This window comes from Streptomyces sp. NPDC048331 (assembly GCF_043201215.1).
Classification (GTDB): domain Bacteria; phylum Actinomycetota; class Actinomycetes; order Streptomycetales; family Streptomycetaceae; genus Streptomyces.
Genome location: NZ_JBICYT010000001.1, coordinates 1 through 57,671, shown reverse-complemented (window position 1 = coordinate 57,671; position 57,671 = coordinate 1). Strand labels below are relative to the sequence as shown.

Annotated in this window: 48 protein-coding genes (1 of these 48 running past the window's edge); 34 read left to right on the top strand and 14 right to left on the bottom strand. The window is 71.8% G+C overall.

Features of this window, described 5'->3' with window-relative positions:
* The 12 genes from ACGFYY_RS00240 to ACGFYY_RS00185 all read left to right on the top strand — a co-directional run.
* Positions 1-134, top strand: partial view of a GlxA family transcriptional regulator gene (locus ACGFYY_RS00240; RefSeq protein WP_393706806.1) — the 3' portion only. The gene continues 883 nt to the left of window position 1, outside the view; the window shows 134 of its 1,017 coding nt (coding positions 884-1,017); the start codon falls outside the window, past its left edge; it ends in the stop codon at positions 132-134.
* An 88-nt stretch (positions 135-222) separates the two neighbouring features.
* Positions 223-570: a DUF1330 domain-containing protein gene (locus ACGFYY_RS00235; RefSeq protein WP_393706398.1), complete on the top strand. Its 348-nt coding sequence runs from the start codon at positions 223-225 to the stop codon at positions 568-570.
* A complete protein-coding gene (locus ACGFYY_RS00230) occupies positions 567-1,523 on the top strand; it encodes a hypothetical protein (protein ID WP_393706397.1) in 957 nt (318 codons plus the stop codon). The genes ACGFYY_RS00235 and ACGFYY_RS00230 overlap by 4 nt, the downstream gene beginning before the upstream one ends.
* Positions 1,524-1,574: 51 nt before the next feature.
* Positions 1,575-2,264, top strand: a complete 690-nt coding sequence (locus ACGFYY_RS00225) for an SDR family oxidoreductase (protein ID WP_393706396.1) — start codon at positions 1,575-1,577, stop codon at positions 2,262-2,264.
* Positions 2,261-3,244 (top strand): methionine synthase, encoded by a 984-nt coding sequence (locus ACGFYY_RS00220; protein ID WP_393706395.1) that lies wholly within the window; start codon positions 2,261-2,263, stop codon positions 3,242-3,244. Before ACGFYY_RS00225 ends, ACGFYY_RS00220 begins: the two co-directional genes overlap by 4 nt.
* A 31-nt stretch (positions 3,245-3,275) precedes the next feature.
* Positions 3,276-5,483 (top strand): NAD-dependent DNA ligase LigA, encoded by a 2,208-nt coding sequence (ligA, locus tag ACGFYY_RS00215; protein WP_393706394.1) that lies wholly within the window; start codon positions 3,276-3,278, stop codon positions 5,481-5,483.
* Between the two features lie 385 nt (positions 5,484-5,868).
* The gene (locus ACGFYY_RS00210) at positions 5,869-8,058 is read left to right on the top strand and encodes a putative bifunctional diguanylate cyclase/phosphodiesterase (RefSeq protein WP_393706393.1); all 2,190 of its coding nucleotides are present in this window, start codon (positions 5,869-5,871) and stop codon (positions 8,056-8,058) included.
* 300 nt (positions 8,059-8,358) lie between these two features.
* The gene (gene gatC, locus ACGFYY_RS00205; protein ID WP_030010586.1) at positions 8,359-8,655 is read left to right on the top strand and encodes an Asp-tRNA(Asn)/Glu-tRNA(Gln) amidotransferase subunit GatC; all 297 of its coding nucleotides are present in this window, start codon (positions 8,359-8,361) and stop codon (positions 8,653-8,655) included.
* 5 nt (positions 8,656-8,660) lie between these two features.
* Positions 8,661-10,154 carry an Asp-tRNA(Asn)/Glu-tRNA(Gln) amidotransferase subunit GatA gene (gatA, locus tag ACGFYY_RS00200; RefSeq protein ID WP_365281325.1) on the top strand — a complete coding sequence of 498 codons (1,494 nt, stop codon included), beginning with the start codon at positions 8,661-8,663 and terminating at the stop codon, positions 10,152-10,154.
* Positions 10,151-10,396, top strand: a complete 246-nt coding sequence (locus ACGFYY_RS00195; RefSeq protein ID WP_030010588.1) for a hypothetical protein — start codon at positions 10,151-10,153, stop codon at positions 10,394-10,396. Before gatA ends, ACGFYY_RS00195 begins: the two co-directional genes overlap by 4 nt.
* Positions 10,397-10,412: 16 nt before the next feature.
* On the top strand, positions 10,413-11,924 hold the full coding sequence (gatB, locus tag ACGFYY_RS00190) for an Asp-tRNA(Asn)/Glu-tRNA(Gln) amidotransferase subunit GatB (RefSeq protein WP_365281322.1): 1,512 nt from the start codon (positions 10,413-10,415) through the stop codon (positions 11,922-11,924).
* A 123-nt stretch (positions 11,925-12,047) separates the two neighbouring features.
* Entirely contained in the window at positions 12,048-12,563 is a 516-nt protein-coding gene (locus ACGFYY_RS00185; protein WP_393706392.1) for a hypothetical protein, read from the top strand.
* Between the two features lie 108 nt (positions 12,564-12,671).
* Here the strand turns inward: ACGFYY_RS00185 and ACGFYY_RS00180 are convergent, their stop codons facing one another.
* The 3 genes from ACGFYY_RS00180 to ACGFYY_RS00170 all read right to left on the bottom strand — a co-directional run bounded on the left by ACGFYY_RS00180 (position 12,672) and on the right by ACGFYY_RS00170 (position 17,527).
* Positions 12,672-14,564 carry a protein kinase gene (locus ACGFYY_RS00180; RefSeq protein WP_393706391.1) on the bottom strand — a complete coding sequence of 631 codons (1,893 nt, stop codon included), beginning with the start codon at positions 14,562-14,564 and terminating at the stop codon, positions 12,672-12,674.
* Positions 14,565-14,822: 258 nt separating this feature from the next.
* Positions 14,823-15,434 (bottom strand): GNAT family N-acetyltransferase, encoded by a 612-nt coding sequence (locus ACGFYY_RS00175; protein ID WP_393706390.1) that lies wholly within the window; start codon positions 15,432-15,434, stop codon positions 14,823-14,825.
* Positions 15,431-17,527, bottom strand: coding sequence for a penicillin acylase family protein (locus tag ACGFYY_RS00170; RefSeq protein ID WP_393706805.1), 2,097 nt, complete (start codon positions 17,525-17,527; stop codon positions 15,431-15,433). Before ACGFYY_RS00170 ends, ACGFYY_RS00175 begins: the two co-directional genes overlap by 4 nt.
* Positions 17,528-17,693: 166 nt before the next feature.
* On the opposite strand from ACGFYY_RS00170, the gene ACGFYY_RS00165 reads away from it, so the two are divergent.
* Positions 17,694-18,428: a siderophore-interacting protein gene (locus ACGFYY_RS00165; protein ID WP_365281304.1), complete on the top strand. Its 735-nt coding sequence runs from the start codon at positions 17,694-17,696 to the stop codon at positions 18,426-18,428.
* 242 nt (positions 18,429-18,670) lie between these two features.
* Here the strand turns inward: ACGFYY_RS00165 and ACGFYY_RS00160 are convergent, their stop codons facing one another.
* Together ACGFYY_RS00160 and ACGFYY_RS00155 are read right to left on the bottom strand one after the other, a co-directional pair.
* Positions 18,671-19,171, bottom strand: a complete 501-nt coding sequence (locus ACGFYY_RS00160; protein WP_365269316.1) for a DinB family protein — start codon at positions 19,169-19,171, stop codon at positions 18,671-18,673.
* A gap of 56 nt (positions 19,172-19,227) precedes the next feature.
* The gene (locus tag ACGFYY_RS00155; protein ID WP_393706389.1) at positions 19,228-20,034 is read right to left on the bottom strand and encodes a GNAT family N-acetyltransferase; all 807 of its coding nucleotides are present in this window, start codon (positions 20,032-20,034) and stop codon (positions 19,228-19,230) included.
* 54 nt (positions 20,035-20,088) lie between these two features.
* On the opposite strand from ACGFYY_RS00155, the gene ACGFYY_RS00150 reads away from it, so the two are divergent.
* From ACGFYY_RS00150 to ACGFYY_RS00125, 6 genes are all read left to right on the top strand, one after another.
* Positions 20,089-20,508 (top strand): signal peptidase I, encoded by a 420-nt coding sequence (locus ACGFYY_RS00150; RefSeq protein WP_393706388.1) that lies wholly within the window; start codon positions 20,089-20,091, stop codon positions 20,506-20,508.
* Positions 20,509-20,687: 179 nt separating this feature from the next.
* Positions 20,688-22,937, top strand: coding sequence for an MMPL family transporter (locus ACGFYY_RS00145; protein WP_393706387.1), 2,250 nt, complete (start codon positions 20,688-20,690; stop codon positions 22,935-22,937).
* 39 nt (positions 22,938-22,976) lie between these two features.
* Positions 22,977-23,531: a GNAT family N-acetyltransferase gene (locus tag ACGFYY_RS00140; RefSeq protein WP_393706386.1), complete on the top strand. Its 555-nt coding sequence runs from the start codon at positions 22,977-22,979 to the stop codon at positions 23,529-23,531.
* Positions 23,532-23,652: 121 nt separating this feature from the next.
* A complete protein-coding gene (locus ACGFYY_RS00135; protein WP_393706385.1) occupies positions 23,653-24,243 on the top strand; it encodes a hypothetical protein in 591 nt (196 codons plus the stop codon).
* A 166-nt stretch (positions 24,244-24,409) separates the two neighbouring features.
* Positions 24,410-24,601, top strand: coding sequence for a hypothetical protein (locus ACGFYY_RS00130; RefSeq protein ID WP_393706384.1), 192 nt, complete (start codon positions 24,410-24,412; stop codon positions 24,599-24,601).
* Positions 24,602-24,660: 59 nt separating this feature from the next.
* Positions 24,661-27,723, top strand: coding sequence for an AAA family ATPase (locus tag ACGFYY_RS00125; protein WP_393706803.1), 3,063 nt, complete (start codon positions 24,661-24,663; stop codon positions 27,721-27,723).
* On the opposite strand, the gene ACGFYY_RS00120 is transcribed toward ACGFYY_RS00125, so the two are convergent.
* From ACGFYY_RS00120 to ACGFYY_RS00110, 3 genes are all read right to left on the bottom strand, one after another.
* Positions 27,686-27,856, bottom strand: a complete 171-nt coding sequence (locus ACGFYY_RS00120; RefSeq protein ID WP_384841552.1) for a DUF6191 domain-containing protein — start codon at positions 27,854-27,856, stop codon at positions 27,686-27,688. The two genes, ACGFYY_RS00125 and ACGFYY_RS00120, sit on opposite strands and share 38 nt — an antisense overlap.
* A 51-nt stretch (positions 27,857-27,907) precedes the next feature.
* Entirely contained in the window at positions 27,908-29,140 is a 1,233-nt protein-coding gene (locus ACGFYY_RS00115; protein WP_365269335.1) for a PQQ-dependent sugar dehydrogenase, read from the bottom strand.
* 168 nt (positions 29,141-29,308) lie between these two features.
* Entirely contained in the window at positions 29,309-30,316 is a 1,008-nt protein-coding gene (locus ACGFYY_RS00110; RefSeq protein ID WP_393706383.1) for an aldo/keto reductase, read from the bottom strand.
* 73 nt (positions 30,317-30,389) lie between these two features.
* On the opposite strand from ACGFYY_RS00110, the gene ACGFYY_RS00105 reads away from it, so the two are divergent.
* The 6 genes from ACGFYY_RS00105 to serA all read left to right on the top strand — a co-directional run bounded on the left by ACGFYY_RS00105 (position 30,390) and on the right by serA (position 40,188).
* The gene (locus ACGFYY_RS00105) at positions 30,390-31,337 is read left to right on the top strand and encodes a 2-hydroxyacid dehydrogenase (protein ID WP_393706382.1); all 948 of its coding nucleotides are present in this window, start codon (positions 30,390-30,392) and stop codon (positions 31,335-31,337) included.
* A 282-nt stretch (positions 31,338-31,619) separates the two neighbouring features.
* The gene (locus ACGFYY_RS00100; protein WP_393706381.1) at positions 31,620-34,520 is read left to right on the top strand and encodes a putative bifunctional diguanylate cyclase/phosphodiesterase; all 2,901 of its coding nucleotides are present in this window, start codon (positions 31,620-31,622) and stop codon (positions 34,518-34,520) included.
* Positions 34,521-34,724: 204 nt separating this feature from the next.
* Positions 34,725-36,611: an acetolactate synthase large subunit gene (locus ACGFYY_RS00095; protein ID WP_365269339.1), complete on the top strand. Its 1,887-nt coding sequence runs from the start codon at positions 34,725-34,727 to the stop codon at positions 36,609-36,611.
* 31 nt (positions 36,612-36,642) lie between these two features.
* Complete coding sequence (gene ilvN, locus ACGFYY_RS00090) at positions 36,643-37,167, top strand: acetolactate synthase small subunit (protein ID WP_030010002.1); 525 nt, start codon at positions 36,643-36,645, stop codon at positions 37,165-37,167.
* Positions 37,168-37,310: 143 nt separating this feature from the next.
* Positions 37,311-38,312, top strand: coding sequence for a ketol-acid reductoisomerase (ilvC, locus tag ACGFYY_RS00085; protein WP_365269341.1), 1,002 nt, complete (start codon positions 37,311-37,313; stop codon positions 38,310-38,312).
* 286 nt (positions 38,313-38,598) lie between these two features.
* A complete protein-coding gene (serA, locus tag ACGFYY_RS00080) occupies positions 38,599-40,188 on the top strand; it encodes a phosphoglycerate dehydrogenase (protein ID WP_365269344.1) in 1,590 nt (529 codons plus the stop codon).
* An 88-nt stretch (positions 40,189-40,276) separates the two neighbouring features.
* On the opposite strand, the gene ACGFYY_RS00075 is transcribed toward serA, so the two are convergent.
* Positions 40,277-41,833, bottom strand: a complete 1,557-nt coding sequence (locus ACGFYY_RS00075) for an MFS transporter (RefSeq protein ID WP_393706380.1) — start codon at positions 41,831-41,833, stop codon at positions 40,277-40,279.
* An 89-nt stretch (positions 41,834-41,922) separates the two neighbouring features.
* On the opposite strand from ACGFYY_RS00075, the gene ACGFYY_RS00070 reads away from it, so the two are divergent.
* Positions 41,923-42,522 carry a TetR/AcrR family transcriptional regulator gene (locus ACGFYY_RS00070; RefSeq protein ID WP_365269349.1) on the top strand — a complete coding sequence of 200 codons (600 nt, stop codon included), beginning with the start codon at positions 41,923-41,925 and terminating at the stop codon, positions 42,520-42,522.
* Here the strand turns inward: ACGFYY_RS00070 and ACGFYY_RS00065 are convergent.
* A complete protein-coding gene (locus tag ACGFYY_RS00065) occupies positions 42,519-43,877 on the bottom strand; it encodes a PucR family transcriptional regulator (protein WP_393706379.1) in 1,359 nt (452 codons plus the stop codon). The two genes, ACGFYY_RS00070 and ACGFYY_RS00065, sit on opposite strands and share 4 nt — an antisense overlap.
* Positions 43,878-44,037: 160 nt before the next feature.
* Between ACGFYY_RS00065 and ACGFYY_RS00060 the strand changes: the two genes are divergently transcribed.
* Positions 44,038-44,964: a proline dehydrogenase family protein gene (locus ACGFYY_RS00060; protein ID WP_365269355.1), complete on the top strand. Its 927-nt coding sequence runs from the start codon at positions 44,038-44,040 to the stop codon at positions 44,962-44,964.
* A gap of 32 nt (positions 44,965-44,996) precedes the next feature.
* Positions 44,997-46,637 (top strand): L-glutamate gamma-semialdehyde dehydrogenase, encoded by a 1,641-nt coding sequence (gene pruA / locus ACGFYY_RS00055; RefSeq protein WP_393706378.1) that lies wholly within the window; start codon positions 44,997-44,999, stop codon positions 46,635-46,637.
* Between the two features lie 101 nt (positions 46,638-46,738).
* Here pruA and ACGFYY_RS00050 read toward each other — a convergent pair whose 3' ends face one another.
* Positions 46,739-47,476, bottom strand: a complete 738-nt coding sequence (locus ACGFYY_RS00050; RefSeq protein ID WP_365269360.1) for a nitroreductase family protein — start codon at positions 47,474-47,476, stop codon at positions 46,739-46,741.
* A 434-nt stretch (positions 47,477-47,910) separates the two neighbouring features.
* Between ACGFYY_RS00050 and ACGFYY_RS00045 the strand changes: the two genes are divergently transcribed.
* On the top strand, positions 47,911-48,450 hold the full coding sequence (locus ACGFYY_RS00045; RefSeq protein ID WP_393706377.1) for a GNAT family N-acetyltransferase: 540 nt from the start codon (positions 47,911-47,913) through the stop codon (positions 48,448-48,450).
* A 99-nt stretch (positions 48,451-48,549) separates the two neighbouring features.
* On the opposite strand, the gene ACGFYY_RS00040 is transcribed toward ACGFYY_RS00045, so the two are convergent.
* Complete coding sequence (locus tag ACGFYY_RS00040) at positions 48,550-50,580, bottom strand: phosphocholine-specific phospholipase C (protein ID WP_393706376.1); 2,031 nt, start codon at positions 50,578-50,580, stop codon at positions 48,550-48,552.
* 119 nt (positions 50,581-50,699) lie between these two features.
* A complete protein-coding gene (locus ACGFYY_RS00035; RefSeq protein WP_393706375.1) occupies positions 50,700-51,713 on the bottom strand; it encodes an NADP-dependent oxidoreductase in 1,014 nt (337 codons plus the stop codon).
* A 101-nt stretch (positions 51,714-51,814) separates the two neighbouring features.
* On the opposite strand from ACGFYY_RS00035, the gene ACGFYY_RS00030 reads away from it, so the two are divergent.
* The 4 genes from ACGFYY_RS00030 to ACGFYY_RS00015 all read left to right on the top strand — a co-directional run bounded on the left by ACGFYY_RS00030 (position 51,815) and on the right by ACGFYY_RS00015 (position 55,526).
* Positions 51,815-52,684, top strand: a complete 870-nt coding sequence (locus ACGFYY_RS00030) for a LysR family transcriptional regulator (RefSeq protein ID WP_393706374.1) — start codon at positions 51,815-51,817, stop codon at positions 52,682-52,684.
* A 260-nt stretch (positions 52,685-52,944) separates the two neighbouring features.
* Positions 52,945-53,073, top strand: coding sequence for a hypothetical protein (locus ACGFYY_RS00025; RefSeq protein WP_327264606.1), 129 nt, complete (start codon positions 52,945-52,947; stop codon positions 53,071-53,073).
* Between the two features lie 101 nt (positions 53,074-53,174).
* The gene (locus tag ACGFYY_RS00020; protein ID WP_365280544.1) at positions 53,175-54,215 is read left to right on the top strand and encodes a 3-isopropylmalate dehydrogenase; all 1,041 of its coding nucleotides are present in this window, start codon (positions 53,175-53,177) and stop codon (positions 54,213-54,215) included.
* A 225-nt stretch (positions 54,216-54,440) separates the two neighbouring features.
* Positions 54,441-55,526, top strand: a complete 1,086-nt coding sequence (locus ACGFYY_RS00015) for a branched-chain amino acid aminotransferase (protein WP_393706373.1) — start codon at positions 54,441-54,443, stop codon at positions 55,524-55,526.
* A gap of 80 nt (positions 55,527-55,606) precedes the next feature.
* Here the strand turns inward: ACGFYY_RS00015 and ACGFYY_RS00010 are convergent, their stop codons facing one another.
* Entirely contained in the window at positions 55,607-57,034 is a 1,428-nt protein-coding gene (locus tag ACGFYY_RS00010) for a cytosine permease (protein ID WP_393706372.1), read from the bottom strand.
* Between the two features lie 156 nt (positions 57,035-57,190).
* On the opposite strand from ACGFYY_RS00010, the gene ureA reads away from it, so the two are divergent.
* The coding region (gene ureA, locus ACGFYY_RS00005) for an urease subunit gamma (protein ID WP_365280537.1) at positions 57,191-57,671 on the top strand (481 nt) is incomplete at its 3' end.

Sequence of the window (57,671 nt, the reverse complement as noted above, 5' to 3'; positions counted from 1 at the left end):
GCGATCTCCCGGTCGACCTGGTAGCCCACCGTGCGGGCTTCGGATCGGCCAACTCCCTCCGCCAGCACATGCGTTCCACGCTCGGCGTCTCCCCGATCGCCTACCGGCGCACCTTCCAGCCCGCCTCGGCATGACCTGCGGGGTAATCGCCGCCGGGTTCGCGCCCTGACAGGATCGGATCAACGGCCCGCACCGGCGGGCCCGTGCACAGGGGGAGAGACCATGACCGCGTACGCCATCGCCCACATACGCCCCGACACCATGAACGAGGACATCCTCGAGTACATCGAGCGGATCCCGTCGACGATGGAACCCTTCGGCGGCCGCTTCCTCGTCCACGGCAAGGAGGTCGAGGTCATGGAGGGCCCCTTCCCCGGCACCGTCGTCATGATCGGCTTCCCGGACATCGAGAGCGCCCGCGCCTGGTACGCCTCCGACGCCTACCGGGCCATCATCCCGCTGCGCACCGACCACATCCCGGGCGAGGTCATCCTGGTCGAGGGCGTCCCGGCCGACTACGACGCCCGGCGGACGGCCGCGGCCCTGCGCGAAGCCGCGGGGCGGCGATGAACCCGGCCGTCTACATCCTCGGCGGACCGGACGGATACGGCGCCACCGACGACGACTGGGGGGCCGGCGGCCTGGAACTCGACCTGCTGGCCGGTCCGGACCTCCTGCTGACGCTGATGCGCCGGGGCTGCTCGTACGGACAGCCGTACTCCTGGCGGCCCGACGACGAGATCGAGGCGGGCGTCGCGGTGGACCCGGACCGCCAGGTCCTGCGGCTGTTCGCCCTGGAGGGCCCCTCCATCGAGCCGTACACCCGCCGGGCCGCCTTCGCCCTCCTGCGGGCCGCCTGGCCCGGCTGGGAGGTCCACTGGATCTACGGCGCCCAGACCGGGCTGCGGAGCCACCTCGGCCTCGACCCCGCGGACGACGAGGACCGCGAGCGCCCGGCGTGGCCCGACGACCTCTTCGTCTCCCGGCCCAGGGTGCCGCACACCCCGGTTCCGGGCGTGCTGTCCACCGTGGTGACCCTGGACGGCCCGGACCGCTGCCACCTGGTGGGCTACGGCTTCGACCACCCCGTCATGCACGGTCCGGCCCTGCTCGGCCTCCTGGACGGGGCGACGGACGAGGGCGGCCACCACGGGCTCGCCGAGGGCGGCGTGCACATCGACGGGCACCGCCGCCGGGTCGGCTGGTGGACCATCGGGACCCAGATCCACTCCGACACGGTGGCCGCGCGCTGGCCGGGCTGGACGGTCGAGTTCTGGGAGGACCGCTGGGCCGAGCATCGCGCGGCCTCGGGCGGCCGCTTCGATCCGACCGAGCCGGACGACACGGCCGCGCTGATCTCCGTACGGGACGCGGCGCTACGGCACTGGACGCCGCTCCCCACCGATGAACGCGACGGGCTCATCTGCCTGGCGGGACTCACCGGGAGGAGCCTCACCACCCGGCAGGCGCCGCCCGTTCGGGCCCGGATCGAGGCGGCGTACCGGCAGGCCGCCGGGGGATGACGAGGGATGACGGGGGGTGACAGGGGATCGCGACCTGCGAGCATGGGCGGTATGGCTACTCACTTGATCACCGGTGCCGGCTCCGGCATCGGCGCCGCCGTCGCCGCCCGGCTGCACGCCCGCGGTGACGACCTCGTCCTCCTCGCCCGCGACGCCGGCCGGGCCCGCGAGCTCGTCGACCGTTACCCCGGCGCCACCTCCCTCGTCGGCGACCTCGCCGATCCCGACCGGCTCTCGTGGGCTTTCTCCAAGCAGGCCGTCCCGGAGCGGATCGACTCCCTGCTGCACATCGCCGGGATCGTCGACCTCGGACCGGTCGGCGAGCTCCGGCCCAAGACCTGGCACCAGCAGCTCAACGTGAACCTGATCGCCCCCGCCGAGGTCACCCGGCTGCTGCTGCCCACCCTGCGCGCCTCCCGGGCCGACGTCGTCTTCGTGAACTCCGGCGCCGGGCTGCGCGCCCACGCCGACTGGAGCGCCTACGCCGCCTCCAAGCACGGGCTCAAGGCGCTCGCCGACTCGCTGCGCGACGAGGAGAAGCCCCACGGCATCCGCGTCACCTCCGTCTACCCGGGCCGCACCGCCAGCCCCATGCAGGCCAAGGTGCACTCCCAGGAGGGCAAGGACTACGACCCGGCCGACTGGATCGACCCCGAGTCCGTGGCGACCACCATCGTCATGGCCATCGACCTGCCCCGCGACGCCGAGGTCAACGACCTGAGCGTCCGGCCGGGCCGATGAGCGCCGGCGCCACCGGCGTCGGATCGCTGCCCGGCGGCGACGCCCGCGAGGCAGCGAAGACCGTCACCGGGTCCTTCGAGGAGTTCCCCTACCTCGCCGAGCTGCCCGCCCGCGGGCCCGGCGCGGACATGATCGGCCGCTCCCTCGGCCTCCTCGTCGACATGTACGCCCACGTCGAGCCCAGCGGCTGGCGGATCAGCGACCGCCCGGGACGGGACTCGAAGCGCTCCCGGTCCTGGCTCGGCGAGGACCTCGACGCGCTGGAGGAGTTCACCCAGGGCTACACGGGCAAGCTCAAGGTCCAGGCCGTCGGGCCGTGGACGCTGGCCGCCGCCCTGGAACTGCACGGCGGCGAAGCCATGCTCCAGGACCCGGGAGCCTGCCGGGACCTGGCCGGATCGCTGGCCGAGGGGCTGCGCGAGCACCTGGCCGACGTACGCAAGCGCGTCCCCGGGGCGCAGGTCGTGCTCCAGCTCGACGAGCCCTCCCTGACCGCCGTACTGCTCGGCCGGGTCCGCTCCGCGAGCGGCTACCGCACCTACCGCGCCGTCGACCGGCAGGTGGTCGAGGGCGCGCTGCGCGACCTGTTCGCCGTCCACGACGGGGAGGTCGTCGTGCACTCCTGCGCGCCCGAGGTCCCCTTCGCGCTGCTCCGCAGGGCCGGCGCCACAGGGGTGTCGTTCGATTTCTCCCTGCTCACCGAGCGCGAGGACGACGCCATCGGGGAAGCGGTCGAGAGCGGCACGAAACTCTTCGCCGGAGTGGTGCCCGGCACCGACGCCCCGTTGTCGGACCCGGGCGGTAGCGTCATGGGTGTCAGGAAGCTTTGGCGCAGGCTGGGGCTGACCCCGGGGACTCTGGCGGAGTCCGTCGTGGTCACCCCGTCGTGCGGTCTGGCGGGCGCTTCGCCCGCCTACGCCCGCGCGGTGCAGGCGCATTGCGTCAGGGCGGCGAGGTCGCTCGCCGACAACCCTGAGTGACGGTCGAGGACGGGCCACGGGAGGACACGGCATGGCAGCCGAACAGCAGGACACGGCAGTACCGGCGGCGGTGCGTGACCAGCACGCACTGCTGGCGGAGCAGGTCGAGGAGCACCGCTTCCGGTACTACGTGAACGACCAGCCGGTCGTCAGCGACGCCGAGTTCGACCAACTGCTGCGCTCGCTGGAGGCACTGGAGGAGCAGTACCCGGAGCTCCGCACGCCCGACTCGCCCACCCAGAAGGTGGCCGGGGCGTACGAGACGGACTTCGCCTCCGTCGAGCACCGGGAGCGCATGCTCTCCCTCGACAACGCCTTCGACGACGAGGAACTGTCGGCCTGGGCCGAGCGGGTGGCCCGGGACGTGAACACCTCGGACTACCACTACCTGTGCGAGCTGAAGGTGGACGGCCTCGCCGTCAACCTCACCTACGAGAACGGCCGTCTGACCCGGGCGGCCACCCGCGGCGACGGCCGCACCGGTGAGGACATCACGCCCAACGTCCGCACCATCGCCGAGATCCCGGACCGGCTGAAGGGCGACCGGATCCCCGCCCTGGTCGAGATCCGCGGCGAGGTCTACTTCCCGATGGAGAAGTTCCAGGAGCTCAACGCCCGTCTGGTGGAGGCGGAGGGCAAGCCCTTCGCCAACCCGCGCAACGCGGCAGCCGGTTCGCTGCGACAGAAGGACCCCAAGGTCACCGCGAGCCGCCCGCTGCACATGGTCGTGCACGGCATCGGCGCCCGCGAGGGCTTCGAGATCGAGCGCCAGTCGCAGGCGTACGAGCTGCTCCACGAGTGGGGTCTGCCGACGGCGCGGCACAACAAGGTGGTCGCCACGCTCGCCGAGGTCCGGGACTTCATCGCGGACTTCGGCGTGAACCGGCACTCGGTGGAGCACGAGATCGACGGCGTGGTCGTCAAGCTCGACGAGATCGCCCTCCAGGGCCGGCTCGGCTCCACGGCGCGCGCCCCGCGCTGGGCCATCGCCTGGAAGTACGCGCCCGAGGAGGTCAACACCAAGCTGATCGACATCAAGGTCGGCGTCGGTCGCACCGGCCGCGTAACCCCCTACGCGCAGGTGGAGCCGGTGAAGGTGGCCGGCTCCGAGGTGGAGTTCGCCACCCTGCACAACCAGGAGGTCGTCAAGGCCAAGGGCGTCCTCATCGGGGACACCGTCGTCCTGCGCAAGGCGGGCGACGTCATCCCCGAGATCCTCGGACCGGTCGTGGACCTGCGCGACGGCAGCGAACGGGAGTTCGTGATGCCGGCCGAGTGCCCGGCCTGCGGGACGGAGCTGCGGCCCATGAAGGAAGGGGACATCGACGTCCGGTGCCCCAACGGCCAGAGCTGTCCGGCCCAGTTGCGCGAACGGATCTACTACCTCGCCGGCCGGCAGTCCCTGGACATCGAGAACTTCGGCATCGTCGCGGCCGCCGCGCTGACCGGCCCGCTGGAGCCCGCGACGCCGCCGTTGCTGGACGAGGGCGATCTGTTCGGCCTGACCATCGAGCAGTTGCTGCCCATCAAGGCGTACGTCCTGGACCAGGACAGCGGGCTGCCCAAGCGGGACCCCAAGACGGGCGAGGAGAAGATCGTCACGGTCTTCGCGAACCAGAAGGGCGAGCCGAAGAAGAACGCCCTGTCCATGCTGGAGCACATCGCCGCCGCCAAGGACCGCCCGCTCGCCCGCATCATCAACGGCCTGTCGATCCGGCACGTCGGACCGGTCGCGGCCGAGGCCCTCGCCCGGGAGTTCCGGTCGATCGAGCGCATCGAGCAGGCCACCGAGGAGGAGCTGACGGCCACCGAGGGCGTCGGCGCGATCATCGCCGCCTCGCTCAAGGAGTGGTTCGCCGTCGACTGGCACCAGGAGATCCTGCGCAAGTGGCGGGAGGCCGGGGTCCGGATGGAGGAGGAAGGTTCCGCCGAGGAGGAGGGCCCGCGACCGCTGGAGGGGCTGACCGTCGTCGTCACCGGCACATTGCAGAGCCACACGCGGGACGGCGCCAAGGAGGCCCTGCAGAGCCGCGGCGCCAAGGTCACCGGATCCGTGTCGAAGAAGACCTCCTTCGTCGTGGTCGGCGACAACCCGGGCTCGAAGTACGACAAGGCCGTGCAGTTGAAGCTCGCCGTCCTCGACGACGCCGGATTCGCCGTCCTGCTGGAACGGGGGCCGGACGCGGCGCGCGAGGCCGCGCTCCCGGTGGACGGCCAGGGCCAGGGCGGAGCGCAGTAGTACCGAAGGGGGAATCGCCGAAGGGGAGTAGTGAAGGCGAACGGATGCGTGGCGTGCGGCCGTACGGGCGGGCGCACGCCAGGCGCGGCGAACGGTGGTAAACGGCCGGTACAAGGCTGGTCGCAGGCCGGTGAGCTGTCGGATCATCGGATGGGTGACAGGGGGCCCGGTCCAAACTCACCCGTTCGGCGGATACCGTACTGATGAGGATGGCTGGGTCGCATTCGGGCAACCACTGCCGACCGCTGCCCCTGGGAGCCTCGCGCGTCCTACTGTTGAGGGGTGCGCCTGTCGTGCACGGCTGCAGGATGCGATTTCGGCCGTGGTGGCATGACATCGGGGCCATCGCGTGACATCGGCATCGCCGGCTGTGAGAGGTACGGGCATGAAACCCACCGAAAGCGCCGACCCGTCACCTGAACTCGGCGGGGAAATCCCGTCCATGCGGGCGGGCCGGACGGGCAGGATCGGTCTCCTGGGTGCCAGGACACCGGAGACCCGACCGGTCCCCACAGGTGCGGGCGGGCAGGAGCGGCGCGGCGCGCTGCCCTTCATCGTCGTGGGCCTCGCCGTCACGGTCCTCACCGTCGGCATCGTCTCCGCACTGAGCGGTCGTCATGCGCTGTTCCCCGGCGGGCCGGTCGGCTGGGCCCTGGCCCTGCTCACCGGCATCATCGTCGGCCACCTCGTCGCCCTCGGCCGCGACCGCTGGTGGGGCGGCACCGGATCGGGCGCGGCCCTGACCCTCGGCGTGCTCATCCTCTACGGATGGGTCCCCGCCGGGCTCGTCTCGCTGGCCGTGGTCTCCCTGGTGGGGGCCGCACGCCGACACCGCTGGCGGCAGGGGCTGCTGCACGGTTCCGTGGACCTCCTCGGCATCGGCGTCGGAGCGCTCGTGCTCGCCGCCTTCGGCGAGGTGCCCTCCGTCGAGACGCCCTGGCTCCCCAGCTTCTGGGGGCTGGAGGCGATCCCCGAGATCGTCCTCGTCGCCGTCGCCTACCTGCTCGCCACCCGGTTCCTGCTCTGGGTCGCCCTGGCCCCGCGCGGCGACGGGCTGCCCACCGTCGCCCGCACCGCCCTGCTCCGGCAGGCCTTAGTGGCCGTGGCGCTGCTCGGCATCGCCCCCCTCATCTGCGTCGTGGCCGTCACCCAACCGGTCCTGCTGCCGCTGTTCGCCGTACCGCTGATCGCACTGGACTCCACCCTGTGGATCGCCCGGGCCCGCGCCGAGGAACAGCTGCGGGACCCGCTGACCGGACTGCCCAACCGGCAGTGGCTGCTGGAGCGGGCCTGGTCCGCCCTGGACGAGGCCGAACGTTCCGGCACCCGGGCCGCCCTCGTGCTCATCGACCTGGACCGCTTCCGGGCCGTCAACGACACCCTGGGGCACCTCGCCGGCGACCGCCTGCTCCTCCAGATCGCCGAACGGCTGCGCCAGGCCCTGCCCGAGGACGCCGAGGCGGCCCGGCTCGGCGGCGACGAGTTCGCCGTGCTGCTCCCCTTCGCCGACTCCACCACCAGCGCCCAGCGCATCGCCCGCCACCTCGTCGCGGAGCTCAGCTCCCCCCTCGACCTGGACGGCCTCACGCTCGTCCTGGAGGCCAGCGCGGGCCTCGCCGTCTTCCCCGACCACGCGCTCGACGCGGAGGGGCTGCTGCGGCGCGCGGACGTCGCGATGTACCAGGCGAAGCGCGACCGTACGGGCGTCGAGGTGTACGAGTCCAAGCGGGACAGCAACACCCCCGACCGCCTGGGCCTCCTCGGCGACCTCCGCAGGGCCCTCGACGCCGGCGAAGTGGAACTCCACTACCAGCCGAAGGTCCGCTTCGACGGCCAGGTCGCCGGGCTCGAAGCCCTGGTGCGCTGGGTGCATCCGGAACGCGGGCGGGTGTCCCCGGACGAGTTCATCGCGATCGCCGAGACCTCCGGGCTGATGCCGCACCTGACCGAGTACGTGCTGGAGACGGCCCTCGCCCAGGTGGCACGGTGGCGGGCCCAGGGCCTCAAGGTCCCGGTGGCCGTCAACGTCTCGCCCCGCGACGTCCACACCCCGGGCTTCGCGGGAGCGGTCGCCGCCAGACTGGCCCGCCACGGGGTCCCGGCGAGCGGGCTGCAGCTGGAGATAACGGAACACGTCCTGCTGGAGGACCCCCAGCGGGCGGCCGACACCATGGCCGGGCTCACCGGCCACGGCGTGAAGATGTCCCTGGACGACTTCGGCACCGGCTACTCCTCGCTCGTCCACCTGCGCCGCCTGCCGGTCAGCGAGCTGAAGATCGACCGGTCGTTCGTCGGCCGGCTGGCGGTCGACGCGCAGGACGCGGAGATCGTCCGCTGCACGGTGGACCTGGCGCACTCGCTGGGCCTGCTGGTCGTGGCGGAGGGCGTGGAGGACGACGAGACGTGGGAGCGGCTGCGGGACCTGGGCTGCGACGCCGTCCAGGGCTGGCTGGTGGCCGCCGCCATGCCGCCCCAGGAGGCCACCGCCTGGCTCCTGGCCCGCGGCGAACGCGGCTGGCGCCGCCCGGCGGACATCACGGCGGAACTGGCCGCGGCCGAGGCCGACGCGGTCTGACCGCCGTCGGCCGCGCCGGGCGCGGCCCCGCTGCCGGGACCCCGCCCCCGCACCCCCGCGCCTCAGACGCCGGCCGGGCTGGATTCGGTTCGGTCGGTACCGGCCGTCGGCTGGCCGGCTCGCCGCGCAGCGGCAACTTCGGCCCCGCCGGCGTTCGAGGCGCCGGGTCGGGCAGCACCTGCGGGCCCCGCGCAGCGGTCCCGTCCCGGCATTCGCGCAAACCGTTTCGCAGGCCGAGCGCCCCGCCCCATAGGATTGGGTCCGAAACGAAACATCCACCCACCCCCAGAGGATCGCTGCATGCCTGGCATTACGCGCGAGGAGGTCGTCCACCTCGCTCGGCTGGCGCGCCTTGAGCTGTCCAGCAACGAGCTGGATCACTTCGCCGGACAGCTCGGCGACATCATCGGCGCGGTCGCCCGCGTTTCCGAGGTCGCCGACCAAGACGTCCCGCCGACCTCCCACCCGCTGCCGCTGACGAACGTCATGCGCGCGGACGAGGTCCGTCCGTCGCTCACCCCCGAGCAGGCGCTCTCCGGTGCTCCCGCCCAGGAGCAGCAGCGTTTCAAGGTGCCGCAGATCCTGGGGGAGGACTAACAACCATGGTCGACATCATCAAGCTCACGGCCGCGCAGACCGCCGAGAAGATCGCCTCCGGCGAGCTCACGGCCGTCGAGGTGACCGAGGCCCACCTGGCCCGCATCGACGCCACCGACGAGAAGGTCAACGCCTTCCTGCACGTGGACCGCGAGGGCGCGCTCGCCCAGGCCCGCGCCGTCGACGCCAAGCGCGCGGCCGGCGAGAAGCTCGGTCCGCTGGCCGGCGTCCCCCTCGCCCTCAAGGACATCTTCACCACCGTCGGGGTCCCGACGACCGTCGGTTCGAAGATCCTCGAAGGCTGGATCCCGCCCTACGACGCCACCCTGACGCGCAAGCTGAAGGAAGCCGACGTCGTCATCCTCGGCAAGACCAACATGGACGAGTTCGCCATGGGGTCCTCCACCGAGAACAGCGCCTACGGACCCACCGGCAACCCCTGGGACCTCACCCGGATCCCCGGCGGTTCCGGCGGCGGCTCCGCCGCGGCCCTCGCCGCCTTCCAGGCCCCGCTCGCCATCGGCACGGACACCGGCGGTTCCATCCGCCAGCCCGCCGCCGTCACCGGCACGGTCGGCGTGAAGCCCACGTACGGCGGCGTCTCCCGCTACGGCATGGTGGCCTTCTCCTCCTCCCTCGACCAGGGCGGGCCCTGCGCCCGCACGGTCCTGGACGCGGCCCTGCTGCACGAGGTGATCGCCGGGCACGACCCGCTCGACTCCACCTCCATCGACGCCCCGGTCCCGCCGGTCGTCGAGGCCGCCCGCAACGGGTCGGTCGCCGGCATGCGCGTCGGTGTGGTCAAGCAGTTCGCCGGTGAGGGCTACCAGACCGGTGTCGTCCAGCGCTTCAACGAGTCGGTGGAGCTCCTCAAGGAGCTGGGCGCCGAGATCGTCGAGCTGGACTGCCCCTCCTTCGACCTCGCGATGGCCGCGTACTACCTGATCGCGCCCTCCGAGTGCTCCTCCAACCTGGCCCGCTTCGACGCCATGCGCTACGGCCTGCGCGTCGGCGACGACGGAACGAAGTCCGCCGAGGACGTCACCGCCCTGACCCGCGAAGCCGGCTTCGGCGACGAGGTCAAGCGCCGCATCATCCTCGGCACGTACGCCCTCAGCTCCGGCTACTACGACGCGTACTACGGCTCCGCCCAGAAGGTCCGCACGCTCATCACGCAGGACTTCGAGAAGTCCTTCGAGAAGGTCGACGTGATCGTCTCCCCGACGACCCCGACCACCGCCTTCCCGATCGGCGAGCGCACCGACGACCCGCTGGCCATGTACCTCGCGGACCTGTGCACCATCCCGACCAACCTGGCCGGCAACTCCGCCATGTCGCTGCCCTGCGGCCTGGCACCGGAGGACGGTCTCCCGGTCGGGCTCCAGATCATCGCCCCGGCGATGAAGGACGACCGGCTCTACAAGGTCGGCGCCGCCGTCGAGGCCGCCTTCGTCGCACGCTGGGGTCACCCGCTGCTTGAGGAGGCACCGTCCCTGTGAGCACCAGTGCACTGACCAAGGCCAAGGGCTTCAAGAAGTCCAAGACCGGCACCTACCTGTCGATCGGCACCACCGCCTTCGGCGCGATCAGCGTGATCAAGCAGGTCAAGAAGGCCCGCAGCGAGCACGACGTGCTGAAGCTGGTCGACGCCGCCGTGTCCGCCGCCGCCATCGTCACCGGCCTCGCGATCCTGTACCGCGAGCTGAAGCGCCTGGGCGACGACGACGTCCTGCTGGGCTGAGAGGGAAAGTTTCACCGTGACCACCTTCACCGAACTGCTCTCGTACGAGGACGCTCTCGCCTCGTTCGACCCCGTCATGGGCCTCGAGGTCCATGTCGAGCTCGGCACCAAGACCAAGATGTTCTGCGGCTGCTCCACCGAGCTGGGCGCCGAGCCCAACTCGCAGACCTGCCCGACCTGCCTCGGTCTGCCCGGCTCCCTGCCGGTCGTCAACGCGATCGGCGTCGAGTCGGCCATCAAGATCGGCCTCGCGCTGAACTGCGAGATCGCCGAGTGGTGCCGCTTCGCCCGGAAGAACTACTTCTATCCGGACATGCCGAAGAACTTCCAGACCTCCCAGTACGACGAGCCCATCGCCTTCAACGGCTTCCTGGACGTCCAGCTGGAGGACGGCGAGATCTTCCGCGTGGAGATCGAGCGCGCCCACATGGAGGAGGACACCGGCAAGTCGCTGCACGTCGGCGGCGCCACCGGCCGTATCCACGGCGCGTCCCACTCCCTGCTGGACTACAACCGCGCCGGCATCCCGCTCATCGAGATCGTCACCAAGCCCATCGAGGGCGCGGGCGAGCGGGCCCCCGAGGTCGCCAAGGCGTACGTCGCCGAGCTGCGTGAGGTCATCAAGGCGCTCGGCGTCTCCGAGGCCCGCATGGACAAGGGCCAGATGCGCTGCGACGTGAACCTGTCGCTGCGCCCGACCCCCGAGTCCGAGTTCGGCACCCGCTCGGAGACCAAGAACGTCAACTCCCTGCGCTCCGTGGAGCGCGCGGCCCGCTTCGAGATCCAGCGCCACGCTGCGGTGCTCTCGTCGGGCGGCTCGATCGTGCAGGAGACCCGGCACTTCCACGAGGAGGACGGCTCCACCACGGCCGGCCGCATCAAGGACAACGCCGAGGACTACCGGTACTTCCCGGAGCCCGACCTGGTCCCCGTCGCCCCGGCCCGCGACTGGGTCGAGGAGCTGCGCGGCGGTCTGCCCGAGATGCCGCGCGTGCGCCGCAACCGGCTCCGCGAGGAGTGGGACGTCACCGAGCACGACATGCAGTCGATCCTCAACGCGGGCGCGGTGGACTCCATCGTCGCCACGATCGAGGCCGGCGCCGACTCGGCCGCCGCGCGCAAGTGGTGGATGGGCGAGCTGGCCCGTAACGCCAACGAGCAGGGTGTCGTGGTCGACGAGCTGCCGATCACCCCGGTGCAGGTGGCCCGGGTGGCGGCCCTGGTCGCCGACGGCTCGCTCAACGACAAGCTGGCCCGCAAGGTCCTCGAAGGCGTCCTCGCCGGCGAGGGCACCCCGGACGAGGTCGTCGAGAAGCGCGGCCTGAAGGTCGTCTCGGACGAGGGCGCGCTCGGCGCGGCCGTGGACGAGGCCATCGCGGGCAACGCGGCCATCGCGGACAAGATCCGCGGCGGCAAGATCGCCGCCGTCGGCGCCCTGGTCGGAGCGGTCATGAAGACCACCCGCGGCCAGGCCGACGCGGCGCGCGTGAAGGAGCTCATCCTGGAGCGCCTGGGCGTCTCCGAGTAGTCCTCTCCCCGTACGACGGCCCCGCACCGGATCCTTCCCGGTGCGGGGCCGTCGTCGTTCAGACTGGGTACGGGGTGATCGCGCGCGCCCGGCGCGCGATCGGGGGACTCGGGGGGTGCGCCGATGGAGATCGGTGCGATCGTCATCGCGGTGGCGGGTGTCGCGGGCACGCTGGGCGGCGCGCTGCTCACCCAACGGGGTGCGGAGCGTGCGAAGCGCCGTGAGATCGAGCTCGTGCGCGCCCACGACGAGAAGCGCGAGAACCAGGCGCTGCGGCGCACCTGTTACGTGGACCTCAACCGGGACGCCCGGCAGTTCACCACCGCGCTCAACCGGCATCTGCACACCCTGCGGGAACGCGGGGTCGAGGACGGTGACCGGGTCGCGCTCGACGCGGCCAAGAATGCCTTCCGCGACCGCTACTCCGAGGCGCAGATGGTCGCCCCCGACGAGGTCCTGGCGTCCGCGACCTCCGTTCACCACGCCCTGACCGCGGTCTACGGGCAGGTGAAGCGTCTGGAGCGGGGGACGCCGGATCCGGGGGAGTCGATGGAGACGGCGGCCCGGGCGCAGCACGGGATCTGGGACCCGCTCCGGGTGATGCGGGCGGCCATGCGCGCCGACCTCGGCGTGGGTTGACGCGGCCGGACGGGAGGCCGGGCGCGCCCCTGACGGACCGAACGGGCCGCGCCGGTGCATCAGCTGCCGGCGCGACCGGCGCGGCCCGCGGTTCGAGGACCGCGTTCGTCAGCGCGTCAGTTGCGGGCCGGCGATGACCACCTTGCCCACGTCGCAGCCCGCTTCCACCTTGAGCCGCAGGCGCAGGGCACCGCTGACGTCCACCCGCTTGGTGATGGGATTGCCCAGCGTGACCAACTCGGAAAAGGCGGCGGGCTGCCCGTCGAGCGCGATGGTGACCCGGCCCTTCTCGTGGGTGGAACCGTCGTCGATCCCGGCCGTGAAGTCCAGGTACTTCCACTCACGGTTGAGGTCGAACTCCGCGATCGCGTCGCCGTTGCAGCCCAGGTCGGCGATGAACGCCGCGCCGTACTGCTTGGTGTTGATCTTCGCCGCTCCCACCACGAAGTCCCCCAGCCCGTCGACCGCGTTCATGACGGTCAGATCGGCGGCGTTGACGCCCGGAGCAACGCCCCCGGGAGGCTTGGACGCCGTGCCGGTGGGCTGGGTCAGGGGTGCGTCTGCGCCGGTCCCGGACGGGCCGGGGGACGCGGAGGCGGACGGGGACGGCCGGTCGGGGGCGGCGGAGCTCGCGGCCCCGGCCGGCTTGTCGCTCCCGGCCGCCCGGTCCGCCCCCTGGTCCTTGTCCTTCAGCAGCTGTACGCCGACCACCGCGAGCGACGCCAGCACCAGTACCCCGGCCACCGAGCCCAGGACCAGGCCGGTCCGCCGCTTCTTCTTCGGCGGTACGGGCTCCGGGGCGGGGGCCGGGTTCAGGTTGTACGTGGGCCCGTACCCGGCGGGCACCGCGGACGGCCCCGGCTCCGGCTGCGAGGCGGGGATCGGGGCGGGGACCGAGGCGGGGATCGGCGCGGTCGCCGGTTCCGAGTGCAGGGGCTGCGCGGGCTGCGCGGGCTGCACCGGCTGGGTGGTCGGCGTGTGCGCGGGCGGCGGCGCGACCGGCTGCGGCGGGACCGTCGGCGGTGCGGCCGCGAGCGGCGCCACCACCGGCGGCGGGGCGGCCGGCCTGGGCGGGGCCTCCTGGGCGGCCCGCTGCGAGGTGGCCGTGGTCGTGGACACCACCGCGTGGCGGACGTCCTTCATCCAGCCGGCCAGGTTCACCGGCCGCTTCCCCGGGTCCGCCGCGTAGATGGCGGTGATCCGTGCCCGCTGCTCGGCGTCCAGCACCGCGATCTGCGGCAGCGCGGTCAGTGCCTGCGCGAGCTGCTCCGGCGTGGTCGGCGGGGACTCCCCGCTCAGCAGGAAGTACGCGATCGCCCCGAAGGCGTACCGGTCCGTGCCCGGAGTCCGCTTGCCGTCGAAGACCTCGGGCGCCGCGTAACCCGGGGTGAACCAGACCTCGGCCGTCTGGTGGTCGGCGGTCAGCTTGCTGAGGCCGAAGTCCACCAGGGTGGCCTGCCCGTGCGCGTCGACCATCACATTGCCGGGGGAGAGGTCGCCGTGGACGACCTGGCGCCCGGACGGGGTGGCCTTCCCCGAGTGCAGCCAGTCGAGGACGTCGGCCAGCTGCTCCAGCGTGCGCATCACCTCGCGCCGCTCGGCGGCGGTGGCCAGCGTCCGCTCGGCCCGCCAGTCCCTCAGGTCCAGCCCGTCGACGTGGTTCATGACGAGGACCAGCGCCCGCCCCGTCAGGGTCGAGGACTCCCCGGGCCGGTGGATCGGCGGCCCCTCGAAGTGCTCGCGCACGCCCACGACACCGGGCCGGTGGACGAATCTCAGCAGCTCGGCCTGCTCGTTCCACTTCTGGCTGATCCGGTCGAAGATGTCCGGCGTGATGGTCGTCTTGGAGTCGAGCACTTTGACGACCACGGGTTCGGATCCGCCGGCGAGCTCGATCTCGGCGAGATAGAGCACGGCCTCTCCGCCGCGCCCGATCGAGCGGAGCAGGCGGTACCGGTCCGCTGCCGCGTCCGGACCGATGTGCAGGTTCTGACTGGTCAATGTCCCCCACCTCAAGGTGCTTTGAGAGGCCATCAGCTTCCAGTGGGGAGGGGCGCGCGGTCAACGGGAATCGGAAATCCCCGGAGCGGTTCACCCTTTTATCTGCGGATCGTCGACGGGCCGCAGGCGACCGGCGGCGGTGGCCGGCGGCCACCGGTCGTCGCCGCGGGTGTCCGGACACGCCACCGGGCGCCCGGCTTCCGGAACCGCCCCGTGGGCGGCCTCCGTTCGCCGAGCGCCCGGTAGGGGCGGCCGTGCTCAGCCGGTCGCCCGCGCGGCCTCCGGAGCGGTGAGGAAGGCCAGCCGGGCCGGCTTGGCCGGGAGGTAGACCTCGGGCAGGTCGATCTCCGGGAGCACGACCTGCGGTCCGAGCACGAAGCCGGTGCGCTCCATGAGGGAGACGGCCTTGGTGTTGCGGGTGTCCGGTTCGACGACCATGCGCCGCGCGGCCTCGTCGGAGAACACGAACGTGATGAAGACGGTCATCAGGGAGCCGGTGAAGCCGTGCTCGGGCGCGCCTGTGGTCGGGCCGATCAGCAGGTGCGCGCCGACGTCCCCGGGCTGGACCTCGTAGCACTCGCCGACCCGGTCCTCGGCGCAGTCGTACGTCTGGAACAGGGCGACCTGCTCGCCGTCGCGGCGCACCATGAAGGCGTGGTGGGTGGTGCGGCGGTCGATGTCCTCGTAGATCTCCTGGACCAGTTCGCGGCTCGCCTCGCCCATGCCCCAGAAACGGGCCCGCTCCTGCGTGACCCAGCGGTGGATCAGCGCGGCATCGGCCGCCGGTTCGACGGGGGTGAGGGTGACGGTGCCGAAGCCCTCGACGACCTGGGTGTGTACGGGCTGCCGCTCGGAGGGGGCGGAGGTCATATCGCCTCCTTGTCGAGGCGGGACCAGTCGGTGACCACGGGGACGAGTTCGCACCGGGCCCACAGGGACAGCTGGTCGCGGTGGTGGGGTGAACCGGTGACGCCGTCCGCGCCCAGCGGTACCGTCCACAGGCTGTCCTCGCGGCGGGCGAGGTCCCAGACGTAACGGGCCGCCGAGGCGCGGGCGGTGAGGTCGGTGAAGCCGGGGACGGTGGAGGTGGCGTTCACGCAGTCGTGGTCGCCGCCGAGACCGGGCCACTCCGTGGCCTCGAGGTCGGGCACGGCCTGCCACGGGGTGAGGCGGTGGACCTGTGACCAGGGGGTGTCGGGGGTGTCGGCCGCGGCCGTCTCCTCCAGGGCGGCCCGGACGTGCGCCGCCCGGTCGAGGCCGGGGACGAGGGAGGTGGTGAGCAGGCCTTCGAGGGCGTAGCCGATCTTCGGGAGCAGGTACAGCCATGGGTGGAAGACGGCCGGGCCGGGGGGCGCCCCCCACAGGCCCTCGAAGACGGGGTCGGCGGCGAAGCGGCGTACGGTCGCGCCGCGGAAGGCCGAGAAGACGGTGGCGTCGGTGCTGTCGGCAGCCATGTGCCGGTCCCAGGCCAGCAGCCGGGTCCGCAGGGCCTGCGCCGCCGGGGTCAGGTCCGCGAGGTCGGGCAGCAGTGCGAGCAGGGGCGCGGCCGAGGCCAGGTGCGTGTCCCGGTGTACGTCGGCCATCGCCTTCGGGGACCAGTCCGCGGAGCCGCTGAGCAGCTCGCGGATGCGGTTGGCGCGGTGCGGGGGTGCGAACTCCACGCCGAGCGGGGAGGCGATGCCGCGCGCGTTCGCCATGACGGCGAAGCCCTGCACCGGCTCGGCGGGGGTCGGGGCCCAGCCCTGCCAGGCGTGCTGCGGGTCCCAGGCGGGCACGGGGCGCAGCCGGTTGGCGCGGTGGCGCAGCGGCACGGCGCCCGCGACGCGGTGCAGCAGGCCGCCCGCGGAGTCGGCGGCGTGGACGACGTTGACCGGCTCGGCCCAGCCGTCGAAGGCCCGGTCGATGTCGGCGACGGTACGGGCGCGCAGCAGCGCGGGGAGGGCGGCGAAGCCGAGGTCCAGCCGGACGCGCGGCGGGTAGCGCAGGGAGAGGGTCTGGGGGCTGCCGTCGGCGTGGCCCTCGGCTTCGGCGTGCGCGTCGGCGCCGAGGTCGCCGTCCGCGTGGACGATCACGGGGCCGCGCGGGGTCTCCAGGACCTCCACCTCGACGTCGTCGCCGTCGGCCACGGTGATCGTCTCGATGTGGCGGGAGACGGGCTCCCAGGCGCCGTCCGCGCCGAGGGCCCGCACGGTGCCGTCGTCGTCCCGCCGCAACTGCTCGACGTACAGGTCCTGGTAGTCGGACATCGCGTTGGTGATCGCCCAGGCGGCGGTGCCGGTGTGCCCGAAGTGGCCGAGGCCGGGGACGCCGGGGACGGCGAGGCCCAGGACGTCGTAGTCCGGACAGGAGAGACGTATCTGCTGGTAGACGCCCGGGTCCTCGATGAACCGGTGCGGGTCGCCCGCGATGATCGCCGAGCCGGTGGTGGTGCGGTCGCCCGGCACCAGCCAGCCGTTGCTGCCGGCCGTGCCGGGGCCGTCGGTGGCGAAGAGGGTGACCGCCTCGTCGCCGAGGGCGCGGGCCACGCGCTCACGCCACAGCTTGGTGGCGAAGCCGGCGAACAGGATGTGTGTGGCGATCCAGATGGCCAGGGGTACCCACGGCTCCCACGGGGTGGGGGTCAGGCCCGTGCGCGCGAAGCGTTCGTCACGGGCGGCGCCGGCGGCGAGCCCCTCGTTCACCCCGTCCACGTACGCGCGCACCCAGGCCGCGGTGTCGGGGTCGTCGGCCTCCATGGCCTCGTAGCAACGGCGGGCCGTGTCGGCCAGCCGGGACTGGCGGGCGAAGCGATCCCAGGTGACGGCGTCCGCTCCGAGGAAGGAGGCGCTGGAGCCCTCCGAACGGTGCCGTTCGACCTCCAACTGCCAGGCGCGGTCGAAGGCGGTGACGCGGCCCTGGGCGTGGACGAGCCGGAGTTCGTCGGATGCGCGGAGGTGGGGGATGCCCCACGCGTCGCGGTACACCCCGTAGGATTCCGGAGTCTCCGCAGAAGGCTCGCCCCGATCCGCTCCGTGCGACCGGGCGTCACCGTTCTCGCTGCTGGCACTGCTCACGCTGCTCACACTCTTCCCCGACGTGCGTTTAGGTTAGGCTGACCTAACTATAGGGGCGCAAGGGGAGGGGTCGGACATGGCGGTCGGCAAGGGCTGGGAGGGCGTGGTCCTCAAGCTCATGCGGGGCAAGGACTTCACGTTCACGGTCACGGGAGCGGAAGACCTCACGGAGAACTACCGCCGCGTGAGTTTCACGGACGGCGGGCTGCTCGCGGCCGCGGGCGAGTCGCTGCACCCGACGATGTGGGTGCGCGTCTGGTTCCAGGGCGCGGGCAAGCCGCACCAGCGGGCCTACACGCTCGTGGACCCGGATCCGCAAGCGGGCACCTTCAGCTTCGAGTTCGCCCTGCACGACGGGGTCGCCAGTGCCTGGGCGCGCGACGCCAAGCCCGGCGACACGGTCGAGGCCACCGTCCAGGGGACCGGATTCACGGCCCCGACGCCGGCCCCGGAGCGGCTGCTCGTCATCGGTGACTCGGCGTCCCTGCCGGCGATCAACTCGCTGCTGGACACCTACCCGCACACCCCGGCGACCATCTGGTTCGAGACGCAGCACGACTCGGACGAGCGGCTGCCGATGCGGGTGGAGCAGGGTCGGCACGACATCCGCCGGGTGCGGCGGGGCGGCACGGCCCTGGCCGACCGGGTGCGCGCCGAGCTGCCCGAGCTGGCCGGGGACCCGGAGGCGGCGTACGTCTGGCTGGCGTGCGACACGGTGACGACGCGCGCCCTGACGGCGTACCTGCGCAAGGATCTCGCGCTGCCCAAGCAGCGGGTCAACTCGCTGGGCTACTGGCGGCCGGAGGCCTGAGCTGGCCCCCGAGGCCTGAGCCCGGTACCCGGGAGGTGCCGCAGTCGCGACCGTTCGCCTGCTCGGAGCCCGCTAGTGCCGTGACCGGAAAGGTTCACCGGGTCGCGCTGCCCGGCACGGCACCTCGCCGCGTTGTCGGACCACGGCGGTACGTCCGGTACGAGCCGTGGCCCTCCGCCTTGCGATGTACCGCACCGGACAACGCGACCCGGCAAACCTTTCCAGTCACGGCACTGGACGACCTAGGCGCCGGTCGTGCCGTCGATCCCCTCGCGGAGGAAATCGGCGTGGCCGTTGTGGCGGGCGTACTCGTGGATGAGGTGGAGCATCACCAGGCGCAGCGAGGCCTCCTCCTTCCAGCTCGGCACGTACGCCGTCACGTCCAGGGACGCGGCGGCGGCCTCGATCCGGCGGGCGTGCGCGACCTCCTCCTGCCAGGCGGTGAACGCCTCCGCGCGGCCGGCGCCGGAGGCGTCGTAGGCGGCCTGGAAATCGTGCGTGTCCGACCACAGGTGCGGGAGGTCCTGGCCGTCGAGGACCCGGCGGAACCAGTGCCGCTCGACCTCGGCCATGTGCCGGACCAGCCCCAGCAGGGACAACGTGGACGGCGGCATCGAGGCGCGGCGCAGCTGCTCGTCGGTGAGGCCCTCGCACTTCCAGGCGAGGGTGGCCCGGTGGTAGTCGAGGAAGGTCCGGAGGGTTTCGCGTTCGTCCCCGGTCAGGGGCGGGCTGATGCGTTCCATGGGAGTGATCCTGCCCGTTGCCGCCGGGCCCGCACAGAGCCGGGCCGGCCCCCGCGCTACGAGGCGGCGGCGGTCCATGTGTACGGCACCGTCACGCCCAGGGTCCCGAAGCCCAGGCGCTCCAGGATCGGGCGGCTGTCGTCCGACGCGTCCACCTGCACGTAGGGGATGCCGAGCTCCGCCGCCAGGCGGGCGCGGTGGGCGACCAACGAACGGTAGATGCCCCGGCCGCGCCACTCGGGGATGGTGCCGCCGCCCCAGAGGCCCGCGAAGGCCAGGCCCGGCCGCATCTCCATCCGGGCCGCGCTCACCGGGGTGTCGCCCGCCATCGCGAGCACCGCGGCGATCGTCTCCGGCTCCTCGCGCAGCTTGTCGAGCAGCTGCTCCCGGAGCCGCGGTCGCTCCCGCCCGAAGGCCCGGGTGTGGACCCGCATCATCAGGTCGACGCCGGCCTCGTCCGTCACCACCCGCAGGGTGATCCCCTCCGGCGGCTCCACCGGCAGTTTCGCCAGCTCGGACACCAGGCCCACCATCAGGGTCTCGGGCGGCTCCGGCACGAAGCCCGCCGCCCGCAGCCGGTCCCCGAGGTCCGCGGGCCGGTCGTGGTCGTAGAGCTTCCACTCGAACTCCGGACAGCCGCGTCCCGCGAAGAACGCCACCTGCGCCGCGATCTCCGCGTCCGCCGTGCCCTCGTCGAGGTCCGACCAGAGCACCCCGTTCCATCCGAGGGCGGGCGCGACGGCCCGCACGACGGCGCCGGCGCGCTCCACGGTCGCGTGCGGGCCGTCCGCCTGCGCGCCTTCACGCACCTCGGCGTCGAAGTGGGCACGCACCTTCATCAGTTCATCAAGATCGATCGTCATGACCCCAGCTCACCAGTGTCGGACGGGTGCCACAACTGCATTAGCCTCACCCCCGTGAACCACGACTCCACCATCTACACCGGTAAGGCCACCCCCGACGCGGCCGCCGACCGCGGCTGGCTCCTCGGCCACTTCAAGGACCCCTCCGATCCCCGCCACAGCGAGGACGTGGAGATCAAATGGGGTGTCCACCCGAAGGGCGACGAGCGGGAGCGGTGGGCGACCGCCGAGAAGCGCACCGCCCTGCTGGTGTTGATCAGCGGACGTTTCCGGCTGGAGTTCCCCGGGCGTACCGTCGTCCTCGCCGAGCAAGGGGACTACGTGCTCTGGGGGCGCGGGATCGACCACTCCTGGTACGCGGAGGAGGACGCCGTCGTCCTCACCGTCCGGTGGCCCTCGATCCCGGGCTACCGGGTGGACGAACCCGAAGCGCGGCTGGAGGCCGGCGCCCCGGGCCTTACCGCGACGCTGTGACGATGCACACGAAACGGGCCAACGATCACGAAACGCTGAGATCGTTGAGGGTGTAGACCCTCTGCGCCGAGCTTCCCCCGGGTGACCCCCGGCCCCTCGGCCGGGCCTTCACGCGTTCATGCGTTCTTTGCGACGGGCTGCCTCCCGGTAAAGATCCGAACCACCAGGGAGCACGTCCGTTGGCTGTAATCGCACGCTGGTGCATGCGCCACCGCCTCATCGCCGTGCTCATCTGGCTGCTCGCCCTCGGCGGGACCGCGGCCGCCGCGCTGTCCGCCGGATCGGCGTTCTCCAACGACTACGAGGTCCCCGGCACCGAGTCCGGCAAGGCGAACGCCCTCCTGCGCGAAGGTTTCCACGGCCAGGGCGGCGACACCGACACCATCGTGTGGCGGGCCCCGGACCGGCAGAACGTGCGCACCCCGGACATCGAGCAACGCATGACCCAGGCCTTGGCGGACGTCGCCGCGCTCCCCGGCGTCGGATCGGTCGCCGGACCCTACGGTCCCACCCCCGAGGACGCCGCGCGGATCAGCCCCGACGGGCGCACCGCCTACGCGGTGGTGACCTTCGACCGGCAGGCCGACGCCGTACCCAAGGGGCAGGCCAGGGCCGTGGTCGAGGCGGCGAAGAACCCCACCACCGAAGCCGGCGGACTCCAGGTCGAACTGGGCGGCCGCGCCATCCAGCTCACCGAGGCCCCCACCGCCCACCTCGCCGAGGTCATCGGCGTCGCCGTCGCGGCCCTGGTCCTCTTCCTCGCCTTCGGCTCGCTCGCCGCGAGCCTGCTGCCCATCGCGACGGCCCTGGTCAGCGTGGGCACGGCCTATTTCGGCATCGCCCTGCTCGGCCACGCCATGCCGGTCGCCGACTTCGCCCCGATGCTCGGCACCCTCATCGGCCTCGGCGTGGGCATCGACTACGCGCTGTTCATCGTCACCCGGCACCGCAAGGGCCTGGCGCGGGGCAGCACCGTCGAGGAGGCGGCCGCGAACGCCGTCGCCACCACCGGCCGGGCCGTCGTCTTCGCCGGCGCCACCGTCTGCATCGCCCTGCTCGGCATGCTGGTGCTGCGGCTCAACTTCCTGAACGGCGTCGCCATCGCGGCCTCCGTCACGGTGGTCCTGACGGTCGCCGCCTCGGTCACCCTGCTGCCCGCCCTCCTCTCGTACATAGGCATGCGGGCCCTCTCGCGCCGCGAGCGCCGCAGACTCGCCGCCGAGGGCCCGCGTCCCGAGCAGACCTCCGGCTTCGCCGCCCGCTGGTCCGCCTTCGTCGAGCGGCACCCCAAGCTGCTGGGCGCTGTCGCCACCGCGGTCATGCTGGTGCTGGCGCTGCCCACGCTCTCCCTCCACCTGGGCACCTCCGACCAGGGCAACAACCCGGCCACCTCCACCACCCGGCAGGCCTACGACCTGCTGGCGGAGGGCTTCGGCCCCGGCACCAACGGCCCCCTCACCGTCGTCGCCCGGCTGGACGGCGCCGGCGACCGGCTCGCCGTGGACAAGCTCGCGCAGGCGCTCCGCACCACCGAGGGCGTCGCCGCCGCCGGCCCCGCCGTCCTCAACCGCAGCGGCGACACCGCCGTCCTCACCGTCGTACCGGACTCCGCCCCGCAGTCCCGGGCCACGAGCGACCTCGTCGACAGGCTCCGCGAGGACGTCATACCGGCCGCCGGTGCCGGCAACTCCCTGCAGGTGCGCGTCGGCGGTGTGACGGCCGCCTACGACGACTTCGCCGAGGTCATCATCGGCAAGCTGCCGCTCTTCGTCGGCGTGGTCATCGCCCTCGGCTGCGTGCTCCTGCTGCTGGCCTTCCGCTCCATCGGCATCCCGCTCAAGGCGGCGGCCATGAACGTCGCCGCGGTCGCCTCCTCCTTCGGCGTCGTGGTCGCCGTCTTCCAATGGGGCTGGGGCAGCGAACTGCTCGGCCTGGGCAGCGCCGGCCCGATCGAACCCTTCCTGCCCGTGATCATGGTGTCCGTCCTGTTCGGACTGTCGATGGACTACCAGGTCTTCCTCGTCAGCCGGATGTACGAGGAGTGGCTGGAGACCGGCGACAACAGGCGGGCCGTGCGCGTGGGCCTCGCCGAGACCAGCCGGGTCATCAACTCGGCGGCCGTCATCATGATCTCCGTCTTCCTGGCCTTCGTACTCAGCGGCGACCGGATCATCGCGATGTTCGGCATCGCGCTCGCCGCGGCCGTGGCCCTCGACGCCTTCGTGCTGCGCACCCTCCTCGTCCCGGCCCTGATGCACATGCTCGGCGGGGCCAACTGGTGGCTGCCCGCCTGGCTCGACCGGCGTCTGCCCAAGATCAGCATCGAGCCTCCCGAACGCCTCCCGCATGCGAGACTTCCGAAGCAGCGGCCCGCCGCGGACCTCGCCACGAGCGATGCCGGCGCCGAGCCCGCCACCAGCTCCCGGTGATCCGGCCACCCGCCGCCCGAGACCCAAGGAAGACCGAGCATGTTCTCCATAGACCTCGCCGAAGACGCCCAGCTGTTTCCGTTGGAAGCCCGGCACGCCGAGGAGTTCTTCGCGCACATCGAGCGCGGACGTGCCTACATCGGTGAGTACGTCGGCTTCCCGGACCGCGCCACCGACGTCGACTCCGCCCGGGCCCTGCTCGCCAAGTACGCGGTGACGGCCGGCGAGGACGGTGCCCGGTTCTTCGGCATCCGGCTCGACGGCACCCTGGTGGGCGGGGTCCTCTTCCGGACGTTCGAGGCGCACTACGGCAACTGTGAGATCGGCTGCTGGCTGGAGCCCGACGCGGCCGGACGCGGCCTGGTCACCAAGGCCTGCCAGGTCCTGATCGACTACGCCTTCGGCGAGCGCGGCATGCACCGCGTCGAGTGGCACGCCGCCTCCGGCAACAAGAAGAGCCTCGCCGTGGCCGCGCGCCTCGGCATGACCCGCGACGGCGTCATGCGCGAGAACTACCTCCACCACGGAGTCCGCCAGGACACCGAGGTCTGGTCGATCCTCTCCCAGGAGTGGGCCGCGACCCGCTCCGCCTGAGCCCGGTCCGGGCCCCGGCCGGGGGCGCCTCGCCAGGGGCCCCGCCGACCGCGGGGCCCACCACGGCCGGAACCCGCGGATTCTCAGAAAACTCTCAGACGGGGCGCCTACGGTGCCCCGCATGGACACCACGAAGACCCCCGCCCCGAACGCCGCCGAGGCGGACACCACCCCGGTCGCCCTCGACAAGACCGAGACCGCCCGGCCGGCCGAGGCCGAAGCCGACACCGCGGTCACCGACGAGGTCACCGACGCGGACCTGGACGACGAGGCCCTCGCCGACGACGAGGCCGAGGGCCGGGAGCCGAGCCACGTCGGATCCGCCGCCTTCGCGATCGTCGCCGCCGGTCTCGGTGTCGTCGCCCTCAGCGGTAGCTGGGTCGCGGGCATCGTGTCCGAGCGCGCGAGCATCGCCGCCCGGCTGGAGCTGACCCAGGCCGCCGACGCCAACGCGCAGATCGCCGCCCAGTTCGTCGACCCGTGGCACACCACCGCCATGGTGAACGGCATCTTCTCCGCCCTCGCCCTGATCGTCGCCACCTTCGTCCTGGCCCTCCCCGCCTTCAGCAGCCCCGAGCGGACCCTGCCCACCTGGGTACGGTCCGTCTCCTGGGCGGGCATCGGCCTGGGCGCCCTCGGCGTACTGCTCTTCGTCCTCATGTACTTCGACCTCCTCCTGGCCATTCCCAAGGCGGCCGGGGCCGGCGCCTAGGCGGTGCCTTAGGTCCGTACGGACCGATCCGGGGCTCCCCGGCCCCGGTCTAAGGCCCCCTGGCCGCGGCAGATGCGGCATGCGACCGATGTGCCGGCACCCCCTGGGGCGCGAATCTTGGATCACACCGAACGAGGTGCCCGAGCAACGCGACCAGGGAGCAGAGATGTTCGAGTACGAGATCGCCGCCGCCGTCCGCAACGCCGACCTCATGCGTGAGGCGGCCGAATACCGCGCGGCCCGGGCGGCGGGGACGGCGCATCGCGCCTCCTCGCCCGACCAGGAACACGTGAGGCGGGTGAGAACCTTCCGCAGCCGCTCCGCCCGCTCCGCCCGCTCAGCGCCGCGCACCGTGTGAACCGACACGTGAGGACAAGCGCACCGGCGGCCAGTGCCGCCGGGCAGGACCTCTGTGCGATGCTCGGCGGCGTGGAGACCAGATCTGTCAGCCCGGTGTTCGTCGGCCGAGCCGATGAACTGGCCGTACTCACCGACGCACTGACCCGGGCCGCCCGGCGGGAACCGCAGGCGATGCTCATCGGGGGAGAGGCCGGAGTCGGCAAGACCCGTCTCACGGAGGAGTTCCTCTGCGAGGCGGACCGCCGCGGCGCCGTCGTCGCCGTCGGAGGCTGTGTGGAGATCGGGGCGGAGGGCCTTCCCTTCGCCCCGTTCTCGACGGCTCTGCGTGCCCTGCACCGGCTGCTGCCGGAGGAGCTGGCCGCCGCTGCCGCCGGCCAGGAGAACGAACTCGCCCGCATCCTCCCCGAACTCGGCGAGACCCCGCGCGGCCCGCACGACGAGGAGAGCACCGCCCGGCTCTTCGAACTGACGGCCCGGATGCTGGAGCGACTCGCCGCCGACCGCACCGTCGTCCTCGTCCTGGAGGACCTGCACTGGGCGGACACCTCCACCCGACACCTGCTCTCCTACCTCTTCCGCACCCTCGGCCGCGGCCGCCTCGTCGTCGTCGCCACCTACCGCGCGGACGACGTGCACCGGCGTCACCCGCTGCGCCCGCTCCTCGCCGAACTCGACCGGCTCCGCACCGTCCGGCGCATCGAACTGTCCCGCTTCAACCGGGCCGAGGTACGCCGCCAGCTCGCCGGCATCCTCGCCGCACAGCCGGACGAGGACTTCGTGGACTCCGTCTTCGACCGGTCGGACGGCAACGCCTTCTTCGTCGAGGAACTCGTCGCCTCCCAGGAGAGCGGCTGCCGCACCGGACTCACCGAATCCCTGCGCGACCTGCTCCTCGTCCGCGTCGAGGTGCTCCCCGACGAGACCCAGCGGCTGGTGCGCATCGTCGCCGAAGGCGGCTCCACCGTGGAGTACCCGCTGCTGCGCGCCGTCGCCGGGCTCACCGAGGACGAGCTGATCGAGGCGCTGCGAGCCGCCGTCGGAGCCAACATCCTGCTCGCCACCGCCGACGGCGACGGCTACCGCTTCCGGCACTCCCTGGTGCGCGAGGCCGTCAGCGACGACCTGCTGCCCGGTGAACGGGCCCGCGTCAACCGCCGCTACGCCGAGGCCATGGAGGCCGACGGGTCGCTGGTCCGGGCCGAGGAGGGGGTCATCCGGCTGGCCAGCTTCTGGTACCACGCGAACGATCCCGCCAAGGCGCTGCCCGCCGTATTGGCCGCCTCCGTGGCGGCCCGCCGCCGACACGCCTACTCGGAGCAACTGCGCCTGCTGGAGCGGGCCATGGACCTGTGGGACAGCACCCCGGAGAGCCTCCGCGAGGCACTCCGCCCGGCGGACTACACCGAGGTGTACCCGCCGTGCGGCTGCGACCCGGCCACCACCGCGCTCCAGCGGATCGACCTGCTGGCCGAAGCCACCGTGGCGGCCCGCTACGGCGGCGAGCGCGACCGCGCCCTGAAGATCACGAAGACGGCGCTGCGCCTGCTGGAGGACGACCGGGACCCGCTGCGGGCCGCCTGGTTCTGGACCGAACGCTCCCGGCTGATCGCCGGACTCGGGCGTGGCGACGGCTGGGAGGAGATAGCCAAGGCCCAGGACCTCGTCCGGGGGCTGCCCCCGTCCCAGGTGCACGCCGAGGTCCTGGTCCGGGCCGCGAGCTGGGGCATGCTCCACAATCCGGGCCCCGACAACCTCGCCGCCGCCGAACGCGCGGTCGAGTACGCACGCATGGTCGGCGCCGAGGAGACCGAGCTCAACGCCCGGATCACGGTCGGCGTGCTGCGCTCCGACTCCGGCGACGGCGAGGGCGGCCTCGCGGAGATGCGCGCGGTCGTGGAACGGACCACACAGCTCGGGCTCACGATGCTGGCAGGGCGTGCGCATATCAATCTCACCTCTCAGTTGGAAAGTCTGGGACGGTCCCACGAAGCCGTGGAACTCGCCGAACAAGGGGCCGAACTGGTCCGCAGGTCCCGGCTCCTGGACAGCGAGGCCTGGGTCTGCGGGAACATGGCCGAGAGCCTCTACAGCCTCGGCCGCTGGGACGAGGCCACCGAGGCGGCCCGGCGCACCCTGCTGGTGGGCCAGAGCGCCGCCCCGCGCGGCTGCGCCTCGGCCCGCCTTGCCCACCTGGCGCTGGCCCGTGGAGAGTTGACGGAGGCGACCCACCAACTCGCCGCGGCCCACACCCACTACGGCGCCCACGAGACCCAGCCCCAGCACCGCATCCCGCTCCGCCGCCTCGCGATCGGCGTGGCCGCGGCGGAGGGCCGGATCGCCGACGTCCGCGCCGAGACGTCCGCTGCCGCGGCCCACGGATTCCCGCTCGGGCAGCACCGCTACGCCTGGCCGCTGCTGCTCGCCGCCGCCACCGCGGAGGCGGACGCCCGCGGGCTCCCGGCCGCCGAGGCCGGCCGGGAAGCGGCCCTGGCCGTGCTGCGCACCGCCGCCCGCTCCCTCGCCACCCCGGTCCCGGTGTGGGCCGCCCACGCCGAGTACCTCCGGGCCGAGCTGCTCCGGGCCGAGGCCCGGGACACCCTCGCCGACTGGACGGCCGTCGAGAAGGCCGTCCGCCCGCTGGCACGCCCGTACCTGCTGGCCAGGGCCTGCCACCGGCTCGCCGAGGCCCTGCTGGCCGCCGGCGACCGGGAGCCCGCGGCCCTCCTTCTGCGCGAGGCCTACGCCACCGCCGAGCGGATCGGCTCACGCAGGCTGCGCGAGGACCTGGCCCTGCTGGCCCGGCGCGCCCGCCTCCCGCTGAGCGACGCCGACAGCGCCGCCACACCGCCGGTCCCCGAGACCGACCCGGTCGAGGCGCTCGGGCTGACCAGCCGCGAGCGGGACGTACTGCGCCTGGTGGCGGCCGGCAACACCAACCGGAAGATCGCCGAGGAGCTGTTCATCTCCCCGAAGACGGCGAGCGTGCACGTCTCGAACATCCTCGCGAAGCTCGGCGTCGCCGGCCGCGGCGAGGCGGCCGCCCTCGCCCACCGGCTGCGTCTCTTCGCCGCGCCCGCCCCGGTCAGCCCCCGTCCGGAGGCTGCTCGTCCAGGCGTATGAGCACCCTGCCGGAGTCGAGGTCTATCGGCCCCCGTCCCGGATCGTTGTCATTGACGTCGGTCCGGGACAGCTCCAGCCGCTTCTTCTCCTCGTCGGTGTGCTTACGTCCCGGGTTGAACAGTTCCTCGATCATGTTGAACACCGTGCCCACCACACCCTTCGTCCCCCGCCGGGGACCTGCCGGTCACCGCACCGTCAAGGTCAGGATCCTGTCGTCGCCCGCTTCCGGGGACCCGCGTCCGTCCGTCTCGCTCGTGACCAGGAGCAGCCGGTCCCCGCCGAGGGGCACCACCGTTCGCAGCCGGCCGTACTCACCCTCCAGGAACGCCTGGGGCTCCGCCGCCGGCGCCGTCCCGGCCAACGGGATACGCCACAGCCGCTTGCCCTTCAGCCCGGCCATCCATATCGAACCCTCGGCCCACGCGATCCCGCTCGGCGAGGCCTCGTCGGTCTTCCACACCGCCACCGGATCCACGAAGCCGGGCTTTCCCGCCTTCCCCTCGGCCTCGGGCCAGCCGTAGTTGGCGCCGGGCTCGATCAGATTCAGCTCGTCCCAGGTGTTCTGGCCGAACTCGGCGGCCCACAGCCGTTTGTCCTTGTCCCAGGCGAGGCCCTGCACATTGCGGTGCCCGTAGGAGTAGACGACGGAATCCGCCTCCGGATTGCCGTGCACCGGGTCCCCGTCCGGGGTCATCCGCAGGATCTTGCCGCCCAGCGACTTCTTGTCCTGCGCGAGCCCGGTGTCACCGGTCTCGCCCGTGCCCGCGTAGAGCATCTTGTCCGGGCCGAAGGCGATCCGGCCGCCGTTGTGGATGAGCCCCTTCGGGATTCCCCGGAACACCGTGTCCGGGGCGCCCAGTTGCTGTCCGGCGGGTCTCTGCTCGTCGTACCGCAGCCGGGCGATGCGGTTGTCGGACTCGGTCGTGAAGTACACGTACACCAGACGGTCCGACGCGAAGGTGGGCGACAGGGCGAGGCCCATGAGCCCGCCCTCCCCTCCCGGAGCGACCCCCGGCACCTCACCGATCCGGGTCACCGCTCCGGAGCCCGCCGCGACCCTGCTGATCGTCCCCTTGTCCCGCGAGGCCACCAGCAGATCACCGCCCGGCAGCGGGGCCACGCCCCAAGGAGACTCCAGCCCCTTGGCCACCTCGCCGGTCACCGTGACGGCCCCCTTCGCCGGCGGTCCGGTGGCCTCCGGCGACGCGGACGGTCCCGTCGATCCCGGTGACCCGGTGCCCGCCGAGGCCTTGCCCGGTGGGGAGCCGCCCGGCCCCGCGTCCGGCGCGCCCTCCGGCGAACACCCCGCCGCCAGCAGAGCGCCGCAGCCGGCCAGCGCGAGCGCCGCCAGCACCCCCCGGCGCCGCCCGCCCGTGCCCTCGGATCCCGCCTGCCCGGGAGAACTTCCGTATCGCATCGCCCTGCTCCCTTCCGGTCCTCCGATCGTGCCCTTCATCCCTCTCAACAGCTCCGGCAGTTCACGAAGTTCCACCACTCGTACACTCGATCGAGTGGTTGTCGCGCCGACCCCGCGCGACCCGCCGACCCCGCACCGACCCCGCACCGGCTCAGGGACCGACCCGGATCAGTCCCAGGCTCCCACCTCGAGCGGAAGGGACGCGATCTCGGTCAGGTCACCGGCCGAGAGCCGGACGTCCGCCGCCCCCGCGTTCTCCGCCGCCCACGGCGCCCGGTCGGCCCCCGGCACCGGCACCACGTGGGGCCCCTGCGCCAGCACCCACGCCAGCGCCACCTGCGCGACCGTGACCTCGGGGCCGTGCCGCCGGGCCACCTGCCGCAGCCCCGCCAGCAGCACCTGGTTCGACGCCATCGCCTCCGCCGTGAACCGCGGATGCCGGGCCCGCACGTCCTGCGGCTCGAACCCCTCTCCCGGCGTGAGGGTCCCCGTGAGGAAACCGCTGCCCAGCGGCATCGCCGCCAGGAACCCGACCCCACGGGCCGCGCACCACGGCAGCAGCTGCCATGCCGCCTGCGGCGACCACACCGACAGCTCCGCCTGCACCGCGCTCACCGGGAACACCTGCTGCAGCCGCTCCAGGTGCCGCAGGGTCGTCCGGTACTCCCGGTCCCCCCGCCGCCCGGCTCCCGGCCCGGCGCCGGCGCCCAGCGCGCAGAACCCGAGCGAGCGCACCTTGCCCGCGCCCACCAGCTCGGCCATGGCCCCCCAGGTCTCCTCCACCGGCACGTCCGGATCGACACGGTGCAGCTGGTAGAGGTCTATGACGTCGGTCCCCAGCCGCCGCAGGGAGGCGTCGCAGGCCCGCCGCAGATAGCCGGGCCGGCCGTCGGCGACCACGTGCTGGTCACCCGCCCGCAGTCCCACCTTGGCCGACACGAACGCTTCGGACCGCCGCTCCCGCAACACCCGTCCGAGCAGCAGCTCATTGGTGTACGGCCCGTACACATCGGCCGTGTCCAGCAGGTTCGACCCCAGGTCCAGCGCCGTGTGCACGGCGGCCAGCGACTCCTGCCCCCGCCGCCGCGAAGGTGCGTACGCCCAGCTCATCGGCATACAGCCGAGGCCGATGGCGCCCACCGTCAGTGCCCCCGCCCCGATCGACCTGCGCTCCACCCCTGCGTCCCCCTCCGGTTCCGGCCATCAAACTAACGGCTTGATCCGGATGCCTTGGCATAGCCTCGTGATCATGACTGCAATGACCCCGGATGTCTGGCTCCCGTTCCCCGCCGAGGAGATCGAGGGCCTGCCCGACTCCTTCCGGTACCGCCTCTGGGACGGCGAGGACGCCTTCCCGGCCGATCCGGCCGACTGCGTCTTCTACGTGACGCCCTACATGAAGGCCCCCGAGGTCACCGTGCGCCCGCTGGCGGCGATGCCCGCGGTCCAGGTCGTCCAGACACTGACCGCCGGCATCGACGACGTGCGGGGCCGCCTCGGAGACCTGCGCCCCGGCGTACGGCTGTGCAACGCCGCGGGGGTCCACACGGCCAGCACCGCCGAACTCGCCCTCGCGTTGACCCTCGCCTCCCTGCGCGGCATCCCCGGCATGGTCCGCGGTCAGGACCGCGAGGAATGGCGCTCCGGCTTCTACGACGCCCTCGCGGACAAGTCGGTTCTGATCATCGGCTACGGATCGATCGGCTCCGCCATCGAGGACCGACTCGTGGCCTTCGAATGCGGGCCGGTCGCCCGGGTGGCGCGTACGGCACGGGCCGGCGCACGCGGGCCCGTGCACGCCCTCGCCGATCTCCCCGCGCTCCTGCCCGGGGCCGACGTGGTGATCCTCGTGACACCGCTGACCGATGCCACCCGCGGCCTGGTCGGCGCCGACTTCCTCGGCCGGATGAAGGACGGCGCCCTGCTGGTGAACGTGGCGCGCGGTCCCGTCGTCGACACCAAGTCCCTGCTGGCGGAGGTGGAATCGGGCCGGCTGTGCGCGGCACTCGACGTCACCGACCCCGAACCGCTGCCCGCCGGCCACCCGCTCTGGCATGCTCCGAATGTCCTGATCACACCCCATGTCGGCGGCAGCAGCTCGGCGTTCGAGCCGAGGGCCAAGCGCCTGCTGGCCCGCCAGCTCACCCGGTTCGCCGCCGGAGAGCCCGTGGAGCACACGGTGTTGATCACCGAGTGACATGTGATGCGCACGCTCCGCAGTCACTCGAATGCGCTGCGTGGGCACAACTCCCCGATCGGTAACGGAGAGTAGAGAGACTATGTCCCTGAGTGACGAAAGTGGTGTATCGTCCGGAAGAAGGGGCTGCGCCAGGAACGTCTGGCGCTGGGGAGTGATCGGACACTTTGGGGGGCGACGGGCGATGCACGGCCAATGGACGAAGGATCCGACGCGGTACAACCGCCGGAGGCGACGCGGCCGAGACTGGGCTGCACCGGAACCAGGCAGCGAGGGGGACCGGTGAGTACCCCGGGGGCGGCGCTCCTGAACCGGCCGTCCGTCTCGGGCGGAGGCAAGGGCCTGGCGATGCAGCTGCTCCTCGCGGTGGTCAGCGGCGGGTACGCCGTCGGCGCCGCCCTCAACTGGGGCTCCGAGGAAGTCGCCGAGATCATGGGCGACTTCGGGCTCAGCGCGGCCGGCTTACTCGCCGCCGTCTCCTGCTACTCCTACGCCAGGGCGATCGACAGCCGTGAACGCCCCGCCTGGCTGCTCTTCGCCTTCTCCTCCCTGATGGGCGCCGGCGGGAACGCCGTCTGGGGCTGGTACGAGGTGATCCTCGGTGAGGAAGTGCCGAAACCCTCGCTCGCCGACTTCGCCTTCCTCTGCTTCGCCCCGCCCGCCATCGTGGGCCTGCTCGTCCTCGCCAAACGCCCGGTCACCCGCGCCGGTTGGGTGTGCCTCGGACTCGACTCCTGGCTCATCGGCGGCTCCCTGCTCACCCTCTCCTGGAGCCTGGCCCTGGCCCACGCGGCACGGACCGCCCAGTCGGGCGCCCCCGGCAGCGTCCCGCGCGCCGCGCTCTCCCTCGCCTACCCGCTCCTGGACATCGCGCTCGTCTCGATGGTCCTGGTCCTGCACTTCCGGCGCAGCGAGACAAACCGGTCCGCCGTCAACACCGCCATCGCGGCGCTGGCCCTGACGGTGCTCAGCGACGCCCTGTTCACCTCACCCCTGCTGAGCGCCGAGTACCAGTCCGGGCAGCTGCTCGACGCGGGCTGGTTCGCGGGCTCGCTGCTGCTCGCGTACGCGCCCTGGGGCGCCCGGCGCCTCCCTCCGGGCCCGGAGCCGGTCGGCCGGCCACGGATGGACCGGACGCACAGCCGTCCGATCACCGGCTCGCTCCCCGCCCTCACCCCGTACCTCGCGGCCGCCGTGTGCACCCTCGGGATCCTGTACAACGTCGTGGACGGCCGGAAGGTGGACCGGATGGTCGTCTTCACCGGCTGCACGGTCGTGCTCGCCCTCGTCATCCGGCAGGGCATCATGCTCCTCGACAACATCGCGCTGACCCAGGAGTTGGCCCAGAAGGAGAACCACTTCCGCTCCCTGGTCCAGGGCTCCAGCGACGTCATCATGATTGCCGCGCCCACCGGGACGCTGCGCTACGTCAGCCCCGCCGCCGCCGGGGTCTACGGCCGTGAGGCGGAGGAGCTGGTCGGCACCGAGCTCGCCACCCTCATCCACCCCGACGACCTGGGCCGGGTGGTCCACGAGGTACGCCGCTTCCTGGCCGCACCGCCGACCGAGGAGCCCACCACCCGCATCGAGTGCCGCTTCAAATCGGGCGGCGGCGAATGGCTCAACGTGGAGTCCACCGTCAACCGGCACCAGGGCGGGCTCATCCTCAACAGTCGGGACGTCACCGAACGGGTCCGGCTCCAGGCCCAGCTCCAGCACAGCGCCGAACACGACCCGCTGACCGACCTCCCCAACCGGGCCCTGTTCACCCGGCGCGTGCGCCAGGCCCTGACCGGGCGGCGCGCGGGCGACCACAGCACCGCCGTGCTCTTCATCGACCTCGACGGCTTCAAGGCGGTCAACGACACCATCGGCCACCAGGCCGGCGACGAACTGCTCGTCGAAGCCGCGCGCAGGCTCCAGGACTCGGTCCGGGCCGGGGACACCGCGGCCCGCCTCGGCGGCGACGAGTTCGCCGCGCTGATCCTCGGCGACGGCAGCCGCGACCCCGGCGTCCGCGAGTACCAGGTGCGGGAGATCGCCGACCGGCTGCGCACCACCCTCTCCCAGCCGTACCGGATCGGCGGCAGCGAGGTCCGCGTCGCCGCGAGCATCGGGGCGGCCTTCGCCGACCCCGGCATCACTCCTTCGGACCTGATGCGCAACGCGGATCTCGCGATGTACCGGGCCAAGGCGGGCGGCAAGGACCGCGTCGAGATGTACGCCCCCCAGATGCAGGCCGAGGTCGTCCGCAAGGCCGAGCTGGCGGGCCGGCTGCGGACCGCGCTGCACGAGGGCGAGTTCGCCCTGCTGCACCAGCCCGTGGTCTCACTGGCCACCGGCGAGGTGTCGGCCGTGGCCGCACAGGCCCGCTGGCGCTCCGCCCAGGGGATCCTCTTCACCCCGGCGGAGTTCCTCCGGGTCGCCGAGTACAGCGAGGGCGGAGCCGGTGGGGCGGGCGGCGGCCCCGGTGCCGCCGGACACGACGCCTCGCGCACCGCCGAGCTGGGGCGCTGGCTGCTGGAGGAGGCCGTGGAGCAGGCCGCCGACCGGCACCGGGCCGGGCACGACGTACCCGTGGCCGTGCGGATGACCGCCCAGCGGCTCCTGGACCGGTCCATGCCGCTCGGCTCCGTGGAGGCCCTCCTGACCCGGCACGGGCTGCCCTCCGGGGCCCTGGTGCTGGAGCTCGCCGTGTCCGACCCCAGAGTGCCCTTCGACGACCTGGAACGCCGCCTGACGGCGCTGCACCGGCTCGGGGTGGGTATCTCCCTGGACGGCTTCGGCAGCGGCTACGCGGCCATCAGCGCCCTGCGCCGCCTGCCCGTGGACATGCTCAAGCTGGACCGGGGCCTGGTGGAGGGCGTGATCGAGTCCGCCCGGCTGCACAAGATCACCGCAGGACTCTTGCGCATCGCAAACGACCTGGGTATGAGGTCGGTGGCGGACGGGGTGGATCTGCCCGAGCAGGTCCTGGCGCTGCGCGCGATGGGGTGCACGCACGGCCAGGGAATGGCCTTTTCCGGCCCGCTCGACGAGTACAGGCTGCGGCGCGCGCTGGTGCGCGGTACGTTCCCAGTACCGGGCGGAGCGGCCCAACCAGCACTGGCCGGCGGTTCCCCCGGCGGCTCCCTGGCCATCCGTAGAGGCTCACATAATGAGACGCCCGTCCCACCTACTTGACATCACCCTCCCGCCGGAGGGAGGGTCAATGCCATGCGCACCCGAATTCTCGTACTTGGAAAGCGCGTCGGCTGAGGCTGGGACCTGCATGTCCCCGCTCAACACCCCCGACGCGCTCCCCTCGCTTGCCTCCTGGCACGAGGGGTTTTTTGTTGCACTGGCACAGAGTCGAATCCGCGTAAAACCCTCAGCTTCGAGAAGAGAATGCCGATGACCGAGCAGGCCACCGGGGCCCACCATCCGCAGCCGCGGCCCCGTTCCGGCGGACAGCAGTCCGCCGCAGTTGAGCACGTCACGGGTGCGCAGTCCCTCATCCGCTCTCTCGAAGAGGTGGGGTGCGACACCGTCTTCGGTATTCCGGGCGGCGCCATCCTCCCCGCGTACGACCCGATGATGGACTCCAAGAAGGTCCGTCACATCCTGGTCCGCCACGAGCAGGGGGCCGGCCACGCCGCCACCGGCTACGCGCAGGCCACCGGCAAGGTCGGCGTCTGTATGGCCACGTCCGGCCCGGGCGCCACCAACCTCGTCACCCCGATCGCCGACGCGCACATGGACTCCGTCCCGCTCGTCGCGATCACCGGGCAGGTCTCCTCCAAGGCGATCGGCACCGACGCCTTCCAGGAGGCGGACATCGTCGGCATCACGATGCCGATCACCAAGCACAACTTCCTGGTCACCAAGGCCGAGGACATCCCGCGGACGATCGCCGAGGCCTTCCACATCGCGGCCACCGGCCGTCCCGGCCCGGTCCTGGTCGACATCGCCAAGGACGCCCTGCAGGCGAAGACCACCTTCTCGTGGCCGCCCACCCAGGACCTCCCCGGTTACCGGCCGGTCACCAAGCCGCACGCCAAGCAGATCCGCGAGGCCGCCAAGCTCATCTGCCAGGCCAAGCGCCCGGTCCTGTACGTCGGCGGCGGCGTCATGAAGTCCGGCGCGACCGCCGAACTGAAGGTCCTCGCCGAGCTGACCGGCGTCCCGGTCTGCACCACCCTGATGGCGCTGGGCTCCTTCCCCGACAGCCACCCGCTGCACGTCGGCATGCCGGGCATGCACGGCTCCGTCACCGGCGTCACCGCGCTGCAGAAGTCGGACCTGCTGATCGCCCTCGGCACCCGCTTCGACGACCGCGTCACCGGCAAGCTGGACAGCTTCGCCCCCTTCGCCAAGATCATCCACGCGGACATCGATCCGGCCGAGATCGGCAAGAACCGCGCCGTCGACGTCCCGATCGTCGGTGACGCCCGCGAGGTCATCGCCGACCTGATCCAGGCCGTCCAGGCCGAGCACACCGAGGGCAACGCCGGCGACTACACCGCCTGGTGGAACGACCTCAGCCGCTGGCGCGAGACGTACCCGCTGGGCTACGACCTGCCCGCGGACGGCAGCCTCTCCCCGCAGCAGGTCATCGAGCGGATCGGCGCGCTCGCCCCGAAGGGCACGGTCTTCGCGGCCGGCGTCGGCCAGCACCAGATGTGGGCCTCCCACTTCGTCAAGTACGAGGAGCCCCGCACCTGGCTGAATTCCGGCGGCGCCGGAACCATGGGCTACGCGGTCCCGGCCGCGATGGGCGCCAAGGTCGGCATGCCCGAGCGCACGGTCTGGGCGATCGACGGCGACGGCTGCTTCCAGATGACCAATCAGGAACTGGTCACCTGCGCCCTGAACAACATCCCGATCAAGGTCGCGATCATCAACAACGGCGCGCTGGGCATGGTCCGCCAGTGGCAGACGCTGTTCTACAACCAGCGGTACTCCAACACCGTTCTGCACGCCGACGAGACCGGTCACGACACGGTCGGCTCCCAGCTCGGCGAGTCCATCGCGCCCCGCAAGGGCACGCGCGTCCCGGACTTCGTCAAGCTGTCGGAGGCCATGGGCTGCGTGGCGCTGCGCTGCGAGGACCCGGCCGACCTGGACAAGGTCATCGCCGAGGCCAACGCGATCAACGACCGTACCGTCGTGATCGACTTCATCGTCCACGAGGACGCCATGGTGTGGCCGATGGTCGCCGCCGGCACCTCCAACGACGAGGTCATGGCAGCCCGGGGCGTCCGTCCCGACTTCGGCGACAACGAAGACGACTGAGCCGAGAGAGCCGAGAGAGAGAACGCCCCACATGTCCAAGCACACGCTCTCCGTCCTGGTCGAGAACACGCCCGGCATCCTCGCCCGGATCGCCGCCCTGTTCTCCCGCCGCGGGTTCAACATCGATTCCCTGGCGGTGGGTGTCACCGAGCACCCCGACATCTCCCGCATCACCATCGTCGTCAACGTCGAGGACCTCCCGCTGGAGCAGGTGACCAAGCAGCTGAACAAGCTGGTCAACGTGCTCAAGATCGTCGAGCTGGAGTCCCACAACGCCATCGAGCGCGAGCTCGTCCTGGTGAAGGTCCGCGCCGACAACGAGACCCGGTCGCAGATCGTCGAGATCGTCCAGCTGTTCCGCGCCAAGACGGTCGACGTCTCCCCGGAGGCCGTCACCATCGAGGCCACCGGCGGCTCCGACAAGCTCGGCGCGATGCTCAAGATGCTGGAGCCGTTCGGCATCAAGGAACTCGTCCAGTCCGGCACGATCGCCATAGGGCGTGGCGGCCGGTCCATCACGGACCGCAGCCTGCGCGCGCTCGACCGCAGCGCCTGACGCAGGGCCTGACCGCCCGGCCGGCACAGCGGACACGTCAGCCCGGCCGGACACGCTCAGCCCGCATAGCGAGACCGAGAAACTCAGATTCCGTTCCCCGCCGTACGGTGGGAGCAACACCAGCGCACCAAGGAGATATCCCAGTGGCCGAGCTGTTCTACGAGAACGACGCCGACCTGTCCATCATCCAGGGCCGCAAGGTCGCTGTGATCGGTTACGGCAGCCAGGGCCACGCCCACGCGCTGTCGCTCCGTGACTCCGGCGTCGACGTCGTCGTCGGTCTGAAGGAGGGCTCGAAGTCCAAGGCCAAGGCCGAGGAGCAGGGTCTGAAGGTCGTCCCCGTGGCCGAGGCCGCCGCCTGGGCGAACGTCATCATGATCCTCACCCCGGACCCGCTGCAGGCCGAGATCTACGAGGAGTCCATCAAGGAGCACCTCGAGGAGGGCGACGCGCTCTTCTTCGGCCACGGCTTCAACGTCCGCTACGGCTTCATCAAGCCCCCGGCCAACGTGGACGTCGCCCTCGTCGCGCCGAAGGGCCCGGGCCACCTGGTCCGCCGTCAGTACGAGGAAGGCCGCGGCGTTCCCTGCATCGCCGCCGTCGAGCAGGACTTCAGCGGTTCCGCCTTCGCCCTCGCGCTCTCGTACGCGGCCGGCATCGGCGGCACGCGCGCCGGCGTCATCAAGACCACCTTCACCGAGGAGACCGAGACCGACCTGTTCGGTGAGCAGGCCGTCCTCTGCGGTGGCGCCTCCGCGCTGGTCAAGGCCGGTTTCGAGACCCTGACCGAGGCCGGCTACCAGCCGGAGATCGCGTACTTCGAGTGCCTGCACGAGCTGAAGCTCATCGTGGACCTCATGTACGAGGGCGGCCTGGAGAAGATGCGCTGGTCGGTCTCCGAGACCGCCGAGTGGGGCGACTACATCACCGGCCCGCGCGTCATCACCGACGCCACCAAGGCCGAGATGAAGAAGGTCCTCGCGGAGATCCAGAGCGGCGAGTTCGCCAACACCTGGATGGCCGAGTACAAGGCCGGTCTGCCGAAGTACAACGAGTACAAGAAGGCCGACGAGGAGCACCTGCTGGAGACCACCGGCAAGAAGCTGCGCAAGCTGATGAGCTGGGTCGACAACGACGAGAGCTGATCTCGTGACGGCGGGGCCGGGACACGCGAGGTCCCGGCCCCGCCGCACATCACCGGACGGGTGTCGCACGCCGGGAATCCGGCCCTGACGGGCGCGGGTTGTCCACCCCGGCCAACCACGGACGGGTGATCCTTCCGTACAGGCGGAAATCCGACCCGCCGGCGCCACTACACTGCTCAACACATACGCGTCAGGCCCACAGTGTCGTGCGTCTTCCACGCGGCTACCCCCTCCACCGCCTGCGGCCGTCGGGACGGCCGTCCGCACTGGACTTGTGAGGACCCACGTGAGCTCGAAACCTGTCGTACTCATCGCCGAAGAGCTGTCGCCCGCCACCGTCGAGGCGCTGGGCCCGGACTTCGAGATCCGGCACTGCAACGGCGCGGACCGCGCCGAGCTGCTGCCCGCGATCGTCGACGTCGACGCGATCCTCGTCCGCTCCGCCACCAAGGTCGACGCCGAGGCCATCGCCGCGGCCAAGAAGCTGCGGGTCGTCGCGCGCGCCGGTGTCGGTCTGGACAACGTGGACGTCTCGTCCGCCACCAAGGCCGGCGTGATGGTCGTCAACGCGCCGACCTCGAACATCGTGACCGCGGCCGAGCTGGCCTGCGGCCTGCTCGTCGCCACCGCCCGCAACATCCCGCAGGCCAACACCGCCCTGAAGAACGGCGAGTGGAAGCGGAACAAGTACACGGGTGTCGAGCTCAGCGAGAAGACCCTCGGCGTCGTCGGCCTCGGCCGCATCGGCGTCCTGGTCGCGCAGCGCATGTCGGCCTTCGGGATGAAGATCGTCGCGTACGACCCCTACGTACAGCCCGCGCGCGCCGCCCAGATGGGCGTCAAGATGCTGACGCTGGACGAGCTCCTGGAGGTCGCCGACTTCATCACCGTGCACCTGCCCAAGACCCCCGAGACCCTCGGTCTCATCGGGGACGAGGCCCTGCACAAGGTGAAGCCGTCGGTCCGCATCGTCAACGCCGCGCGCGGCGGGATCGTGGACGAGGCCGCGCTGTACACGGCCATCAAGGAGGGCCGCGTCGCCGGCGCCGGCCTCGACGTGTACGCGAAGGAGCCCTGCACGGACTCCCCGCTCTTCGAACTCGACCAGGTCGTCTGCACCCCGCACCTCGGCGCGTCCACGGACGAGGCCCAGGAGAAGGCCGGTGTCTCGGTCGCCAAGTCGGTGCGCCTCGCGCTCGCCGGTGAGCTCGTACCGGACGCCGTCAACGTCCAGGGCGGCGTCATCGCAGAGGACGTCCGTCCGGGCCTGCCGCTCGCCGAGAAGCTCGGCCGCATCTTCACCGCCCTCGCGGGCGAGGTCGCGGTCCGCCTCGACGTCGAGGTCTGCGGCGAGATCACCCAGCACGACGTCAAGGTGCTGGAACTCTCCGCCCTCAAGGGTGTCTTCGAGGACGTCGTCGACGAGACGGTCTCCTACGTCAACGCCCCGCTGTTCGCGCAGGAGCGCGGCGTCGAGGTGCGGCTGACCACCAGCTCGGAGTCCCCGGACCACCGCAACGTGGTGACCGTGCGCGGCACCCTGTCGGACGGTCAGGAGGTCTCGGTCTCCGGCACGCTCGCGGGCCCGAAGCACCTTCAGAAGATCGTCGGCGTCGGTGAGTACGACGTGGACCTGTCGCTCGCCGACCACATGGTCGTCCTGCGCTACACCGACCGCCCCGGCGTGGTCGGCACCGTCGGCCGCGTCCTCGGTGAGGGCGGTCTGAACATCGCGGGCATGCAGGTCGCCCGTGCCGAGGCGCACGGTGAGGCGCTCGCCGTCCTCACCGTCGACGCCGCGGTCCCGGCGAACGTCCTCGCGGACATCGCCGCCGAGATCGGCGCCGTCTCGGCGCGTACGGTCAGCCTCGCCTGAGCCCGCGAGGGTGATGACGTGAAGGAAGGGCCCGGGGGAGACCCCGGGCCCTTCCGCGTTCCGTCGACCGCGTGCGGCGGCGGGCGGTTCAGTGGTACGACGCCTCGTGCGGGCGGTCTCCGGCACGGGCCGCGGACTTCGCCGCGGGCGGGGCGGGCGCTTCGATCCCCCGCATCAGGGCCGCGGCGAGCACGGCCGCCCCGAGCAGCAGCGCCGTACCGCCCCAGGCCGCGTACTGCATCCCGTGGACGAAGGCCTCCCGGGCCAGGGCCAGCACCTGCTCCCCGGCCGGCCCGCCGATGTGGTGGGCGGTGGCGACGGCCCCGCCCAGGGTCTCCCGCACCGCGGGCTCGGAGTCGGCCAGGTCGGCGCGGTAGACGGCGGTGCCCAGGCTGCCGAGGACCGCCATGCCCAGGGCGCCGCCGAACTCCGTACCGGTCTCCAGCAGGGAGGCGGCGGAACCGGCCTTCTCGGCGGGGGCCGAGGCCAGCGCCATGTCGGACACCAGGGACAGCACGGTGACGATGCCCGAGGCCAGCACCCCGGCGCCGGTGAGGATCAGCCACAGGGAGTCGGTCCCGACCAGGCTGATCAGGACGAACCCGGCGGCGCCGAGGGCGAACCCGCCGGCGATCACGTAGGCCCGGTCCACCTTCTGGGCGAGGGCGGCGGAGACCGGGGCCGCGGCGCCGATGACGACCGAGGGGGCCAGGCTCCACAGGGCGGCTTCCAGGGTGCCCATGCCGAGCACCGACTGGAGGTACTGGGTGGTGAAGTAGGCCGAGCCCATCATGGCGAAGGCGGCGACGGTGTTGAGGCCGATGCCCGCCCCGAAGCCGCGGCCCGCGAACAGCGCCCGGCTCACCATGGCGTCCTCACGGGAGCGCTGACGGCGGACGAAGGCGTACCCGAAGGCCAGCCCGACGGCGAGGCAGCCCGCGTACAGGGGTTCGAAGCCCTCGGCGGCGATCTCCTTCAGGCCGTAGACGACCGGGAGCACGGCGGCCATCGACAGCGGGACGCTCAGCAGGTCGAAGCGGCCGGGGGTCGGGTCCTTGAACTCCGGTACCAGGGTCGGGACCAGGACCAGCAGGAGCAGCATCGCGGGCACGTTGATGAGGAAGACGGAGCCCCAGTAGAAGTGGTTCAGCATCACCCCGCTGAGCACCGAACCGAGCGCGATACCGCCGGTCATGGCCCCGGACCAGATGGCGATGGCCTTGCCGCGCTGCTTGTCGTCCTGGAAGAGGTTGCGGACGAGGGCCAGCGTGGAGGGCATCAGGGTGGCGCCGCCGATGCCGAGCAGCACGCGGGCCGCGATCAGCATCTCGGCGCTGGTGGCGTAGCCGGCGCCGATCGAGGCGAGGCCGAAGGCGGTCGCGCCGATCAGCAGCAGCTTGCGGCGGCCGATGCGGTCGCCGAGCGAGCCCATCGTGATCAGCAGGCCGGAGAGGGCGAAGGCGTAGCTGTCGAAGATCCAGAGCTGCTGGGTGGCGCTCGGGTCGAGCTGGTCGGTGATGGCCGGGATGGCGAAGTAGAGGACGGAGACGTCCATCGAGACCAGGAGCAGCGGCAGCAACAGGACGGTGAAGGCGGTCCATTCGCGGCGGCCGGCGAGTCGCGCTGTGGCGGCGGGGTTCGTCATGAGCAGGAATATACATACGTCTTAAACGCTTGTCTATGACGACTGTCTATGACTGTCGTCTAGGACGCTTGTCTTGATACCGTGGAGCCATGGGACATCGCGAAGATCTGCTCGAAGGCGCCAAGAAGTGCCTGGCCGAGAAGGGGTTCGTGCGCACGACCGCGCGCGACATCGTCAGCGCCTCCGGGACCAACCTGGCCTCGATCGGCTACCACTACGGCTCGAAGGACGCCCTTCTCACCCAGGCGTTCATCGGCCTGATGGAGGAGTGGGGTGCGGTCTTCCAGGACGGACTCGAGGGTGAGGGTGGCTCGTCGGAGCGCTTCCGCGCCCTGTGGGAAGGCGTGCTGGCGCAGCACGAGAAGTCCGGACCGGTCTGGGCGGCCAGTCTGGAGGTGGCGCTCGCTCGCGACGAGCGGCCGGAGTTGAGGTCCATGCTCGCGGCCTCGCAGGCCGAGGGACGTCGAGGGCTGATCTCCATGCTCACCGGAACCCCGGAGGACCAGCTCGACGAGCGGGACGTCCGCACACTCGGCACCTTCTACCAGGCGCTGTTGAACGGCCTGATGATCCAGTGGCTCTTCGACCCGGAGTCGGCCGCGACCGCCGAGGAGTTCACCGAGGGCATGCGACGCGCGGCGGAGGCGATGACCCGCCCGCAGGAGGGCGGACGCAAGGACAGGCTCTAGGCCAGGCGGGAGGCCTTGAGGGCCATGTGGAGCAGCAGGCGGTCCTCGCCCTCGTCCAGGTCGAGGCCGGTCAACTGTTCCACCCGGGCCAGGCGGTAGTAGAGGGTCTGCCGGTGGATGCCCAAGGCGGCCGCCGCGCGGCCCGCTTGGCCCGCGCAGTCCAGGAAGATCTCGGCGGTACGGGCGAGTTCGCGGTGGGTCGGGGCCAACAGGGTGCGCGCGGCGGGGTCGTCCACCGGGTCGGCGGCGAGCGTCGCCAGCATCCGGTACGGGCCGATCGCCGCCCACTGGGCGACCGGGCCGAACCGGGGCTGGGCCGCGGCCGCCCGGGCGGCCGCGACGGCCTGCTCCCAGGCGGCGGGCAGGTCCGCGAGACCCCGTACGGGGTCGGCGACGCCGGCGGTCGCCCCGCGCGTCGTGGCGGTGGGCGCGGCCGTTCCGGCGGTGGCCCCGCCGCTCCCGCCGCTCCCACCGCCCGTGGCCTTTCCGCCCGTGGCCTTGCCGGCCGGGCCGTTCCCGCCCGGTGCCGTCGCTCCCGTCGCTCCCGTCGCTCCCGCCGCGCGCGGCAGCAGTCGGGCCACCGCCGCCAGGGCCGGAGCCAGCGCGTCCGTCGAGCGCAGCCGGAGAAGTACCGCCAGGGCCGGTCGGCCCGCGGGTTCCGACCCGGTCCCCGCTCCCGTCCCCGTACCCGCGCCCGGCCCGGCGCCGCCGCCCGGCTCGCCCCCGCTCCGCCGCGGTACGACGCACACCGCCGCCGCGCCCGGTACCGACGCCGGGGCCTCCCCGGGCCAGGGGGTCACGCAGACCACCGCGTGCAGTCCGTCCCCGTCCGGGCCGAGGGCGACCCGCAGCGCGGCCACCGCCATGTCCTGCTGCCAGCCCCGGCCGGCCGTGAGCACCGCCAGGAACTCCCGCGACAGGTCGGCCCCCGCCTTCGCCTCCTCGGCGAGCAGCACCCCGATGCGCTGCGCCACCTCCATGGCCGCGTCCAGCGCCGCCGGCTCGGGTCCGGGCTTGCCGGGCTCCTGGTCGAGCAGCCATACGTAGCCCTGGACGATGCCCCGGTACCGCACCGGCAGGCAGATCCGCCCCCGGAACACCCCGGCGTCGGGCGCCGCCGGGATCCGCACGGGCCCCGTGGCGCGGGCGATGCCGAAAGCCTCGAACCAGGACCGGACGTCCGCCGTGGACTGCCGGGTCAGGATCGAGCGGGTCCGGACCGGGTCCATCGCGAGATCGTCATCGCTGTCGTGGGCGCCGAAGGCGATCAGACGGAAGTCCCGGTTCTCCAGGGTCGCCGGGGCGCCGAGCAGCGCGGAGATCTCGTCCACCAGGTCCTGGTAATCGCCCTTCACGCGGACATTCTCCCACTCCGGAGCAGACCCTTCAGACAGATGTATGAGATCCGGGACACGGATGCGTGACAGCTGTCGATGGCAGAGGATCGAAGCGATCCTTAGGTTTCACGGTGGTTTTACTTGCGCTTTTCTTCTGCCACCCGCTGGAGGTGCCCCCGTGCTGGGTCCCGTGATCCTCGCCGCTTCGCGCAGCGACAAGATGCGTCGTATCGTCTCCGCCGCCCCGGTGACCAAGCCCGTGGTGAATCGGTTCATCCCCGGCGAGACCGTCGATCAGGTCATCCCGATCGTCGAGGAGCTCACGGGGGCCGGCCTGGAGGTCACCCTCGACGTCGTCGGCGAGGACATCACCGAGGTGGCGCAGTCCCACGCCGCCCGGGACGCGTACCTCCAGCTCATCGAGCGCCTCGCGGAGCTCGGCCTCGGCGAGAAGGCCGAGATGTCGGTCAAGCTCTCGATGTTCGGCCAGGCCCTGGAAGGCGGCCACGAGCTGGCGCTCGCCAACGTCCGCCCGGTCGTCGAGGCCGCCGCCGCCATCGGCACCACCGTGACGCTGGACGCCGAGGACCACACCACCCTCGACTCGATGTTCGCCATCCACGAGGAGCTGCGCCGGGACTTCCCGCAGACCGGCTGCGTGATCCAGGCGTACCTCTTCCGCACGGAGGCCGACGCCCGCCGCCTGGCCGCCGCCGGCAGCCGCGTCCGCATCGTCAAGGGCGCCTACAAGGAGCCCGCCGAGGTCGCGTACCTGGACAAGGCGGAGATCGACAAGGCGTACGTCCGGATCCTGAAGATCCTCATGGACGGCGAGGGCTACCCGATGATCGGGTCCCACGACCCCCGCCTCATCGCCATCGGCCAGGAACTCGCCCGCAAGGCCGGGCGCAAGCTGGACGAGTACGAGTTCCAGATGCTGTACGGCATCCGCAGCGAGGAGCACCTGCGGCTGGCCGCCGAGGGCCACCGGATGCGCGTCTATACGGCGTACGGCACGGACTGGTACGGCTACTTCATGCGTCGCCTCGCGGAGAAGCCGGCCAACCTGCTCTTCTTCGTCCGCTCGATGATCACCAAGAACTAGGCACCCCACTAGCTCAAGGAGTTACCAGCCCCATGGATGCTGTGACCCAGGTCCCCGCGCCGGTCAACGAGCCGGTCCACTCGTACGCCCCCGGCACCCCGGAGCGCACGCGGCTCGAAGCGCAGCTCAAGCAGCTGTCCGAGAACCCGATCGACCTTCCGATGACGATCGACGGCGTCAAGCGGATGGGTGGCGGTGAGCGCTTCGACGTGGTCCAGCCGCACGACCACAGCTCGGTGCTCGGGACCTACGCCAACGCCACCGAGGCCGACGCGCAGGAGGCCATCGACGCCGCCCTCGCCGCCGCCCCGGCCTGGCGCTCGATGTCCTTCGACGACCGCGCCGCGATCATCCTGCGCGCCGCCGAGCTGCTGTCCGGCCCGTGGCGCGAGAAGCTCGCCGCCTCGACCATGCTGGGCCAGTCGAAGACCGCGCAGCAGGCCGAGATCGACACCCCGTGCGAGCTCGTCGACTTCTGGCGCTTCAACGTGCACTTCGCCCGCCAGATCCTGGCCGAGCAGCCCGTCGCGAACTCCGCCGGCGTGTGGAACCGCAGCGACCACCGCCCGCTCGAAGGCTTCGTCTACGCGATCACGCCGTTCAACTTCACGGCCATCGCGGGCAACCTGCCGACCGCCCCCGCCCTCATGGGCAACGTGGTCCTGTGGAAGCCGTCCCCGACGCAGACCCACTCCGCGATCCTCCTCATGGAGCTCTTGGAGGAGGCCGGCCTGCCCAAGGGCGTCATCAACCTGGTGACCGGCGACGGCATCGCCGTGTCCGAGGTGGCCCTGAACCACCCCGAGCTGGCCGGCATCCACTTCACCGGCTCGACCAAGACCTTCCAGTACCTGTGGAAGACGGTCGGCAACAACATCGAGAAGTACAAGTCCTACCCGCGCCTGGTCGGCGAGACCGGCGGCAAGGACTTCGTCGTCGCGCACCCGTCCGCGGACCGTGCCGTCCTGAAGACCGCCCTGACCCGCGGCTCCTTCGAGTTCCAGGGCCAGAAGTGCTCGGCGTCCTCGCGCGCCTACGTCCCGGCCTCGATCTGGAACGACGGCTTCAAGGAGGCCTTCGCGGCCGAGGTCGACGGCATCTCCATGGGTGACGTCCGCGACCTGACCAACTTCATCGGCGCCGTCATCGACGAGCGTTCCTTCGCCAAGAACAAGGCCGCGATCGACCGCGCCAAGGCCGACCCGACCTGCGAGATCATCGCCGGTGGTACGTACGACGACTCGGAGGGCTACTTCGTCCGTCCGACCGTCATCGCCTGCACCGACCCGGAGAACGAGGTCTTCACGACCGAGTACTTCGGCCCGATCCTCGCCGTCCACGTCTACGAGGACGAGTCCACCGAGGGATTCCACGCGATGCTGGCCCAGATGGAGTCCGTCTCGGCGTACGCCCTGACCGGCTCGATCATCGCCGCCGACCGTTACGCGGCCGCGGACGCGATGGAGAAGCTCCGCTTCGCGGCGGGCAACTTCTACATCAACGACAAGTCCACCGGTGCCGTCGTCGGCCAGCAGCCCTTCGGTGGTGGCCGCGCCTCGGGTACGAACGACAAGGCGGGCGCCGCGTCGAACCTGATGCGTTGGACCTCCACCCGCTCGATCAAGGAGACGCTGGTCGCGCCGACCGACTACGCGTACCCGCACATGGGCTGACCTCCGCCCCCTGCTGAACCCCGCCCCCGCTCCGGTACCCCCAAGTCCGGAGCGGGGGCGGTATCCATTTCCGGTCCGGGAGCCGTGCTGCGGCGAGGTGGTCACACCTCGACGATGACCTGGTCCAGGGACTTGCGTAGAAGGTCCGGGACCTCGCAGTCGTCCGCCGGGTAGCCCACGGGGACGACCGCGAAGGCCTTCTCGTTCTCCGGGCGGTCCAGCACGTGGCCGAGGAAGCGCATGGGGCTGGGCGTGTGGATCAGCGCCGCCAGGCCCGACAGGTGGAGGGCGGACAGGAGCATGCCGACCGCGATGCCGACCGACTCGTCGACGTAGTAGTGCTTGCGCTTCGTGCCGTCCGGGCCGAGCCAGTAGCGCTGCTGGAAGACCACGATCAGTGCCGGGGCGTCCGTGAGGTGGGTCTTCACGGCGTCCGTGCCGATGGGGCGAAGGGCGGCGAGCCATTCGTCGCCCAGCCGGCCGTCGTAGGACAGGTGCTCCTCCTGCTCGGCGGCGGCCCGGATCTGCTGCCGGACGGCCGGGTCCTTGACCAGGACGAAGGTCCACGGCTGCTGGTGCGCCCCGGACGGGGCGGTCGCGGCGCAGGCGATGGCGTCCCGGACCACCTGCTCGGGCACCGGGTCGGGGGAGAAGTGACGTACCGTCCGCCGCTCCTCCATGCGGGCCCGTAGCTCGGCGGCGCGCGCGAGGGACTCCTGCTGCGGCATCCGCTCGGGACGGTAGGCGACCGGGCGGTACGGATCGCCGTGGGTGGGCGTCCACCGCCCGGTCTCAGGAGCGGTCCCGGAGGCGGTCTCGGGTGTGGTCTCAGGCGACATGGAACAGATCCTCACGCCGCCGTACGGCGCGCCGCCAGGGCCGTACGTCGATTCCACGCCCGGTCTGCGGGGATCCGGGCGATTTCGGAGGTGGTGATCACCGGTCGATTCCGCGTGCGGAACACCTTCCTCCACCGGCGTGGGCTCGGGAGCGGCGGACCCGCCCCGGCGGCCGCCCGCAGGCACCGGGCACGGGTGGACCACCACGCCCCCACCGGCCCCGCCTCCCTTCGGCGGGCTGGGCGGCGAGGCCGCGGCCGCGGTGGACCACCGGGCCCGCGCCGCCCCTGCGACCGGGGTCCGCCCGCCCGGGCACGGCCACGTGCGACACGGACGGCCCGGCCCGGCAGCACTCCGGGTTCCGAACCCCTCGACTGTTTCCGGCCTTTCCCGGCCGCCCCGAGGCCGCAGGCGGGCGTTGGTACGGTCGCCCGATGGAGAACCTCGTACGGCACACGGCGGAGCTGACCGGAACGGAGCTCCGCGAGATCCGGACCCTGCTCGACGGGGCCTTCGACGGTGACTTCGCCGACGAGGACTTCGAGCACGCCCTCGGCGGGATGCACGTGCTGGTCCGGGACGCGGCCGGCGACCTCGTCGCCCACGGCAGCGTCGTCATGCGGCGGGTCGTGCACCGGGGGCGGGCCCTGCGCACCGGGTACGTCGAGGGCGTGGCCGTACGGGGCGACGCGCGGCGCCGCGGCCTCGGCGGTCAGGTCATGGCCCGGCTGGAGCAGGTGATCGGCCGGGCCTACGTGCTCGGCGCGCTGTCGGCGTCGCGGGACGGGGCGGCGCTGTACCTGGGCCGAGGCTGGCAGGTGTGGGGCGGCCGGATCGGCGCGCTCTCGCCGACCGGGCCCGTCCCGCTCCCGGAGGAGGAGGGATCCACGTACGTGTGGACGCCGCCCGGCGGGATCCGGCCGGACCCGGCCGGGCGGCTCGACTTCGACTGGCGGGACGGGGACGTGCTCTAGACGGGCCCGGGTCCCGGGTCCCAGGTCTCAGCTCGTATCTCTCAGGCCTCGGACCTCAGGCCTCAGGCCTCAGGCCTCAGGCATCCACGGCGTGTCCGGCTACGCGCCCGACACGCTGGGCGCGCCCGTTTCGATGTGGCCCGTGTAGCGGCGCGACCAGGTGCCGTCGGAGTCGGCGAGGATCGTGAAGTCGTACCAGCCCTTGCTGTAGGCCACGGCGTTGAAGTAGTCCTCGCGCGAGGAGTTCGCCGGGACCGTGTACGTCCACGGGCCGTCCGTGCGGTAGGCGTTCGAGCGGATCGTGAAGGTGACGGGGGATCCGGAGGAGTTCTTCATCTTGAAGTACACCGCCGGCTTGCCGGTGCCCGGCTCGACCGCGAAGCGGGCGGCCACCTCGATGTCCTTGCCCGGCTTCGACGCGTCGCCGATGAAGCGGCGCAGGAAGCGGTTCGGCCCGTGCATCGAGAGGTCGTACTTGCCCGAGCCGTGCCCCAGGCCGATGTGGAAGTAGTCGCCGGCCGTGCCGCCCGGGTCGACGGTGTACTGCCAGGGCGTCGTGTCCCGGTGCTGGTGCGGGTGGATCGAGAAGTGCGCCGCCCGCTTCGCCTGGGCGCCCTGGTTGGTCATCGAGAACCAGGCCGTGATCTGACCGGCCGGCCCGAACTCGAAGCGGTCCAGATTGCCGTTGACCTGGTACGGCAGGGCCCGCGCGGGGCGGGTGCCGGGCTCCTGCGCGGGGAGGGCGTTGTCCTGCGGCGCCGGGTTGGGGAGCGGGGCGCAGGTCGCCTGGCCGATCACCGCGGCGGTGGACGGGAGGCCCGCCGGGTACCCGTGGACCGGGTGCGCGAAGTCGAAGACGCCGGTCAGGTCGCCGACCACCTTCCGGCGCCAATCGCTGATGTTCGGGCAGGTGGCGGGGGTGCCGAGAGCGGCCGTCCACTTCTCCATGAACCGCAGCACCGAGGTGTGGTCGAAGACCTCCGAGCTCACCCAGCCGCCGCGGGTCCACGGGGACATCACGATCATCGGGACACGGAAGCCGAGCCCGATCGGGACGCCGTCGAGGTACTCGCCGGGCGTGCCGGGCGGGGCGACCGGCGGGGGGACGTGGTCGAAGAAGCCGTCGTTCTCGTCGTAGTTGAGGAAGAGCACCGTGGAGTCGAAGACCTCGGGGTCGGCGGCCAGGGCGCGGTGGACCAGGTCCACGAAGTGGGCGCCGTCCCCGGGCGGGGCGTAGGGGTGTTCCGAGAAGGCCTCGCTCGCCACGACCCAGGACACCTGGGGGAGGGTGCCCGCCACCACGTCGGCGCGGATCGCGGCCGCGATGTCGTCCGGGGTGGAGCCAATGACCTCGGGGACCGAGCCCATGCCCCGGTCCCACAGCGGATCGCCGGGGGCGGCGTCCGTGAACCTCTTGAAGTAGGCGAGGCCGTTGTCCCCGTAGTTGTCCTGGGCGTTCTGGTAGACCTTCCAGCTCACGCCGGCCCGCTGGAGGGCCTCCGCGTACGTCTCCCAGGTCAGCCCGGACTCCTCGCCGCCGTCCTTGCTGGTGGCGTCGATCTTGCCGCTCCACAGGAATGTGCGGTTCGGGCCCGTCGCGCTGAGTGCGGAACAGAAGTACGCGTCGCAGATCGTGTAGCTGTCCGCGAGGGCGTAGTGGAAGGGGATGTCCCCCCGGTCCAGGTGGCCGAGGGTACGGGCGTTGCCGACGCCCATGACCCAGTTGTCCATCCGGCCCTTGTTCCAGGCGGCGTGCTGCGAGGCCCAGCTGTGCGGGAGGTCACCGGTGCACTGGGCCAGGGTCTTGCCGTCGGCGCCGCCCGCCGGCGGGGTGGCGGACAGCTTCCACGGGTACCTGCGGCCGCCCCAGTCGGGCTGGTCGAACATGCCCCAGCCGCCCGGGAGGTTGCCGGCGGCGCGGTCGCCGAACCCGCGGACACCCTTCAGCTTGCCGAAGTAGTGGTCGAAGCTGCGGTTCTCCTGCATCAGGATCACCACGTGCCTCACATCGGTGATGGTGCCGGTCGCGGCGGCCGCGGCCGCCGTCGTCGGTGTGACGGCGGGCAGGGTGGCGCCCGCCACGAGCCCGGCGCCGATTCCCACGAAACCTCTGCGGCTGATCGGTGTCACTGGCCTCTCGCCTCCAACTCAAGTGCCCCGTCGGCACATCGACGGAAAGAGTGGCGGCGCCGGGATCAAAGGTCTACATCCGTGCGGTAAGAAATCGGTGAACATAGGGGTGGCCGGATTCAGGCGCCGATCCGGACCAGCATCTTGCCCAGGTTATCCCCGCGGAGCATGCCCAGGAAGGCCTCCACGGTCCGGTCGAAGCCCTGGACAACGGTGGTGTCGGTACCGATCCGGCCGCTGCGCAGATGAGGGACGAGGAAGTCCTCCAACTCGTCCTGCAGATTGGTGTGATTGCGAACCAATACCCCTTCCAGGCGAAGGGACTTGTGTACGACCTCGAAGAGGTTGCGGGGCGCGGCCGGCGAGCGGTCCCCGTGGTACGTCGAGATCGCGCCGACCCAGGCGACCCGCCCGTACTCGCGCAGCGAGTCGAGCGCCCCTTCCAGGTGGTCCCCGCCGACGTTGTCCACGTAGACGTCGATGCCGTCCGGCGCGGCCTGTGCGAGCTGCTCCCCGACCGGGCCGTCGTGGTAGTCGAAGGCCGCGTCGAAGCCCAGTACGTCGGTGAGGTGGTGGACCTTGGCCGCCGAGCCCGCGCTGCCGATGATCCGTCCGGCGCCGAGCAGTCGGGCGATGTGACCGGTGGCCGTGCCGACCCCGCCCGCGGCGGCGGAGACGAAGAGGTCCTCGCCGCCGCGCAGGGCCGCCGTCCGGGTGAGGGCCGCGTACGCGGTGAGGCCGGTGCCGCCCAGGATGGAGAGGTAGGCCTCCGGCGGGACGCCGTCGTGGCCCCGCAGCTTGCGCGTCCCGTCCACGCCGAGCGTGACCAGGGCGTGGGTCCGCCAGCCCGCGCGGTGGAAGACCAGGTCGCCCTCGCGCAGCCCCGGGTCGCGGGAGGCGAGCACCCGGCCCACCGAGCGGCCCTCCAGCGGGGTGTTCAGCTCGAAGCCGTCCTCCCCGCCGTCCATCATGCCCCGGTGGTACGGGTCCACCGAGAGCAGGAGGTTCTCGACGAGCGCGGTGCCGGGACCCGGCCGCGGAACGGGGGAGGCGGCGAAGGTGAAGTCCTCGGCGGTGGGGAAGCCGGTGGGGCGGGCGATCTGGTGCACGGCGAAAGCGGTGTTCGTGGTCATGGGCCCGACGCTAGGAAGGAATGGGCGCCCCGGGCAGAGGGTTGCGTTCATGGAAGCCGCACATCCATGAACGCCGCTCATACAACGAGGTGAGAGCCCCCGTGCCCGACCTGTTGCCCCAGGAACTACGGATCCTGGTCGCCGTCGCCGACAGCGGCGGCTTCTCCGCCGCCGCGGCCGCGCTCGGCCTCACCCAGTCGGCCGTCTCGCACGCGGTGCGCGGCAGCGAGACCAAGGTCGGCGCGGTGCTCTTCGAGCGCGGCCGGGCCGGGGCCACACCCACCCCGGCGGGGGAGCGGGCCGTCGCCCTCGCCCGCCGGATCCTGCGGATGTACGAGGTCCTCGACGCGGAGGTCCGGGGCGCCGGCCGCGGCGCCGTGGAGGGGGCGCTGCGGATCGCCGCGTTCCGCAGCGCGGCCCTGCACCTGCTGCCGCCCGCGCTGGAGCGGCTCACGGCGCGGTATCCGGGGATCCGCCCCGAGGTCCGGGTGGTGCGCGAGATCGGGGCCGGCACCGCCGGGGAGGTGCTGGCGGGCCGCGCCGACCTCGGTATCGCCACGCTGGGCGGTTCCCAGGAGGTGGCCCCCGGCCTGCTGACCGGGGTGCTCGCGCAGGAGGCGTACCGGCTGGTCCACCCGGCCGGGCACCCGGACCCGAAGGGCCTGCCGCTGATGGACTGGGACGAGAACTGCGGCTCCTACACCCGCTCCTGGTGGCATGCCCAGGACTGGATCCCGCGGGCGACGGTCAAGGCGGAGGACGACGCGATGGTGCTGACGATGGTCGGCCGCGGGCTCGGTATGGCGATCATGCCCGAGCTGTCCCTGAGAGACGCGACCGACGCGGTGGACATCACCGATCTGGGCCCTGCGGGGCCGGTGAGACAGGTGGGATACGTCACTACGGCGGAATCGGCCTCAACTCTCGCCGTACGGGCCCTGATCAGGGAACTTCGTTCTGAGAAGGGCTGAAACGGACCCACGGGACGGGGCTTTTCGGGGCGCTGCGCGTCTCAGATAGTAGGAAGCCCGAGTAATTGCCGAGACATACAACGGGACCTGCCCTAGCTTTGTAGAAGCCGAACGTCTCGCCGATCAGGCGAATGGCGGTCGAGAGCGCGCGCCCCTGGCAGGCAATCCCTGCGGCGCACCGCTCCCCGCCTCTTCCGGCGCCTTGAAGGAACCCCTCATCCGTGGCCCCGCCACGCCGTGATCTCAAGGAGTCGATCACCATGACCTCTTCCACCGCCACCCGCCGCGTCCGCCACAGCTCCGCCTCGGCCGACGACCGCAAGAACGCCGCCGCCGCTCTGCAGCGCGCCCTCGACCGCCGTGACAACGGCGGGTCGACCGGCCACTGACCTGCGGCTCCCCAGGATGTTCTGCGTCCGCACGGATCCGCATACGTCCACATGGTGGACGCAGAATGTCTGAGGGCTGGGACACGGAGTACGGTTCCGTCATGTCGACCAGCATCAATCTCGCAGTGATCCCCGGTGATGGCATCGGCCAGGAAGTCGTGGCTCAGGGACTCAAGGTCCTTACCGCGGTCCTGCCCCAGGATGTGAAGCTGGAGACCAAGCAATACGATCTCGGCGCCCAGCGCTGGCACCGCACCGGTGAGACCCTCCCGGACGCGGAGCTCGAAGAGCTCAAGCACCACGACGCGATCCTGCTCGGCGCCATCGGTGACCCGTCGGTCCCGTCCGGTGTGCTGGAGCGCGGTCTGCTGCTGAAGCTCCGCTTCGCCTTCGACCACTTCATCAACCTGCGCCCGTCGAAGCTGTTCCCGAACACGGCCACCCCGCTCGCCGGCCGCCCGGAGATCGACTTCGTCGTGGTCCGCGAGGGCACCGAGGGTCCGTACACCGGCAACGGCGGCAGCCTGCGCACCGGCACCCCCGCCGAGGTGGCCACCGAGGTCAGCATCAACACCGCGTACGGCGTCGAGCGGGTCGTCCGTGACGCGTACGAGCGGGCGAACGCCCGTCCCCGCAAGAAGCTGACGCTGGTCCACAAGAACAACGTCCTCGTGTACGCGGGCCACATGTGGAAGAACATCTTCGACAAGGTCGGCCAGGAGTACCCCGAGGTCAGCACCGACTACCTGCACGTCGACGCCGCGACGATCTTCTTCGTCACGCAGCCCGAGCGCTTCGACGTCATCGTCACGGACAACCTCTTCGGTGACATCCTCACCGACCTGGCCGCCGCCGTGACCGGCGGAATCGGCCTCGCCGCCTCCGGGAACATCAACCCGACCGGCGCCTTCCCGTCCATGTTCGAGCCCGTCCACGGCTCGGCCCCGGACATCGCCGGCACCGGCAAGGCCGACCCGACCGCGACGATCCTCTCCGTCGCCCTCCTGCTGCGCCACCTGGGCTACGAGGCCCAGGCGGTCCGCATCGAGGACGCGGTCTCCGCCGACCTGGCCGAGCGTGACGGAACCTTCCGCTCCACCGACGCGATCGGCGACGCCCTCGCCGCTCGAGTAGCCGGCTGACCCGGCAGCTCCACCTCAGGAAGCCGCCGGGTCACAATGGGACCCGGCGGCTTCTCCTGTGCGGCCCCGGGTGCCACCATCTCCCCTGGGCCGCTTTCCCCGCTTCTCCGAAGCCTGCCCGCGCGCGATAATCGAACGCGAGGCCGCGGAATGCGGGGAAGCTCGGACGTCCTAGTACGCCGTGAGCGCGGTCCGCCATACACAACCGGTGAAGGACAAGCACTCATGACGACGCCCACGATCGAGCTCAAGCCCTCCTCGAACCCGCTGTCCGATGCGGAGCGCGAGGCGATCCTGGCCAGCCCCGGCTTCGGCCGCCACTTCACCGACCACATGGTGACGATCAAGTGGACCGAGGGTCGCGGCTGGCACGATGCCGAGCTGGTCCCGTACGCGCCGCTCGCGATCGACCCGGCGAACATGACGCTGCACTACGCGCAGACGATCTTCGAGGGCCTCAAGGCCTACCGCCAGCCCGACGGCACCGTGGCCACCTTCCGCCCCGAGGCCAACGCCGCGCGCTTCCAGTCCTCCGCGCGCCGCATGGCCATGCCGGAGCTGCCGACCGAGCTCTTCATCGAGGCCTGCGACGCACTGATCAAGCAGGACCGCGCCTGGGTGCCGGACTCCGGTGAGGCCTCCCTCTACCTGCGCCCCTTCATGTTCGCCTCCGAGGTCGGCCTCGGCGTCCGCCCGGCGAACGAGTTCCTCTTCATCGTCATCGCCTCGCCCGCCGGCGCGTACTTCCCCGGGGGCGTCAAGCCCGTCTCCGTCTGGCTCTCCGAGGACTACGTCCGCGCGGTCAAGGGTGGCACCGGTGCGGCCAAGACCGGTGGCAACTACGCGGCCTCGCTGGTCGCGCAGGCCCAGGCGGCTTCCCACGGCTGTGACCAGGTGGTCTGGCTCGACGCCGTCGAGCACCGCTGGATCGAGGAGATGGGCGGCATGAACCTGTACTTCGTGTACGGCGACCGCATCGTCACCCCGGAGCTCACCGGCTCGCTCCTTCCCGGCATCACCCGCGACTCCCTCCTCACCATCGCCCGCGACCTCGGCTACACCGCCGAGGAGGGCCGCCTGACCACCGAGGACTGGCAGCGCGACAACGAGAACGGCATCCTCACCGAGGTGTTCGCCTGCGGTACCGCGGCCGTCATCACCCCGGTCGGCTCGGTCAAGTCCGAGCGTGCCAACTGGACCCAGGGCGACGGCGAGCCGGGCCAGGTCACCATGCGCCTGCGCAAGGCGCTGCTGGAGCTCCAGACCGGCCACAGCGCCGACACCCACGGCTGGATGCACCCGCTGGGCTAGTCCCCGCGCGTTCCACACACACAGGCCCGCACCCCGGGATGTCCGGGGTGCGGGCCTGTGGGGTTCACGTACGCGGGTGCTCAGGCGTTCGCCGGCTCCTCGGCTGCGGCGACCGTCGCGGCCGGGGCGGGGGAGCGGCGGGCGGTGAGCGCGGTGTAGACGAGCCCACCCGTCAGGCCGGACAGTACGAACGAGCAGTCCACACCGCCGGTGAGGGCGAGCAGCGGGCCCTCGTAGAAGGGGGTGGTCACGGCGAGCAGGCCGACGCCGGCGCCGATCGCCCAGGAGGCGGTGGCGGCGATGTTCCAGCCGGAGCGGAACCAGTAGACGCCGCCCACCGAGCGGCGGTTGAAGACCTGGAGCGCGTCGGCGTCGTAGCGTCCGCGGCAGCGTACGTACCCGATGAGGGTGATCACGGCCCACGGGGTGCCGATCGCGGTCAGCAGCAGCACGAACGAGGTCATCGCGGACTGCACGTCCCACTCGAAGGACCCGATGAAGACGAAGGCCGTGGCGACGGCCGCGGCGACCAGGGTGGCCGTGGTCCGGGTGGCCTTGGGGACGATGGCATCGAGGTCGAGACCCATCGAGTAGAGCATCAGCCCGGCGTTGCCGACGGAACCGGCGGCGGCGGCGGCGAGCAGCGGGACCAGGTACCAGAAGGGCGAGGCCGCCACCAGCGGGCCGGCGTACTCGGCCCCGGCCCGGGCGGCGAGCGCCGTCCAGGTGCCGAACAGCTGCGGGGTCAGCAGGCCGATGAGCAGGCCGAGAGAGGTGGCCCAGAGCACCTTGCGGGAGCTGTGCCGGCGCGGGGAGATGTAGCGGGTGTAGTCGCCGAGCAGGGTGATGAAGGCGACCGGGCCACTGAGCCCGGCGGCGACGGCGGCGAGGATCCAGGTCGGCCAGAAGGAGCCGAGCAGGTACGAGGTCTCCGGCGGGGCGGCGGTGGTGAAGTCCCCGGAGTAGGCGAAGACGCCGACGGCCAGCAGGACCACCATGCCGATGGCCAGGATCTTGCTCATGCGCAGCAGAAGCCGGTAGCCGAAGACGGCCGCGACGACGGTGCACGCGGCGAGCACGCCGTACATCACGCCGCGCGTCGCCCCGGTGTCCGGCAGCCCGGTGAGCCGCGAGAGGACGCCCACCATCACGTCGCCGCCGATCCACAGGGTGAGCGCGGTGTAGCCGAGCGAGAGCAGCAGACCCACCACCGAGCCCACCAGCCGGCCGCGGACGCCGAACTGTGCGCCGCTGGAGGTCGAGAGGTTGGTCGCGGTGCGCAGGGAGACGAGCGCCAGCGGCGCGGTGAAGGCGATACCGACGAGCGTGCCGGTCACGATGGCGGTGACCGAGGGCCACAGGCCCAGTCCGAAGGACGGGGGCAGCCAGCCGAAGACGATCACACCGAGGCAGAGGTTGGAGCCGAGAAGGATCGAGATCAGGTCACGGGGACCACTCGTCCGCTCGTCCTCGGGGATGGTGTCGACTCCGCGCTGTTCGATGGGCATGGGGGGACTCCCTTGGCAGGGCGGGGGGTGGTTGCGCTTTGTTTGAGCGACACTCAATGTGACCCAAGGCTTGCCTCCAGGTCAATGATTCCCCGCGAGGAAATGAAGAGTTAGAGTGATGCTCTAACCCATCGACTCAAGAGGTGGTGGATCGGCGTGCGGCTGACCCCTACGGAGCGCGACCGGCTGCTGCTCCGCAGCGCTGCGGAGCTGGCCAGGGCCCGGCGGGCCCGTGGCCTGAAACTGAATGTCCCGGAGGCCACCGCGCTGATCGCGGACACGGTCTGCGAGGCGGCGCGCGACGGCAAGCGGCTCGCGGAGGCCATCGAGGAGGCCCGCGGCGTCCTGGGTCCCGGCGATGTCCTGCCGGGCGTCGCCGACGTGGTCGCCGAGGTCCACGTGGAGGCCGTCTTCGACGACGGATCTCGTCTCGCGGTGGTCTCGTCCCCCATCCAGGGCGCTGTCCCGCTCGGTGACGACGCCCCCGGCGCGGTCGTCCCCGGCCCCGGTGCCCCCCAGCCCGAGCCGGTCCTGCACCTGCACGTGCGCAACACCGCCGCCGTTCCGGTGAGCGTGACCTCGCATTTCCACTTCTTCGAGGCGAACCCGCGGCTCGACTTCGATCGGGCCGCGGCCT

Coding starts and splice junctions, on each gene's coding strand:
- ACGFYY_RS00235 (WP_393706398.1), top strand. CDS start 223: ATGACCGCGTACGCCATCGCCCACATACGCCCCGACACCATGAACGAG.
- ACGFYY_RS00230 (WP_393706397.1), top strand. CDS start 567: ATGAACCCGGCCGTCTACATCCTCGGCGGACCGGACGGATACGGCGCC.
- ACGFYY_RS00225 (WP_393706396.1), top strand. CDS start 1,575: ATGGCTACTCACTTGATCACCGGTGCCGGCTCCGGCATCGGCGCCGCC.
- ACGFYY_RS00220 (WP_393706395.1), top strand. CDS start 2,261: ATGAGCGCCGGCGCCACCGGCGTCGGATCGCTGCCCGGCGGCGACGCC.
- ligA (WP_393706394.1), top strand. CDS start 3,276: ATGGCAGCCGAACAGCAGGACACGGCAGTACCGGCGGCGGTGCGTGAC.
- ACGFYY_RS00210 (WP_393706393.1), top strand. CDS start 5,869: ATGAAACCCACCGAAAGCGCCGACCCGTCACCTGAACTCGGCGGGGAA.
- gatC (WP_030010586.1), top strand. CDS start 8,359: ATGCCTGGCATTACGCGCGAGGAGGTCGTCCACCTCGCTCGGCTGGCG.
- gatA (WP_365281325.1), top strand. CDS start 8,661: ATGGTCGACATCATCAAGCTCACGGCCGCGCAGACCGCCGAGAAGATC.
- ACGFYY_RS00185 (WP_393706392.1), top strand. CDS start 12,048: ATGGAGATCGGTGCGATCGTCATCGCGGTGGCGGGTGTCGCGGGCACG.
- ACGFYY_RS00175 (WP_393706390.1), bottom strand. CDS start 15,434: ATGACCTCCGCCCCCTCCGAGCGGCAGCCCGTACACACCCAGGTCGTC.
- ACGFYY_RS00165 (WP_365281304.1), top strand. CDS start 17,694: ATGGCGGTCGGCAAGGGCTGGGAGGGCGTGGTCCTCAAGCTCATGCGG.
- ACGFYY_RS00160 (WP_365269316.1), bottom strand. CDS start 19,171: ATGGAACGCATCAGCCCGCCCCTGACCGGGGACGAACGCGAAACCCTC.
- ACGFYY_RS00155 (WP_393706389.1), bottom strand. CDS start 20,034: ATGACGATCGATCTTGATGAACTGATGAAGGTGCGTGCCCACTTCGAC.
- ACGFYY_RS00140 (WP_393706386.1), top strand. CDS start 22,977: ATGTTCTCCATAGACCTCGCCGAAGACGCCCAGCTGTTTCCGTTGGAA.
- ACGFYY_RS00135 (WP_393706385.1), top strand. CDS start 23,653: ATGGACACCACGAAGACCCCCGCCCCGAACGCCGCCGAGGCGGACACC.
- ACGFYY_RS00130 (WP_393706384.1), top strand. CDS start 24,410: ATGTTCGAGTACGAGATCGCCGCCGCCGTCCGCAACGCCGACCTCATG.
- ACGFYY_RS00125 (WP_393706803.1), top strand. CDS start 24,661: ATGCTCGGCGGCGTGGAGACCAGATCTGTCAGCCCGGTGTTCGTCGGC.
- ACGFYY_RS00120 (WP_384841552.1), bottom strand. CDS start 27,856: ATGATCGAGGAACTGTTCAACCCGGGACGTAAGCACACCGACGAGGAG.
- ACGFYY_RS00115 (WP_365269335.1), bottom strand. CDS start 29,140: ATGCGATACGGAAGTTCTCCCGGGCAGGCGGGATCCGAGGGCACGGGC.
- ACGFYY_RS00105 (WP_393706382.1), top strand. CDS start 30,390: ATGACTGCAATGACCCCGGATGTCTGGCTCCCGTTCCCCGCCGAGGAG.
- ACGFYY_RS00095 (WP_365269339.1), top strand. CDS start 34,725: ATGCCGATGACCGAGCAGGCCACCGGGGCCCACCATCCGCAGCCGCGG.
- ilvN (WP_030010002.1), top strand. CDS start 36,643: ATGTCCAAGCACACGCTCTCCGTCCTGGTCGAGAACACGCCCGGCATC.
- ACGFYY_RS00075 (WP_393706380.1), bottom strand. CDS start 41,833: ATGACGAACCCCGCCGCCACAGCGCGACTCGCCGGCCGCCGCGAATGG.
- ACGFYY_RS00070 (WP_365269349.1), top strand. CDS start 41,923: ATGGGACATCGCGAAGATCTGCTCGAAGGCGCCAAGAAGTGCCTGGCC.
- pruA (WP_393706378.1), top strand. CDS start 44,997: ATGGATGCTGTGACCCAGGTCCCCGCGCCGGTCAACGAGCCGGTCCAC.
- ACGFYY_RS00050 (WP_365269360.1), bottom strand. CDS start 47,476: ATGTCGCCTGAGACCACACCCGAGACCGCCTCCGGGACCGCTCCTGAG.
- ACGFYY_RS00045 (WP_393706377.1), top strand. CDS start 47,911: ATGGAGAACCTCGTACGGCACACGGCGGAGCTGACCGGAACGGAGCTC.
- ACGFYY_RS00035 (WP_393706375.1), bottom strand. CDS start 51,713: ATGACCACGAACACCGCTTTCGCCGTGCACCAGATCGCCCGCCCCACC.
- ACGFYY_RS00025 (WP_327264606.1), top strand. CDS start 52,945: ATGACCTCTTCCACCGCCACCCGCCGCGTCCGCCACAGCTCCGCCTCG.
- ACGFYY_RS00020 (WP_365280544.1), top strand. CDS start 53,175: ATGTCGACCAGCATCAATCTCGCAGTGATCCCCGGTGATGGCATCGGC.
- ACGFYY_RS00015 (WP_393706373.1), top strand. CDS start 54,441: ATGACGACGCCCACGATCGAGCTCAAGCCCTCCTCGAACCCGCTGTCC.
- ACGFYY_RS00010 (WP_393706372.1), bottom strand. CDS start 57,034: ATGCCCATCGAACAGCGCGGAGTCGACACCATCCCCGAGGACGAGCGG.